The organism is Acinetobacter sp. 22512, assembly GCF_052044755.1.
Lineage (GTDB): Bacteria > Pseudomonadota > Gammaproteobacteria > Pseudomonadales > Moraxellaceae > Acinetobacter > Acinetobacter pittii.
This window is the reverse complement of sequence record NZ_JBQENP010000015.1, coordinates 1-57671: the sequence shown is the minus strand read 5'-3', so window position 1 is coordinate 57671 and position 57671 is coordinate 1. Positions and strand designations below refer to the sequence as shown.

56 protein-coding genes (1 of these 56 running past the window's edge) are annotated in these 57671 nt (G+C 40.2%); 30 read left to right on the top strand and 26 right to left on the bottom strand.

From position 1 onward, the window contains the following. Window positions 1-12: the 5' end (the start) of a HutD/Ves family protein gene (locus ACTJJG_RS14975; protein WP_005804355.1), read on the bottom strand. 564 nt of this gene lie to the left of the window's left edge; the window shows 12 of its 576 coding nt (coding positions 1-12); the start codon lies at window positions 10-12; its stop codon lies beyond the left edge, outside the window. Then, window positions 9-761 (bottom strand): histidine utilization repressor, encoded by a 753-nt coding sequence (gene hutC, locus ACTJJG_RS14970; protein ID WP_002119291.1) that lies wholly within the window; start codon window positions 759-761, stop codon window positions 9-11. The genes ACTJJG_RS14975 and hutC overlap by 4 nt, the downstream gene beginning before the upstream one ends. A 352-nt stretch (window positions 762-1113) precedes the next feature. On the opposite strand from hutC, the gene ACTJJG_RS14965 reads away from it, so the two are divergent. After that, window positions 1114-2226, top strand: a complete 1113-nt coding sequence (locus ACTJJG_RS14965) for an acyltransferase family protein (protein ID WP_025464154.1) — start codon at window positions 1114-1116, stop codon at window positions 2224-2226. A gap of 33 nt (window positions 2227-2259) precedes the next feature. On the opposite strand, the gene zigA is transcribed toward ACTJJG_RS14965, so the two are convergent. The 3 genes from zigA to ACTJJG_RS14950 all read right to left on the bottom strand — a co-directional run bounded on the left by zigA (window position 2260) and on the right by ACTJJG_RS14950 (window position 5907). Next, window positions 2260-3525, bottom strand: a complete 1266-nt coding sequence (zigA, locus tag ACTJJG_RS14960) for a zinc metallochaperone GTPase ZigA (RefSeq protein WP_025464153.1) — start codon at window positions 3523-3525, stop codon at window positions 2260-2262. Between the two features lie 142 nt (window positions 3526-3667). Beyond that, window positions 3668-4354, bottom strand: coding sequence for a D-Ala-D-Ala carboxypeptidase ZrlA (zrlA, locus tag ACTJJG_RS14955; protein WP_005804352.1), 687 nt, complete (start codon window positions 4352-4354; stop codon window positions 3668-3670). A gap of 164 nt (window positions 4355-4518) precedes the next feature. Beyond that, window positions 4519-5907: an amino acid permease gene (locus ACTJJG_RS14950; RefSeq protein WP_372552657.1), complete on the bottom strand. Its 1389-nt coding sequence runs from the start codon at window positions 5905-5907 to the stop codon at window positions 4519-4521. Between the two features lie 356 nt (window positions 5908-6263). Here ACTJJG_RS14950 and fahA point away from each other — a divergent pair, with 356 nt between their 5' ends. From fahA to ACTJJG_RS14930, 4 genes are all read left to right on the top strand, one after another. Further along, window positions 6264-7571 carry a fumarylacetoacetase gene (gene fahA / locus ACTJJG_RS14945; RefSeq protein ID WP_025464152.1) on the top strand — a complete coding sequence of 436 codons (1308 nt, stop codon included), beginning with the start codon at window positions 6264-6266 and terminating at the stop codon, window positions 7569-7571. Next, the gene (maiA, locus tag ACTJJG_RS14940) at window positions 7558-8190 is read left to right on the top strand and encodes a maleylacetoacetate isomerase (protein WP_005804350.1); all 633 of its coding nucleotides are present in this window, start codon (window positions 7558-7560) and stop codon (window positions 8188-8190) included. The genes fahA and maiA overlap by 14 nt, the downstream gene beginning before the upstream one ends. A 17-nt stretch (window positions 8191-8207) precedes the next feature. After that, window positions 8208-8756, top strand: a complete 549-nt coding sequence (locus tag ACTJJG_RS14935) for a VOC family protein (RefSeq protein WP_002119119.1) — start codon at window positions 8208-8210, stop codon at window positions 8754-8756. 294 nt (window positions 8757-9050) lie between these two features. Then, window positions 9051-9830 (top strand): IclR family transcriptional regulator, encoded by a 780-nt coding sequence (locus ACTJJG_RS14930; RefSeq protein WP_005804348.1) that lies wholly within the window; start codon window positions 9051-9053, stop codon window positions 9828-9830. A 73-nt stretch (window positions 9831-9903) separates the two neighbouring features. On the opposite strand, the gene hppD is transcribed toward ACTJJG_RS14930, so the two are convergent. Then, on the bottom strand, window positions 9904-10959 hold the full coding sequence (gene hppD / locus ACTJJG_RS14925) for a 4-hydroxyphenylpyruvate dioxygenase (protein WP_002119157.1): 1056 nt from the start codon (window positions 10957-10959) through the stop codon (window positions 9904-9906). 527 nt (window positions 10960-11486) lie between these two features. On the opposite strand from hppD, the gene ACTJJG_RS14920 reads away from it, so the two are divergent. Next, window positions 11487-11957, top strand: coding sequence for a DUF523 domain-containing protein (locus tag ACTJJG_RS14920; protein ID WP_005804347.1), 471 nt, complete (start codon window positions 11487-11489; stop codon window positions 11955-11957). A 15-nt stretch (window positions 11958-11972) separates the two neighbouring features. Here ACTJJG_RS14920 and ACTJJG_RS14915 read toward each other — a convergent pair whose 3' ends face one another. The 3 genes from ACTJJG_RS14915 to pncA form a co-directional block, all read right to left on the bottom strand. Then, complete coding sequence (locus ACTJJG_RS14915) at window positions 11973-13316, bottom strand: MATE family efflux transporter (RefSeq protein WP_032063513.1); 1344 nt, start codon at window positions 13314-13316, stop codon at window positions 11973-11975. 176 nt (window positions 13317-13492) lie between these two features. After that, entirely contained in the window at window positions 13493-14431 is a 939-nt protein-coding gene (locus ACTJJG_RS14910; protein WP_032063514.1) for a bile acid:sodium symporter family protein, read from the bottom strand. A gap of 53 nt (window positions 14432-14484) precedes the next feature. After that, a complete protein-coding gene (pncA, locus tag ACTJJG_RS14905; RefSeq protein ID WP_032057140.1) occupies window positions 14485-15129 on the bottom strand; it encodes a bifunctional nicotinamidase/pyrazinamidase in 645 nt (214 codons plus the stop codon). Window positions 15130-15457: 328 nt separating this feature from the next. Between pncA and dapA the strand changes: the two genes are divergently transcribed. The 5 genes from dapA to ACTJJG_RS14880 all read left to right on the top strand — a co-directional run bounded on the left by dapA (window position 15458) and on the right by ACTJJG_RS14880 (window position 19106). Continuing rightward, a complete protein-coding gene (gene dapA / locus ACTJJG_RS14900) occupies window positions 15458-16351 on the top strand; it encodes a 4-hydroxy-tetrahydrodipicolinate synthase (protein ID WP_005804343.1) in 894 nt (297 codons plus the stop codon). 15 nt (window positions 16352-16366) lie between these two features. After that, window positions 16367-16969 (top strand): hypothetical protein, encoded by a 603-nt coding sequence (locus ACTJJG_RS14895; protein ID WP_002119179.1) that lies wholly within the window; start codon window positions 16367-16369, stop codon window positions 16967-16969. 36 nt (window positions 16970-17005) lie between these two features. Then, window positions 17006-17725 carry a phosphoribosylaminoimidazolesuccinocarboxamide synthase gene (gene purC / locus ACTJJG_RS14890; RefSeq protein ID WP_002119240.1) on the top strand — a complete coding sequence of 240 codons (720 nt, stop codon included), beginning with the start codon at window positions 17006-17008 and terminating at the stop codon, window positions 17723-17725. Window positions 17726-17916: 191 nt separating this feature from the next. Beyond that, entirely contained in the window at window positions 17917-18120 is a 204-nt protein-coding gene (locus tag ACTJJG_RS14885; protein ID WP_005804340.1) for a hypothetical protein, read from the top strand. Window positions 18121-18269: 149 nt separating this feature from the next. Then, window positions 18270-19106, top strand: coding sequence for a formate/nitrite transporter family protein (locus ACTJJG_RS14880; protein WP_017399443.1), 837 nt, complete (start codon window positions 18270-18272; stop codon window positions 19104-19106). A gap of 13 nt (window positions 19107-19119) precedes the next feature. On the opposite strand, the gene ACTJJG_RS14875 is transcribed toward ACTJJG_RS14880, so the two are convergent. The 3 genes from ACTJJG_RS14875 to ACTJJG_RS14865 form a co-directional block, all read right to left on the bottom strand. Beyond that, window positions 19120-20385: a replication-associated recombination protein A gene (locus tag ACTJJG_RS14875; RefSeq protein WP_017402866.1), complete on the bottom strand. Its 1266-nt coding sequence runs from the start codon at window positions 20383-20385 to the stop codon at window positions 19120-19122. Between the two features lie 105 nt (window positions 20386-20490). Then, a complete protein-coding gene (locus ACTJJG_RS14870) occupies window positions 20491-21663 on the bottom strand; it encodes a PQQ-dependent sugar dehydrogenase (RefSeq protein ID WP_069120296.1) in 1173 nt (390 codons plus the stop codon). 109 nt (window positions 21664-21772) lie between these two features. Further along, window positions 21773-22231 (bottom strand): YcgN family cysteine cluster protein, encoded by a 459-nt coding sequence (locus ACTJJG_RS14865; RefSeq protein ID WP_069120298.1) that lies wholly within the window; start codon window positions 22229-22231, stop codon window positions 21773-21775. A gap of 193 nt (window positions 22232-22424) precedes the next feature. Here ACTJJG_RS14865 and ACTJJG_RS14860 point away from each other — a divergent pair, with 193 nt between their 5' ends. The 8 genes from ACTJJG_RS14860 (at window position 22425) to ahr (ending at window position 27714) form a co-directional block, all read left to right on the top strand. Continuing rightward, complete coding sequence (locus ACTJJG_RS14860; protein ID WP_002053759.1) at window positions 22425-22583, top strand: DUF1328 domain-containing protein; 159 nt, start codon at window positions 22425-22427, stop codon at window positions 22581-22583. Between the two features lie 171 nt (window positions 22584-22754). Continuing rightward, window positions 22755-23492 (top strand): dienelactone hydrolase family protein, encoded by a 738-nt coding sequence (locus tag ACTJJG_RS14855; RefSeq protein ID WP_002119163.1) that lies wholly within the window; start codon window positions 22755-22757, stop codon window positions 23490-23492. A 184-nt stretch (window positions 23493-23676) separates the two neighbouring features. Then, entirely contained in the window at window positions 23677-24039 is a 363-nt protein-coding gene (locus ACTJJG_RS14850; protein ID WP_002119132.1) for an HIT family protein, read from the top strand. A gap of 143 nt (window positions 24040-24182) precedes the next feature. Further along, on the top strand, window positions 24183-25217 hold the full coding sequence (mutY, locus tag ACTJJG_RS14845; RefSeq protein WP_069120302.1) for an A/G-specific adenine glycosylase: 1035 nt from the start codon (window positions 24183-24185) through the stop codon (window positions 25215-25217). Window positions 25218-25264: 47 nt separating this feature from the next. After that, complete coding sequence (locus tag ACTJJG_RS14840) at window positions 25265-25801, top strand: M23 family metallopeptidase (protein WP_002119177.1); 537 nt, start codon at window positions 25265-25267, stop codon at window positions 25799-25801. Between the two features lie 9 nt (window positions 25802-25810). Further along, complete coding sequence (locus ACTJJG_RS14835) at window positions 25811-26056, top strand: hypothetical protein (protein WP_005066589.1); 246 nt, start codon at window positions 25811-25813, stop codon at window positions 26054-26056. A gap of 30 nt (window positions 26057-26086) precedes the next feature. Then, the gene (locus ACTJJG_RS14830; RefSeq protein WP_032057150.1) at window positions 26087-26647 is read left to right on the top strand and encodes a DNA-3-methyladenine glycosylase I; all 561 of its coding nucleotides are present in this window, start codon (window positions 26087-26089) and stop codon (window positions 26645-26647) included. 38 nt (window positions 26648-26685) lie between these two features. Next, a complete protein-coding gene (gene ahr / locus ACTJJG_RS14825; RefSeq protein WP_372552658.1) occupies window positions 26686-27714 on the top strand; it encodes an NADPH-dependent aldehyde reductase Ahr in 1029 nt (342 codons plus the stop codon). A 23-nt stretch (window positions 27715-27737) separates the two neighbouring features. Here ahr and ACTJJG_RS14820 read toward each other — a convergent pair whose 3' ends face one another. Further along, complete coding sequence (locus ACTJJG_RS14820; protein WP_042783313.1) at window positions 27738-29141, bottom strand: aminotransferase-like domain-containing protein; 1404 nt, start codon at window positions 29139-29141, stop codon at window positions 27738-27740. 90 nt (window positions 29142-29231) lie between these two features. Here ACTJJG_RS14820 and ACTJJG_RS14815 point away from each other — a divergent pair, with 90 nt between their 5' ends. Further along, a complete protein-coding gene (locus tag ACTJJG_RS14815) occupies window positions 29232-29606 on the top strand; it encodes a hypothetical protein (RefSeq protein WP_032012847.1) in 375 nt (124 codons plus the stop codon). Here ACTJJG_RS14815 and ACTJJG_RS14810 read toward each other — a convergent pair. Next, window positions 29590-30492 (bottom strand): LysR family transcriptional regulator, encoded by a 903-nt coding sequence (locus tag ACTJJG_RS14810; protein ID WP_032012848.1) that lies wholly within the window; start codon window positions 30490-30492, stop codon window positions 29590-29592. The two genes, ACTJJG_RS14815 and ACTJJG_RS14810, sit on opposite strands and share 17 nt — an antisense overlap. A gap of 120 nt (window positions 30493-30612) precedes the next feature. Here ACTJJG_RS14810 and dkgB point away from each other — a divergent pair, with 120 nt between their 5' ends. Together dkgB and ACTJJG_RS14800 are read left to right on the top strand one after the other, a co-directional pair. Continuing rightward, window positions 30613-31416, top strand: coding sequence for a 2,5-didehydrogluconate reductase DkgB (gene dkgB, locus ACTJJG_RS14805; protein WP_032012849.1), 804 nt, complete (start codon window positions 30613-30615; stop codon window positions 31414-31416). Between the two features lie 4 nt (window positions 31417-31420). Then, on the top strand, window positions 31421-32611 hold the full coding sequence (locus ACTJJG_RS14800) for an MFS transporter (RefSeq protein ID WP_005066574.1): 1191 nt from the start codon (window positions 31421-31423) through the stop codon (window positions 32609-32611). A gap of 41 nt (window positions 32612-32652) precedes the next feature. Here ACTJJG_RS14800 and ACTJJG_RS14795 read toward each other — a convergent pair whose 3' ends face one another. After that, a complete protein-coding gene (locus ACTJJG_RS14795) occupies window positions 32653-33306 on the bottom strand; it encodes an START domain-containing protein (RefSeq protein WP_002119284.1) in 654 nt (217 codons plus the stop codon). Window positions 33307-33356: 50 nt separating this feature from the next. Beyond that, window positions 33357-34178: a 4-hydroxy-tetrahydrodipicolinate reductase gene (gene dapB / locus ACTJJG_RS14790; protein WP_002119175.1), complete on the bottom strand. Its 822-nt coding sequence runs from the start codon at window positions 34176-34178 to the stop codon at window positions 33357-33359. A 183-nt stretch (window positions 34179-34361) separates the two neighbouring features. Here dapB and ACTJJG_RS14785 point away from each other — a divergent pair, with 183 nt between their 5' ends. Beyond that, window positions 34362-34715: a hypothetical protein gene (locus tag ACTJJG_RS14785; protein ID WP_002119225.1), complete on the top strand. Its 354-nt coding sequence runs from the start codon at window positions 34362-34364 to the stop codon at window positions 34713-34715. A 114-nt stretch (window positions 34716-34829) separates the two neighbouring features. Here the strand turns inward: ACTJJG_RS14785 and dnaJ are convergent, their stop codons facing one another. From dnaJ to ACTJJG_RS14765, 4 genes are all read right to left on the bottom strand, one after another. Further along, on the bottom strand, window positions 34830-35942 hold the full coding sequence (dnaJ, locus tag ACTJJG_RS14780; protein ID WP_002119101.1) for a molecular chaperone DnaJ: 1113 nt from the start codon (window positions 35940-35942) through the stop codon (window positions 34830-34832). A 103-nt stretch (window positions 35943-36045) separates the two neighbouring features. Further along, on the bottom strand, window positions 36046-36423 hold the full coding sequence (locus tag ACTJJG_RS14775) for a membrane protein (RefSeq protein WP_002119294.1): 378 nt from the start codon (window positions 36421-36423) through the stop codon (window positions 36046-36048). A gap of 139 nt (window positions 36424-36562) precedes the next feature. Further along, complete coding sequence (locus tag ACTJJG_RS14770; RefSeq protein ID WP_032057158.1) at window positions 36563-39688, bottom strand: efflux RND transporter permease subunit; 3126 nt, start codon at window positions 39686-39688, stop codon at window positions 36563-36565. Beyond that, window positions 39685-40791: an efflux RND transporter periplasmic adaptor subunit gene (locus tag ACTJJG_RS14765; protein ID WP_005804324.1), complete on the bottom strand. Its 1107-nt coding sequence runs from the start codon at window positions 40789-40791 to the stop codon at window positions 39685-39687. Before ACTJJG_RS14765 ends, ACTJJG_RS14770 begins: the two co-directional genes overlap by 4 nt. 148 nt (window positions 40792-40939) lie before the next feature. Between ACTJJG_RS14765 and ACTJJG_RS14760 the strand changes: the two genes are divergently transcribed. The 4 genes from ACTJJG_RS14760 to ACTJJG_RS14745 all read left to right on the top strand — a co-directional run bounded on the left by ACTJJG_RS14760 (window position 40940) and on the right by ACTJJG_RS14745 (window position 46982). Beyond that, a complete protein-coding gene (locus ACTJJG_RS14760; protein ID WP_002119184.1) occupies window positions 40940-41563 on the top strand; it encodes a TetR/AcrR family transcriptional regulator in 624 nt (207 codons plus the stop codon). A 170-nt stretch (window positions 41564-41733) separates the two neighbouring features. Next, window positions 41734-44418: a phosphoenolpyruvate carboxylase gene (gene ppc, locus ACTJJG_RS14755; RefSeq protein ID WP_032057160.1), complete on the top strand. Its 2685-nt coding sequence runs from the start codon at window positions 41734-41736 to the stop codon at window positions 44416-44418. 297 nt (window positions 44419-44715) lie between these two features. After that, on the top strand, window positions 44716-46011 hold the full coding sequence (locus ACTJJG_RS14750; RefSeq protein WP_032012852.1) for a solute carrier family 23 protein: 1296 nt from the start codon (window positions 44716-44718) through the stop codon (window positions 46009-46011). A gap of 80 nt (window positions 46012-46091) precedes the next feature. Continuing rightward, window positions 46092-46982, top strand: a complete 891-nt coding sequence (locus ACTJJG_RS14745) for a LysR family transcriptional regulator (protein WP_016802698.1) — start codon at window positions 46092-46094, stop codon at window positions 46980-46982. An 8-nt stretch (window positions 46983-46990) separates the two neighbouring features. On the opposite strand, the gene ACTJJG_RS14740 is transcribed toward ACTJJG_RS14745, so the two are convergent. From ACTJJG_RS14740 to ilvD, 3 genes are all read right to left on the bottom strand, one after another. Beyond that, window positions 46991-47722: a sulfite exporter TauE/SafE family protein gene (locus tag ACTJJG_RS14740; RefSeq protein ID WP_005804320.1), complete on the bottom strand. Its 732-nt coding sequence runs from the start codon at window positions 47720-47722 to the stop codon at window positions 46991-46993. A gap of 77 nt (window positions 47723-47799) precedes the next feature. Further along, window positions 47800-49089 (bottom strand): hypothetical protein, encoded by a 1290-nt coding sequence (locus ACTJJG_RS14735; RefSeq protein WP_032012854.1) that lies wholly within the window; start codon window positions 49087-49089, stop codon window positions 47800-47802. A 313-nt stretch (window positions 49090-49402) separates the two neighbouring features. Beyond that, the gene (ilvD, locus tag ACTJJG_RS14730) at window positions 49403-51232 is read right to left on the bottom strand and encodes a dihydroxy-acid dehydratase (protein ID WP_005804318.1); all 1830 of its coding nucleotides are present in this window, start codon (window positions 51230-51232) and stop codon (window positions 49403-49405) included. Between the two features lie 347 nt (window positions 51233-51579). On the opposite strand from ilvD, the gene fmt reads away from it, so the two are divergent. Both fmt and rsmB read left to right on the top strand, forming a co-directional pair. Then, complete coding sequence (gene fmt / locus ACTJJG_RS14725) at window positions 51580-52542, top strand: methionyl-tRNA formyltransferase (RefSeq protein WP_032012855.1); 963 nt, start codon at window positions 51580-51582, stop codon at window positions 52540-52542. Further along, a complete protein-coding gene (rsmB, locus tag ACTJJG_RS14720) occupies window positions 52539-53843 on the top strand; it encodes a 16S rRNA (cytosine(967)-C(5))-methyltransferase RsmB (RefSeq protein ID WP_032012856.1) in 1305 nt (434 codons plus the stop codon). The genes fmt and rsmB overlap by 4 nt, the downstream gene beginning before the upstream one ends. A gap of 39 nt (window positions 53844-53882) precedes the next feature. Here rsmB and ACTJJG_RS14715 read toward each other — a convergent pair whose 3' ends face one another. Both ACTJJG_RS14715 and ACTJJG_RS14710 read right to left on the bottom strand, forming a co-directional pair. Beyond that, the gene (locus ACTJJG_RS14715; RefSeq protein ID WP_002119126.1) at window positions 53883-54026 is read right to left on the bottom strand and encodes a methionine/alanine import family NSS transporter small subunit; all 144 of its coding nucleotides are present in this window, start codon (window positions 54024-54026) and stop codon (window positions 53883-53885) included. Window positions 54027-54038: 12 nt separating this feature from the next. Next, the gene (locus ACTJJG_RS14710; RefSeq protein WP_002119149.1) at window positions 54039-55517 is read right to left on the bottom strand and encodes a sodium-dependent transporter; all 1479 of its coding nucleotides are present in this window, start codon (window positions 55515-55517) and stop codon (window positions 54039-54041) included. A gap of 638 nt (window positions 55518-56155) precedes the next feature. Here ACTJJG_RS14710 and ACTJJG_RS14705 point away from each other — a divergent pair. Next, on the top strand, window positions 56156-56860 hold the full coding sequence (locus ACTJJG_RS14705) for a TIGR04219 family outer membrane beta-barrel protein (RefSeq protein ID WP_080776796.1): 705 nt from the start codon (window positions 56156-56158) through the stop codon (window positions 56858-56860). A 48-nt stretch (window positions 56861-56908) separates the two neighbouring features. On the opposite strand, the gene ACTJJG_RS14700 is transcribed toward ACTJJG_RS14705, so the two are convergent. After that, window positions 56909-57505 (bottom strand): glutathione S-transferase family protein, encoded by a 597-nt coding sequence (locus tag ACTJJG_RS14700; RefSeq protein ID WP_032012858.1) that lies wholly within the window; start codon window positions 57503-57505, stop codon window positions 56909-56911. Window positions 57506-57671 lie beyond the last annotated feature (166 nt).

The following is a 57671-nucleotide window of genomic DNA, read 5'->3' as shown; positions in this document are numbered from 1 at the left end:
CAATTCAATCATGGGTTAAATTTCCCTTCGAGATAATAGCGACTACCCGGATAGATCAAACGCGCACTTGAAATGAGTTGTTTATTTGACCATGTGCGACGGCGGATGAGTAAACACGGTTCAGCTTTAGTAATCTTCAACCACTTGCACTCTTGAGCAGATGCTAAAACGGCCTCGACAATGTGCTCGCCTTCTGTCACGGGAGCTTTTGCCATGAGGTAAGCATTTGGGGTAATGGTTTTAAAATCTTGTTGTAGATAATCTGGTATCAGTGCTGCATCAACCAAACGATCTTCGACCTGAACAGGTACATCATTTTCATAATGCACAATAATCGAATGAAATAATCTTTGCCCTTCACGAGTCTGCATTAACACGCTTTGCTCTGCATTTGCATAAATTTGTTCTAAGACTAAAACTTCAGCGTGGTGCTTATGGTTTCGTGCAATAATCTCATCGGCAATATTATTAATTTGAAAAAGTGCAGTTCGGCCTTGCCCTTCAGCAACGAATGAGCCAACGCCCTGAATACGAACGAGTAAACCCTCAGTCGTTAATTCACGAAGCGCACGGTTTACCGTCATACGGCTACAGCCGAGTTGATTAACGAGTTCACTTTCCGAAGGAATTTTTTTATTTACAGCCCACGAGCCTTCATAAATCTTTTGTGAAATCAGTTGTTTTACGCGTTGATATAAAGGAACTGGACTATCAGCTTCAATCGAAAGCTCAGTATGTTCTTGTTTTGATGTTCTGGGCATAACAAATACTCAAAAAGGCGGCAGGCAAAAAGGTATTTTAGTTGACATGCTATGTATATACAACCACATACAACATGTTAATTTATGAATCAAATAGATTTTAAAAAGTTTAAAAAATAAACATAGCTCGATAAGAGCTAATTTAAAGTTTTATGTAGAGAAATTCAAATATATTAGGATTTTATCAATATTTATTTAATAGTTATTTCTGCTAAGCCAGTGCCCCATCCAAGAAAACAAAAATATCATTTTTTCGGGTTTACGAAATGATGCTTAAAACTTTTATTTAAAATAACTGATCGATAGTATTCTTCTGCCACACAGTATATTAATAAAACTGGAAGCACATCGAATGCGTAATTATAAAATAGATATTCTTCGAGGAATCTCTATCCTTTTGGTTCTTTTACATCATTTTAATATTCCCTATAAACTTAAAGATACATGGTTAGGTTTTGATTTTTTAGGTGAAGCATTTAGCACAGTCATCGCAAGAAATGGAAATTATGGCGTCACCATGTTTTTTGTGATTTCGGGTTTTTTAATTACCCATCACACTTTAAAACGAGACAAACAATTTTCTGCAATTAACCTCAAGCATTTTTATATCCGACGGGCAGCGCGTATTTTACCGTGTCTGGTATTACTCATTTTAGGTGTAAGCATACTCGGTTCATTTGACTTAAAACCCTTTATGAACCAAGCACCGAATGGCATTGAAGTCTCTTATCCTTTAACCATATTTGCAGCTTTAACCTTCTGGATGAATATCCTGATTATTAAATTCGGTTGGGTAAACTACGCTTTGGGAGTGCTGTGGTCGCTCTCTGTGGAAGAAGTTTTTTATTTTGTTTTTCCATTATTGTGTCTACTCACGCGCAGTAATAAGGTCTTTATTGCTGTGCTAATTGGAGTCATTTTATATGGGCCTTATTTTAGATCTCTGCATTTTGGAGAAGAAAGCGGCGCTTATTTATATCATTATTTTTCAAGTTTTGATGGTATAGCGGTGGGCTGTTTAACTGCCATTTTTTCTCATAAATATCAGCCAAATTGGTCCTATAAAAAACCTCTTTCATGGTTGATTATTTTGAGTATGACCGCTCTATATTTATATGCACCAATTAAAGAAGTCAGTACATGGGGTATCAGCTTATTTGCTTTTGCTACAGGCTTACTTATTTTGTGTTTTCAGCATCCTTCCGAAACGCAAGCGCATAACTTATTTACCAAAGTGATGGTCTGGTTAGGGCAAAGAAGTTACGAAACTTATTTGTTTCATCTGGTTGTATTGGGCCTTATGAAAGTTGCGTTTATTCCTGCTCAAACCGACTCTAGCATCAAAATTATGCTTTTAATTGGCTATTTGGTTCTGACTTTTATCATCAGCGCAGCGATTGAAAAATATTATTCCACACCGCTTAACAGCTACATTCGAAAGGTTTTTATTAAAGACAAATCATAAAAATAAGCCCCTTTAAAATAGGGGCTTATTTAATTAAGCGATCAACATGGTTTCATCTTCTTGCTTAAAAGGGTTAGACCAGCTCTGCCAAACTTGTGGCCCTAAAGCCATTTCTTCATCGCTTAACAAGCAACGATCTAAGCGCTGTATTAACGCTTGCTCATCCATTTGCATACCAATTAAAACCAGTTCCTGACGCGCATCACCTGTGCGGGCATCCCAGTTTTTCTTAATTTGTTCAATGCTGGCTAGGTCACTCGGCCAGTCTTCTTCTGCAACGGCGGCCCACCAATAACCTGCCAAGCCATGTCGAGCCATTGCTCCCGCTTGTGACCATGAATAAGCCAATGTCGGTTCAGCAGCCAACCAGAAAAAGCCTTTAGAACGCACGACTCCCGGCCATTCAGCCTGAACCAAATCATAAAAACGCTCTGGATGGAAAGGTCGGCGAGCGCGGTAAACAAAGCTGCTGATTCCATACTCTTCAGTCTCTGGCGTATGCTCGCCGCGTAACTCTTTTAACCAGCCCGGTGCTTGTGCGGCTTCATCAAAATCGAATAATTGCGTATTTAAAATTTTATCTAAGGCAATCTTTCCAAATTGAGCAATTTCAATTCGGGCACGCGGGTTTAATGTTTTTAAAATGGCGATAAGCTGGTCTTGCTGAGCTTGGTCAATCAAATCAATTTTATTCAGCACAATCACATCACAAAACTCGATTTGATCAATGAGAAGATCGACTACAGTTCTTTCATCTTGCTCACCTAATGATTCGCCACGTTGTTGCAGTGAGTCAACTGAACTGTAATCTTTAAAGAAGTTAAAAGCATCGACTACCGTGACCATGGTGTCGAGTCGAGCGAACTCATTGAGTGAGTTTCCATCTTCATCTTCAAAGGTAAAGGTTTCTGCCACAGGCAGCGGTTCAGAAATGCCAGTTGACTCAATCACCAATTGGTCAAAGCGCCCTTCGTCGGCTAAACGTCTCACCTCAACCAATAAATCTTCTCGTAGCGTACAACAGATACAGCCATTACTCATTTCAACCAGCTTTTCATCCGTTCTTGAAAGCTCTGCCCCACCTTCACGTACTAATGCAGCATCAATATTCACCTCAGACATATCATTGACAATCACGGCAATACGGCGGCCTTCACGATTATTTAAAATATGGTTGAGTAATGTGGTTTTTCCTGCACCTAAAAAGCCTGATAAAACAGTGACGGGAAGCTTGGCAAATGAGTTGGCGATTGCAGTGCGCATGGCTTGATCTCTTCGAATAATATTTAAACTGATCATGGCTGGCCATCTAGGTATGGCCAGATCACAGGCGTAATCTATTTCTAAACCACAATAATGTTATGTTATAACATAACTATTGATCAAGTTTTTATTCCGCTTTTATTTAAATCAATTTACTTAGTCGTTGAAAAAATTGCTTTTATAGTCCCTGACAAATTGAGGTTCTATAGTGATGGTCAGGCCCCCATGCACGGAATCCTTGGCTATCAATATGAATTTGTCCTGAAGCATAAACACCTAGTCCCATCTTAAGCGCTTGACCTTTTGTCGCCCAGAACTGACAAAGTTTGGTTTTAGTTTGCTGAATATTGAACTGGTCTAAGTCGCTGGGCTGTTCTGGCCCAATTCTAAAATCAAGCGCTGCATTAAAGACATGTCGAGAAGCATCAGCACCACCTGCACAGCGGTTTAGAGACAACGCCCGGTAGACCGAAGTCACTTCAAAATCATTAATTACGCCATCCTCAACTAACGCTTTTAAAATGCTAAGCGTCGGAACAATATTGGACCAAATCTCCCGTGGTGGCACCGCGTAAGGCTCAACTCCACATTTTTGCCAATCGCGAGCTGAGCTTAATAATTCATGGTCTGGAACTAAATTGGCAAGCCCTTTTTGCTTAAGAAATTGCTTGTAAGCTTGTACAGCCTGTCGATGGTCTGCTGAAGCTAACCACGCAACATACGCCTCGGGTTGAGACTTTATTTTGACCACTGGTTTTGTAGGTTGAGGTAAAGGTGTTTGGGTATGCAGAGGGGTTGTTGGCTTGGGTGTTTGAATGCTACATGCTGTGAGAGATAAGAAAATTAAACCGAAATAACGCTTCATAAATATGCTCTATCTTCACCAAAAATAGGAAAATTGCTCATCATTAAATTAATGAAATGTTATATTATAACAATAATAAAATCCTTTAATTTCTGTTGCTAAATTTTAAAAATAAAAAAAGGACGCCTGTCAGACGTCCTTTTTAGATACAACTCAATAATTTATTAAATATCTGCTTCTAAGGCAGGTACAGACTGCTCAGCTTTTAATTTTCGGCGTTTAAATTGGTAAGCCACCATCAAACACAAGATCCAGCCAGGAATCATCATGACCGCAACACGCATATCTGGTGTTAAAGACATCACGACCAAAATACCCAGCATAAACAGTATGCATAGATAGTTGCTAAACGGATACATAAAGCTTGGGAACTTCGTTGTTTGCCCTTGGCGCTGCATATATTTGCGGAATTTTAAATGCGTCCATGAAATTACAACCCAGTTAATTACAATCGCTGCAACCACCAGCATCATGAGTAAACCAAATGCTTTTTCAGGGAAAATATAATTTAACAGTACACATAAAATAGTGACTGCCGCAGAAAGGATCACTGCATTGGTTGGAATACCGCGTTTATTAATACGTGCAAATACTTTTGGTGCATTTCCTTGTTGCGCAAGGCCTAACAACATACGGCTACTGCAATAACTTGTCCCGTTATAAACTGAAACAGCAGCAGTCAAAATCACAAAGTTTAATAACGTTGCAATTCCTTGGCTATCTAAAGAAGCAAATACCATCACAAACGGGCTTCCGCCTTGTGCCATTTGGTTCCATGGGAACAGCGAGAATAAAACAAAAAGCGTCGCAATATAGAAAATCAAAATACGGTAAATAATTTGATTCACAGCTTTAGGTAAAGTTTTATCAGGGTCACGTGCTTCAGCTGCAGTAATACCGAAAAGCTCAATACCACCGAAAGCAAAAATAATGACTGCCATTGCCATGACTAAGCCTTCAACACCAAACGGGAAGAAACCGCCAAGTGCCCAGAGGTTTGAAATGCTTGCCTGTGGACCTGCTGTGCCTGTTGCAAGTAGATATGAACCAAAGCCAATCATTGCAAAAATCGCTAAGATTTTGACAATAGAAAACCAAAATTCCATTTCGCCAAAAAACTTAACGTGTAGCAAATTAATGCCATTAATTAAGACAAAGAAGGCTAAAGCAGATGCCCACGTCGGGATTTGCGGCCACCAATATTGAATGTAAAGACCAATTGCGCTTAGTTCTGCCATACAGACGAGTACATTGAGTACCCAATAGTTCCATCCTGACATGAACCCTGCAAATGGTCCCCAATATTTGTAGGCAAAATGACTAAAAGATCCACTAACTGGCTCTTCTACCACCATTTCACCAAGCTGACGCATCATTAAAAAAGCAATAAATCCTGCAATGGCATAACCGAGGATGACCGATGGACCTGCTAATTTAATCGATTGTGATATACCAAGAAAAAGCCCTGTGCCAATCGCCCCACCCAATGCAATAAGCTGGATGTGCCGATTACTCAAACCATGTTTCAGGTTTCCTTGCTCTTGTGCTGACATATGATTATTCTCATCCGTGTCACGTAATTTTTTTCCAATAAATTACGTATATCATAAATTGATCAAACTTTCATAGAGATTCATGAAAAAATAATTGCGTGACTTTTCTCATGACCGCGAATGAAAACAGAAAATACAAGAAATGACAATTATTATGAAATGTGTAATTAAATTATGTATTGCGTAATTTTATGAATTCAGTATTATAGAGACATGAAGCAATTGGTTGTGCTCGGTCTATATCAAACTCATAAGACAAAAGATGATCTAAGCAAAGGTTAAAACTTATTGAGTAGCTCAGTCCTAGACCGAACTTTTATTTGTATAAGACCCGAGATAAAGACAAGGAAGCGAAAATGGAACAAAAACTAAACTCTTTTATTGAAGTTTCACCTCAATCAGATTTCACTATTCATAATTTGCCTTACGGTGTTTTTAGCAGAGCTAACGAAAGTGAGCGTCAAGTTGGTGTAGCTATTGGTGATTGGGTGATTGATCTCGCTGCTCTTGAAAAGCATGGTCTTTTAAAACTTTCAGAACAAGACACATACTTTAACCAGCCTACTCTGAATAAATTTATCGAGTCTGGAAAAGCCAACTGGTCAAAAGTTCGTAAGACACTACAGTCTCTTCTCTCGGTTGAAAATTTAACGCTTCAAGAAAATGAAGCATTGCGTCAGGAAGTTTTGGTTAAGCAAGACAGCGTTACTTTGCATTTACCACTTCAAGTATCTGGTTATACCGATTTCTATTCTTCTAAAGAACATGCCACCAATGTAGGCTGTATGTTCCGCGACCCTAAAAATGCTTTACTGCCAAACTGGACTGAATTGCCTGTTGGTTATAACGGCCGTGCTAGCTCTGTTGTCGTCAGTGGCACTCAAGTCGTGCGTCCATCTGGTCAAATTAAACTTCCAAATGAAGAGCGCCCAGTTTTCTCAGCTACGCGTAAACTCGATTTCGAACTTGAAACAGCATTTGTTATTGGTAAACCAACAGAGCTTGGCCAGCCGATCTCTATTGAAAATGCTTGGGATCATATTTTTGGAATGGTATTACTCAATGACTGGTCAGCACGCGATATCCAGCAATGGGAATATGTGCCTTTAGGCCCTTTCAATTCAAAATCATTTGCTAGTGCCATCTCACCTTGGGTAGTCACACTTGAAGCACTTGAGCCATTTAAAGTGGAAGGCCCAAAACAAGAGCCTAAACCTTTAACGTATTTACAAGAAAATATCGCGAATAGTTATGACATTAATTTGAGTGTTGAAATTCAAAGCCCGAAATCGGCACAAGCTGACGTGATTTGCCAAACTAATTTCAAATATATGTACTGGTCTATGGCTCAGCAGCTCACTCACCACACCATTGGCGGCTGTAACGTTCAGGTTGGTGATTTAATGGGTTCAGGTACTATTTCAGGTTCTACACCAGATTCGTATGGCAGCTTGCTTGAGCTTACATGGAACACCACCAAGCCTTTAACACTTGCCAATGGTGAAACTCGTGGTTTCTTGCAAGACGGCGATACACTCATTATGAAAGGTCACTGTGAGAAAAATAGTATTCGCATTGGCTTCGGTGAAGTTCGAAATACAGTCCTTCCTGCATTAAATTTCGATTTTGCAGAAACTTCGGAGCCTGACTATGAAGCTGTATAGTTACTTTCGTAGCTCTGCAGCCTACAGAGTACGGATTGGTCTAAACATTAAAGGATTAGCTTATGAGACTGTTCCAGTTCATCTGGTAAAAAACGAACAGCAAAGCGAAGACTATTTAAAGTTAAACCGTAGTGCTCTAGTTCCGACTTTAATTGACGGCGATTTAACCTTGTCTCAATCGTTAAGTATTTTGGAATATCTGGATGAGCAATATCTAGAAACCAAATTACTTCCAAGTGATGTGCAAGAGAGAGCCAAAATCCGTGCTTTTTCCCAAGCAATCGCTTGCGATATTCACCCGTTAAACAACTTACGCGTACTGAAATATTTAAAAAATGACTTAAATGTTTCAGATGAGCAGAAAAATTATTGGTATCAGCACTGGATTATTGAAGGCTTTCAAAATCTCGAACAGCTACTTCAAGATTCAAATGGACAATTCTGCTTTGGACAACAAGCAACAATTGCTGATTGCTGTCTGATTCCACAGGTTTACAACGCGAAACGCTTCAAGATTGATTTATCTGCGTTTCCAAAAATTGAATCGATTTATCACCATTGTTTGTCTATCCCAGCCTTTTATAACGCGGCGCCAGAACAACAACCAGATTGGGAATAGTAAAAAGGAGTTTTAATATGACATTTGCCATTAAAAAAATACATCACGTTGCATATCGTTGTAAGGATGCGAAAGAAACTGTTGAGTGGTATAAAAAAATGCTCAACATGGACTTTATTTTAGCTTTTGCTGAAGACCATGTGCCGTCAACTAAAGCCTTTGACCCATATATGCATTTATTCTTAGATGCTGGTCAAGGCAACGTTTTGGCATTTTTTGAATTGCCAACTCAACCAGAAATGGGCCGAGACGAAAATACGCCTCAATGGGTACAACATATTGCTTTTGAAGTTGAAGACTTAAATGCGCTGATGGCTGCCAAGCAACATTTAGAAGAAAATGGCGTGAAAGTTTTAGGCGTAACTAACCATGGTATTTTCCACTCAATTTACTTCTTTGACCCAAATGGCCATCGTTTAGAACTGACTTATAACGATGCTCATGCTGAAGAAAAAATTGCAAAAATTACTGAAGAAATGAAAACTGAAATGCTAGAGGAATGGAGCAAAACCAAACGCGCTCCGCACCATACTCATTTCTTGCATGAAGAAGAGTTAGGAACCTAATTTTTAAAGAGCGCACTAAAAAATCGGCATTGATTAGAATTGTTTTAAGAGCAGTTCTATATCAATGCCGATTTATATTATTTAAAACCGCTAAATTTCTAGAAAATTGCGCTATAAATAAGAGCATAGTGATTTTAGAAAATTGTTGGTTATTAAACATGTCAATTTCGCTAATAGAAAAAGGTGATTTCTATTTTTCACTAGGCTCAGGCATGATGTAAAACGCGCCAATTTCAATTTATGTTTTGATCGTCACTGTTTAACAGCTGAAGTAAATTTATTAAGGGTATTTAAATGATTGAAGAAAAAGTATCTGGGGGGGTTCAATCACTTGAAGTCGGTTTATCTGTACTAAACGCCCTTTTGGAACACAATCAACCTATTATTCTCAAAGATCTGTCTAGCAAGCTCGAAATGCATCCTGCCAAGGTTCACCGCTATCTGGTTAGCCTTATTCGTATGGAATATGCAAAACAGCTTGATGATGGGCAATATGCTTTAGGTGATCAGGCATGGCGCTTAGGTCTCAACTGTGTCCAGCATAGCGACACACTACAGCTGGTACAGCATTTAATTTATGACCTACAAAACAAAATTGGTTGCGGTATACAAATTAGTAAATGGTCACCAAAAGGCCCTGTCGTGGTTCAATCGATTGAATCAAACCACCCTATTTCGATTGTGACTAAAGTCGGCTCGATTATGCCTTTAGTCAATTCTGCTGCGGGACGTCTATTTGCTTCTTATCTTCCAGAACATTTTGTTCGTCCCTTAATGGAAATAGAATGGCAAAAACATCAAGAGCTTGATCTGCACATCGCACCACAAAACTGGCAAGCATTTACAGAGCTTAAAGACACCATTCGCCAGCAACAAATGTCGGCAGCGAAAGGTGATTTACTGACAGGAATTAATGCGGTGGGTTTACCTGTATTTAACTCAAATCAAAGTATTGAGTTTTGTATTGTCGCACTAGACAGTGAAATGTTTTTACCAGTCGATCCTCATAGTAAAACGATTGAAATCTTGAAAAATGAAGTGAACCTCATCAATCAATATATTAAAAGCCGCTAATCAGTAGCCATAAAAAAAAACCAAGAGATCAAACTCTTGGTTTTTTTAAGATCAGGAATAAAGCTCAGCTTATTTATTTAGTTTCTAAAACACCACGGCGAATCTGGTCACGTTCAATCGACTCAAATAACGCCTTGAAGTTACCTTCACCAAAGCCATCATCATCTTTACGTTGAATAAATTCAAAGAAAACTGGACCAATCATGTTTTCAGAGAAAATTTGCAATAAAAGCTTTTTCTGACCGTCTTTAGTATTACCATCAAGCAAAATACCGCGCTGTTTTAATTCATCAGTCGGTTCACCATGCTCAGGTAAACGATCTTCTAGCATTTCATAATACGTATTTGGCGGCGGTGTCATGAATTTCAGACCAAGGCCTTTTAACTTATCCCAAGTCGAGATTAAGTCATCACAAATAAACGCGATATGCTGAATACCTTCGCCATTAAAGTCAGATAGGAACTCTGCAATTTGGCCGTTTCCTTTGTCTGAATCTTCGTTTAACGGAATACGGATCTTACCGTCTGGTGCTGTTAATGCTTTAGACGTTAAACCTGTATATTCACCTTTAATATCAAAGTAGCGAATTTCTTGGAAGTTAAAGATTTTTTCATAGAAGTTTGCCCAATACTCCATACGGCCTTTGTAGACGTTATGAGTTAAGTGGTCAATCTCATTTAAGCCTGCCCCTACTGGACGTTTCTCGGCATCATCAAAGAAAACAAAGTCATTTTCATAAATATCACGGTCAACTAAAAAGATTGGCATACCACCAATACCTTTGATTGCCGGGATGTTGAGCTCCATTGGCCCAACTTTTGAATACATTGGTTCAGCACCAAGTTCTACTGCTTTTTGGAAAGCTTTTGCTGCATCACGTGTTTTAAAACCCATCGCACAAGCAGATGGACCATGTTCATTAAAGAAGAATGAAGCATAAGATTCTGGCTGATAATTCAGGATAATATTGATATTTCCTTGACGCCATAAGTACGCTTCTTTCGATTTATGCTTGGCTACTTTTGAAAAGCCGATTGTCTCAAAAACTGGATCTAATTCATTTTCTTTTGAAACAAACTCAATAAATGCAAAACCGCATAATTCTAATGGGTTCTCTAAAATATCCATCTAGTTTCCCTCTGGTGATTACCTGTTCCGTTTATCTCTATTGCTGATGAACTCAGCTCCTTTCTCTATAGAATACGTTGCTATTGGGTGAAGACTTGAACCGTCAAATTGGCTTAACCCAACGCATCCTATGAGAAAAAAACGAGTCATTAAAACGAAGATATGATGAGCGTAAAGCCTTTAATGATTAATTTCCGTTCCATGTGGTGTTTGTTTTCCATACACACTGTCCTTTGTTATCTAAAAGTACGATTGAGATTTTTCAATAAACCCTTAAAAATCGTCTTTTCCTAAAAATCATTTATAGATTTATGGAGACCAACATCCTTGTTCGATCTCCAATGGCCATTTACCTTGAATTAGATGCTACTAAAAACAATTAAATTATGCAATACATAACTTAATTATGAATTGCATAATTTTAGTAATCTTTTAATTTGCCTGTTTTTAAAATCAATTATCATATTCGATATTCTGTTTATGATCCTTATCTTCAAAAATCTCTCTTGCTTTGAGTTTGAAAAACTATGCTTTTAGTCAGCGCATGTTTAATTGGTGAACCTGTTCGATATGATGGTAAATCCTGTCCAAATACCCGACTTAAGCAACTATTAATCAATAAAAAAGCCCAAGCATTATGCCCAGAGCTATTAGGTGGTTTTACCACTCCCCGTTTACCCGCAGAAATTGTGGACGGAACAGGTCAAGATGTGCTTGATGGCAAAGCAAAAATTACTGATTCATCTGGTTTAGATGTGACAGAGTTATATTTAAAAGGTGCTTACCGCACCCTAGAAGTTGCGCAGCAAATAAAAGCGACTTGTGTGGTTTTAAAAGAGAATAGCCCATCTTGTGGTAGCCAAAAAATTTATAACGGTACTTTTCAAGGTGAGAAAATTACGGGAGTTGGAATCACCACGGCGCTTTTGCAGCGCCATGGCTTTGAAGTAATTTCTGAAAATGAGATTGAAGATTGGTTAGTAGAACATCCTCTTTAATCATTGTCTGCTCAATCAAAATCCTCTTAATTGTTTTCTAAAATGGAAACAGATGGCACTCATTAGACAAGCCACTAAATAACTTATGGCAGCCATCCACCAGAAGCCATAAATTCCCATCGCAGAAATCGAGATATCCTGCCAATGCAGTCCTTTATAGGCCATCCACCAACCACCGCCTAATCCGAAACATAACACCACGACCAAGAAAATCAGCATTGGTAAAATCGACACATCCCAACAGCGCAACAAAGAGGTCAATAACGTCATTAAGCCATCTAGAAAGTGAGACAGACACACAATCAACAACAACGATGCAGCCAAAATCTGCACGGCCAAATCGTCTGAATAGAACGTGACAATTAAATCCCGTTCCAACCATAAACACAGGGACAAACTGCCACTCACTGCCATAATCACCCATATACTTTGTCTGGCAATTTTGTTTGCTTCTTCCATGTTCCCGCTGCCCATAGATCGTGACACCAAAATGCTATAGGCCGAGGCAATGGACGAAGGAAAAATAAACATGAAGCCGCCAGTGCTTGCGACAATTTGATGTGCTGCTGACACCACACTCCCAAAAGGTAAAATCAGAATAGCAACCGAACAAAATGCAACAACGTCCATCAACGCCATAATTGCTGTCGGGATACCTATTTTTAAAATCATCCGCAGACTTTCTCGACTATCTTCAATCGACTGTTCGGGTTGCTCAATAAAGAGGTATCCTTTTTCCAAGAAAAATACGTAATAAACAGCCAACATAAACCACCGTACAATGAGAGTGGCTAACAAAGCCCCTATGGCACCGAGTGGTGGAATTGAAAATGAAGCGACGCCATAAATCAAAAGATAGGACAAAATAATTTTAAGAATGAAGAAAATGCTATCTGATAGTAAAACCTTATGCGCATTTTCAGTGACCTGAGATAAAGCTGTAAATAAGCGCATCAGTAAATGGGCAGGTAAAATAAATACCAAAGCCCAAATACAGTTTTTAGTAATTGAAACAACATGTTCCGATGCACCAAACAATTTGGGCAAATCACGGAACAAGTAGAGCAAGCCAATACTCACCAATGCCGAACATAACATCAGCCAGATGCCTTGAATAAAAATTTGACGAATGCGTGGTATGTCATGGCAACCATAAGCTTCTGAAAGCTTGAGCATCACACCTTGCAGAATCCCCATACCAATGACATAAACCACTGTATATAAAGATAAGGTCACCGATAATGCTGCTACATGATCGTTACTAAAATGCCCTACATAAGCAATATCAATCAATCCACTTAAAACTAGAATTAAATTGCTTGAGAGCATGGGAATAAATAATTTAAAAATCTGGTTCATCAAGGAAATGCCTTATTTTTCTTTACGATTTATACTCATATTCACGTTATTTTTAGTGCATCAATTCAAAGCAAAAGACATACCAGTTCTAGCTTTAGCTCCCCTAAAATATGCTTTAAATAAAAAGGCCAAACTATTCGTTTGGCCTTCTTTCCTAATGAATGTTGTTTATACAGTTATTCTTGTTTGTGTTTACTTGCCCAATAAGTCGCAAGCGCAGGCCCAGAAATATTATGCCAAAGACTGAAAATTGCGCTTGGTACAGCTGTAATCGGAGAAGCAGCAAAATGGACTGCTGCAAGTGCAACACCTAAGCCTGAGTTTTGCATCCCCACCTCAATAGCAATGGCCTTACTGTCCGCATAAGGTAGTTTAAAGAAACGTGCCGCGGTAAAACCTAATAAATAGCCAAGCCCGTTATGTAAGATCACTACGGCTAAAATGAGCAAGCCCGACTGTAAAATTGCTGCTTTGCTTCCACCAATAATCGCGGCCACAATCGCTACAATTGCAATGACCGAAACTAAAGGCATGACTTGAATATAAGATTCGACCTGACGTTTAAGCCATGTTCTTAAAATCAAACCAATCACAATAGGCAGTAGCACCACCTGCGAAATCGAAATAAACATTGAAGCTGCATCAATCTTTAGCCATTGGCTGGCAAGCAGATAGAAAATCGCAGGGGTTAATACAGGTGCTAAAAGTGTTGATACCGATGTGCAGGCTACCGATAACGCCACATTGCCTTTGGCCATATAGGTAATTACGTTTGACGCCGTTCCCCCTGGGCAACAACCCACCAAAATGACCCCAACCGCAATTTCAGGCGGTAAATTAAATAATTTACATAAAACATATGCCAAGCCAGGCATTACGACAAACTGCGCTACCACCCCAATCAATACCGCTTTAGGGCTTTGTAATACCCCTTTAAAGTCATCGACAGTCATGGTCATTCCCATACCAAGCATAATAATGCCCAAAATCCATGGAATGTACGCTTTGAGCCAGACAAAAAATTCAGGCTGCCATAGCGCTAGCGCTGCAAAAACAATCACCCATAGGGCAAAAGTTTTTTGAATAAATTGGGTAAAGCGTAGGAATGCAGCCATACTTTCTATCCCTAAAAATTAAAATATGAAAGTTAAAAACCAGAGCAATATAATTAGCGCTCACTCAACAGATCAGTCGACTGAATACGGACAACACCTTGCTGCTGCATGGTTTGCCACGCGTGTTCTAATGAACCATTCAGATCAATCCCTTTACAAGCATCTTCAACCACTAAAGTTTTAAAACCTTGCTTAACTGCATCTAAAGCAGTCCATGCTACACAAAAGTCCGTAGCAATTCCGACCACATAAACCGTATCAATACCGCGCTCTTTTAGATAACCTGTTAAACCCGTCGTTGTAGAGTGATCAGCTTCTATAAAAGCCGAGTAGCTATCAATATGAGCATGAAAGCCTTTTCGGATAATCAGTTGAGCTGTCGGAATATTTAAATCAGGATGAAACTCGGCATCTTGAGTACCTTGTACACAATGCTTAGGCCAAAGCACCTGCTGTCCATAGTCGAGTTCAATGGTTTCAAATGGTTGCTTGCCAAAATGATTGGCTGCAAAAGAGATATGATTATCCGGGTGCCAGTCCTGAGTCAGGACGACATTTTCAAAACAACCAGCAAGTTGGTTAATCGTTGGAATAATTCTATCGGCATCAGCAACTGCTAAATTTCCACCCGGTGTAAAACCATTTTGTACATCAACTACGATTAAAACCGCATTTTGTGGTTGTTTATTCATTTCCATGTCATCTTCAATCCCAACTGGGAAATTGCATTCTATCTTGCCATAAAAAAAGTACATATTAAGTAAGGCTCAGCTGAATCCAACTGTATTGTTGTGTTTATTGGGTGTTCTTAATGCGCAATAACGAAAACATCCTATCTTTTCCTCAAGTTTACATCGCGATTATCCGTTAGGCGTATTGTTCTTATGCGTCTGATCAGTCATAATTTGCATAATTGTCATTCAACAATCTGTTATTGTTAGAACTGGACAATCAAAATACTGCAACCATCCCACATTTTGTTTTTCTTACCTCAGATTCGGATGGATAAATAGGATATTTTTAAAAATGACTCAGCAAGCACAGACCATTCAAGGCTCAATCGTCGCAATCGTCACACCAATGTTGAAAGACGGCGGTGTAGATTGGAAGGGTCTTGAGAAGCTGGTTGAGTGGCACATAGAACAAGGTACAAACAGTATTGTAGCCGTCGGTACAACCGGCGAAGCCTCAACATTGAGCATGGAAGAGCACACACAGGTTATTAAAGAAATTATTCGTGTAGCCAATAAACGTATTCCAATTATTGCCGGTACTGGTGCAAACTCAACCCGTGAAGCAATCGAATTAACTAAAGCCGCTAAAGACCTCGGTGCTGATGCAGCTTTACTTGTAACACCATATTATAACAAGCCAACTCAAGAAGGCCTTTACCAACACTATAAAGCGATTGCTGAAGCTGTTGAATTACCGCTTATTCTCTATAACGTACCTGGTCGTACTGGCGTAGACCTTTCAAACGACACAGCTGTACGTTTAGCAGAGATCTCGAATATTGTTGGCATTAAAGATGCAACAGGTGACGTACCTCGTGGTAAAGCTTTAATTGAGGCGTTAAACGGCAAGATGGCTGTGTACTCAGGTGATGATGAGACAGCATGGGAACTTATGCTTCTTGGCGCTGACGGCAACATCTCGGTTACTGCAAATATTGCACCTAAAGCAATGAGTGAAGTATGTGCTGTTGCGATTGCCAAAGATGAACAACAAGCGAAGACGCTTAACAATAAGATTGCAAATTTACACAATATTCTATTTTGCGAATCAAACCCAATTCCTGTGAAATGGGCACTACATGAGATGGGACTGATTGATACTGGTATTCGCTTACCACTCACTCCTCTCGCTGAGCAATATCGCGAACCTCTCCGCAATGCCCTAAAAGATGCGGGAATTATTTAATAAGAGCAATTTATGATGCAATTACGTCTTGGTTTAGTCCTTGCAGTTTCAGCCTTAAGTTTAGCTGGTTGTGGTCGCTTCGCAATTAATAATCACTCTTTAGATTATAAAAATGCCAAGCAACTTGCCCCGCTTGAATATCCTGCCGATGCAACTGTACGACCAGCGACACCTTTGTATCCTGCACCAACTGTAGAACAGCGCGCTATCGATAACGCACCGAAGTTTGAAAATAAGCGTGGCAACCGCTATGCACTGCCACGCCCTGAACAAACGCAAGGTAATGCGACACTAGATGCCTCTGCTCAAACGACGACTGCGCTTGGACGTCCTCAGCTTGTGACTGACGGTAATAAAAATCCGTTGTTAAAAGTTGATGGAAATACAGCCGAGATCTGGCAGTACACCAAAGCAACTTTAAGTACTTTAAATTTCAACATCATCGCTCAAGGTAGTAATCAAGCGACGATTAAAGTAAATGACAATACTTATGTGCTTAAACTTACTGGTGTAGGTTCTAGTCATACTCTTGCTCTATTTAATGTAGATAACACTTTTGCAAGCCCAGATGTGGCTGCTGAAGTGCTAAACCAGATTTACCAAAATTGGCCAGCCTAGTCGTTTACTAGGCATTTTTTTTAAAAAGGTTCCCTCATGTTAAAACAAACCTTGCTCTATACTGGTAAAGCAAAATCTGTATATGAAACAGACAATGCCGACCATCTGATTTTAGTCTTTCGTGATGATGCCTCTGCGTTCAACGGCGAAAAAATCGAACAACTAGATCGTAAAGGCAAGGTGAACAACCGTTTTAACGCCTTCATCATGGAAAAACTTGCTGCTGCGGGTATTGAAACGCATTTTGAAAAATTGCTTTCTCCAACTGAAGTGCTTGTTAAAAAACTTCAAATGATTCCAGTTGAATGTGTAATTCGTAACTACGCAGCTGGTTCTCTATGCCGTCGCTTAGGTGTAGAAGAAGGTAAAGAGTTAACTCCTCCTACATTTGAATTGTTCTATAAAGATGACGGTCTAGGCGACCCAATGGTTAACGAATCTCAAGCGATTGCTTTAGGTTGGGCGACTGCTGAACAGTTAGAACAAATGAAAGTTTTAACTTATAAAGTAAACGATGTATTAAAAGCTTTATTTGCTGAAGGCAACATGATTTTGGTGGACTTCAAGCTTGAATTCGGTGTTTTCCATGACCGCATCGTGCTTGGTGATGAGTTCTCTCCAGACGGCTGCCGTTTATGGGATAAAGACTCTAAGAAGAAACTCGACAAAGACCGTTTCCGTCAAGGTTTAGGCGGTGTTGTTGAAGCTTATGAAGAAGTTGCTGCTCGTTTAGGCGTAGATTTATCTGACATCTAATCAGTAAAACTTCATAAACAACCGGGCTAAAGCCCGGTTTTTTTATATTCAGCGCCATGCGCCCCAAACAATGTAGACAGATTTGTCTATTTCTATAAATTAACACTTGCATAAGCTTAATTTAAAACACTAAAATCTAAGAAAACACAAAGTACTTCACAATAATTAAATTTAAAAACTAGGATGAACCTATGGAATTATCTAAGCTTGAAAAGAGATTAATGAATCATCCAATCCATTTTGGTGAAAATCCTTTGGTCTTATTAAACAACTTTAGTACTTCTGCCTTAAAACAAGGCTGGAGTCAGGCAGAGGTTGAATCTGTTATTGCTAAAGCCTCTCAAGGCGACTATATGGCACTCATCCGTACTTTAAGAGCTTATACTTTTCTTTGATTTTGTGATTGATGATCTGATCATTGTGCATTCGATTTATAAAAAGACACATAAAGCTGTTATGAATAGACTAGATTTATCCTGAACACTGCCTTAACAATAAATAAAACAATAAATATAAGATATTTATTCAGTGAGGAGTAACCCTGATGGACCATGAAATAGAGGAAAAGAAAGTCGAGAAAACTTTAAGCTGGCGTGAAAAAATGGCAGTCGAAGAACATGAGAAACTGTCACCCCGTCTGGTTTATGAAATTATCCGCCGTGATGGTGCCGAAGAGCTTGATCGTCCAACAACTGCACTGATCTTTTCAGGGATTGCCGCGGGTTTAGTCATCAGTTTTTCATTTGTATTTAAAGCGATTATTGCTGCTTATCTCCCAACTGATGCAGTCTGGACCGATTTAATCACTAATGTAGGTTATACCATTGGGTTTCTAATCGCTATATTGAGTCACATGCAACTCTTTACCGAGAATACTATCACCACAGTTGTGCCTTTATTTAATCCCTTTACTTTCGATAAATTACGAGCAGTGGGCCGCTTATGGGGCATTGTGATTCTATGCAACATCATTGGAACAGCTTTGGCGAGTTTATTTTTCCTAACTACTCACCTATTTACTCCGGATATTGATAAAGCACTGGATGAACTCGCACATCATGTGGGCTCCTTTTCTGCCACTCAGAATCTGCTCAAAGGCATTATGTCAGGGCTGTTAATTGCTGCATTGGTCTGGATGTTGCCTTCAGTCAGTAATAAGTTTCTGCTCATCTTTTTTATGACGTATTTGATAGGACTGGGTGACTTTACCCATGTAGTGGTTGGTTCTACAGAAATGTCCTATCTAGTCTGGCAAGGAGAAGCTTCTATTAGCAAGTATCTGTTTACTTTCCTCGTCCCCACCACCATTGGTAATATTATTGGCGGTACAGGCGTGTTCACGCTACTGATTTATGGTCAGGTCACTGAAGAGCTGGAATAGCATAAAGCAGGAACTATTGTTCCTGCTGCCATCTGCGTTGCTGTAAACGCTCACCTTCAACCTCACGCTTATTTCTTGCAGACTCATAGAGTTTGGTTCCCTTCAACTCAGGCGGCAAATAGTCTTGCAGCACAAAGTGCTCAGGGTAATCATGAGGATAGAGATAATTAATACCATAGCCTTGCTGTTTCATAAGCTTGGTTGGCGCATTTCTCAAATGTAAAGGCACAGGTAAATTTGCTGTTTTTTCAGCAAGTTCAAGAGCCTTATTAATCGCTAAATAAGTACTATTACTTTTTGCACTCGTTGCTAGGTAAACTGCTGTTTGGCCTAGAATAATTCGAGCCTCAGGCATACCTACAGCTTGTACAGAGCGGAAACACTCACCTGCAAGCAATAGCGCATTTGGATTAGAGTTTCCGATGTCTTCTGAGGCTGCAATCAACATACGTCTTGCAATAAAAACCGGATCTTCTCCGCCTTTAAGCATACGAGCCATCCAATATAGCGTTGCATCTGGATCACTGCCGCGAATTGATTTAATAAAGGCAGAAACGAGGTCGTAATGCTGCTCGCCAGATTTGTCATAACGCGCAATATTTTGCTGAGCGACTTTCACCACTACCGCATTGGTAATCGTGTTTTCAATTTCTGGTTCAAAGGTGCTTGCAATCAAGTCCAGTAAATTAAGCGCTTTGCGAGCATCACCTGCTGCGAACTGAATCAGCGCATCATATTCTTCTATATGAATGTAACGTTCTTTTAAGAATCTATCGCTTTGAAGCGCATTGTTGAGTAGTGTCTGAATTGCCTCACTGTCTAAACTATTTAAAGTATAGACCTGACAACGTGATAAAAGCGCGCTATTCACCTCAAAAGATGGATTTTCAGTTGTCGCGCCTATTAACGTAATTTTGCCTTTTTCAACTGCACCCAATAAAGCATCTTGCTGAGATTTATTAAAACGATGAATTTCATCAATAAAAACTACAGGTGTCAGTAAATCACCACTTTCTGCAATCACTTCACGTAATTCTTTTACGCCCGTATTCAGCGCAGACAAGCTCACAAATGGACGGTCTATCGCCTGCGCCAAAAGTAAAGCAATTGTTGTTTTACCAACGCCTGGTGGACCCCAAAAAATAATAGAAGGCAAATGACCCTGATCAATCATTTGACGTAAGGGCGCATGTTCACCTAATAAATGGTCTTGCCCAATAATTTCAGACAAGTCTCTTGGGCGCAGGCGTTCGGGAAGTGGAATATGGGTGTCTGACATCTCAAATGGCTTTATCGTCTTTTCACTATAGTCTATTGTGTCTCACAGAAATCTACAATTTGAATCTATGAGAAACGTTCTTTATTTACAGGCTCTTGCTTAGCATTAAGAGGGTTTCTTACTCAGCTTGAGTAAACGCGCATTTGAGCCATCTTCAATCACCCAAATTGAACCATCTTGTGCTTCATGCAACCCACGAATACGTTGCTTCATCTCTAGTCTTTGCACTTCTTTCACAGGCTTTTGCTCTAAATCCACCACAATAATTGCTTCAGAAGATAACCCACCAATTAACGCTTTATTTTGCCATGCAGGAAATTGTTGGCCGCGATAAATAATCATACTCGATGGAGAGATAACAGGAGTCCAGTCAATTTCTGGTGCTTTAAACTCTGGCCGAGTGTGATGATCTGGAATAGGTTGGCCCGAATAATGGTCTCCATTTGAAACGATTGGATAACCGTAATTTTCACCTTTGGTAATAATATTAAGCTCATCACCACCTTTAGGTCCCATCTCAACCACCCACAGCTGTCCTTGGCGGTCAAAAGCCATACCTAGCGGGTTACGGTGTCCCAGTGACCATATTTCAGCAGTGACCCCGCCTTGCTTATAAAAAGGGTTACCTACAGCCGCGGTGCCATCCTCATTTAAACGCAAGATTTTACCCAAGTTACTTTTCATGTTTTGGGCAGGATCAAACTTTTGTCGCTCACCTGAACTGACCCACAGCTTACCATCTGTACCAAAAAGCATGCGATGTCCATAATGGCCTTGTCCCGAGACTTTAGGTACTTGCTGCCAAATCTGCTTTATATCGGTGAGTTTTGGCTGATTAGGATGAGATAAATCTAGTTTCGCACGTGAAATCACTGCGCCAGATCCACCTTGCCCTTTTGTAGCGTAGCTGAGATAAACCCAATGATTCTTGGCAAAGTCAGGGTGTAAAATGACATCTCCTAAACCACCCTGTCCTCCATAGTTCACCGCTGGAACACCTTGCACATCCAACATTTGCTTATTTTTAGGGTTAAAAATTTTTAATTTACCTTGCCGTTCAGTCACTAATAAACGCTGATCAGACAGACTGGTCACAGCCCAAGGCTCATTAAAATCTGAGACTGCTTCAACCTGATAAGTTTGTTTAATGGCAACAGACTGATCTGCTTTTGCAGTCGTATTTTGTTCAGGATTTTTTGAATTGGTATTATTAGACCCACAGGCCATTAACAAAAAAAAGCTACTACATAATAAGGGGGCTGCTAATCGTCTCATCATTTTTATCTCCTTTGTTTTTATTGTTATATTACGGAGATGAGCAAAAAAATTACGATAAAAGTGTTACTTTATTATACGCTGTAATCAAACATTCTCTTTTAAGACCAAATTAGCGCACCCATCGCACAATATAATCTTCAAGATCATCTTCATGGACATCAACTTCAGAAAGACAACGTCCTGCAACTGACTTTTTCGCCTTAACCATGCTTTGTCTCGAACCCGTATTTAAATAATGCCAAGAAGGTAAATTCTTGCCTTCATTCAAGCGCTTATAGGCACAGCTTGATGGCAACCAGTGGATTGTTTTTAAAGACTCTACCGTTAATTGCAGGCAGTCAGGTACTTGCTGCTGACGATTCGGATAGTCCATGCAACGCCCTGTACCACAATCAAGTAACTTACAGGCCACCTTGGTATAAGCCACCTCATGCGTATCTTCATCTTCTAGTTTTACCAGACAGCACAAACCACAGCCATCACATAAAGCTTCCCACTCAGCCTGAGTCAGTTGCTCTAACGGATAGTTTTTCCAAAAGAGTGGTCGAAGTGAGGTCTCGGTAGACATAATCTTTTAACAGCTGATGAGATAAAACGATGTATCAGTATAGCATTGAAGTGGTCTGTACTAAAAAAGAAGCTGTATTTATGACATCACAAAATGATTGTTTAATATACATTTCAACCACATAAACGACACATTCCGAGTAAAAAACACGCTATATAGTTAAATGACAATGAAAAATAAGGAGGACAGCATTATGTTCCGTTGGGCGATAATTTTTGCAGTAATTGCACTCATTGCCAGTCTATTAGGGTTTGGTGGTGTTGCAGGGCTATCTAAAGACTTTGCCGTGATTTTATTAGTTGTAGCTGTAATTCTAGCTGTAATTGGGTTCATTTCTCGAGGCCGAACTTAATTTAATCATGATCACATAAAAAGAAGGAACTGGTTTCCTTCTTTTTTATTGCTTATAGCTTTGTATCTTTTTATTTTGATGTAGATTTTTACATAGTTATTTATTTTAGTTCTTAATTTTTATGCTTTAATCAAGCGTATTTAAATCGATTTAAATTTCAGGATTAATGTCATGAGTACTGCAATTAAAACCCGTGAAATTCAATATACTGCACCAGACGGTAGCCATTTAATTGGTTATTTTGCGGCTCCAGATAGCGAAACACCTGTTGCGGGTGTGATTGTTGCTCCTGAGTGGTGGGGACGTAACGAATATACAGAGCAACGCGCACGTGAACTTGCTGAACACGGCTATGCTGCGCTTGCAATTGATATGTATGGTGATAAAAAAGTTACAACCACCGCAGCTCAAGCCTATGAATGGATGATGCAGACATTTGAAGAATTAGACACGGTGACTGATCGTGCCAATGCTGGGCTTCAAACTTTAGCTGCTCAACCAGAAGTAAACAGTGAGAAAATTGCTGCTGTCGGTTACTGCTATGGTGGTAAAGTCGTATTAGATCTTGCGCGTTCAGGTGCTCCACTAAAAGCAACTGCAACTTTCCATGGCACATTAACGCCTAAAGCTCCTGCTCAAAAAGGCGACATTCAAGGTGAAGTTTTAGTTCTACATGGTGAATTAGACAGTATGGTCACCTTAGAAGATGTTGCTAATTTTGAAAAAGAGATGCAAGCTGCTGAGGTTAAACATGAAGTAGTGGTTTTAGAAGGTGCTAAACATGGCTTTAGTAACCCGCTTGCCGATGAAAGAGCTAAAGCGAACGGTGTGGACCTTGGCTACAATAGCGAAGCGGAAAAACAAGGCCTTGCTAAAATGTACGCTTTATTAGATCGTACTCTAAAATAAAAGAAGCAAATTTGGAGCAAATGATTTTTTTGCATTTGCTCCCTTAAATGTTTATGACTTTGCAATATTTTTACTGTATTTTTTAAACCATACTTCAATAACTATACTCCCGTTGAGCTAGAGCAAAGCCTAGTCTTATTTCCCGCACTCGGGGTTTAATGGAATAACATGAGAGGATACAACAATGACTGACAAGAAATGTCCGTATTGCGAATTTGATGAATATGACATCATTGATAAGAATGAATTTGCCGTAATTTTGCCTGATTCTAATCCGTTATCTAAAGGCCACTGTGTAGTAACACCACTGCGCCATGTTAGTTCTTTTTTTGATATTACATCTAAAGAACACCAAGGCTTACTGACACTTCTTGAAATTGCCCGTCATGAGACACAGCTTCGTCATCAACCAGATGGCTTTCATATTGGCTTTAATGATGGTGAAGTTTTTGGAAAAACTTCAGATCATTTCCACATTCATGTCATTCCTTACTATAAAAACCAACCGTTGAAACTTGATCAACTTTGGGGTGTACAAAAGGATTAATCCTTTTATCTGATTAAAACAGAGATTGCTATTTTTCAAAGTCGTCTCTGTTTTAATACCCTCATTTTCATTGTCTGCTTTAAACAAAATTTCATCTAAATTTCAGCTATAATTTAGCCCTTACTTCTCTTCTATAGCTGTTCATGCCTGAATTTTCTTTTTCTGATGCCCTCTTAAACTGGTTCGATCAACATGGTCGTCACGATTTGCCTTGGCAAGTTGCCGATGATCCGTACAAAGTTTGGGTTTCTGAAATTATGCTACAGCAGACTCAGGTGAAAACGGTCTTGCAATATTTTGACCGCTTTATGGAGCGCTTCCCGACTGTAGAAGCTTTAGGTCATGCAACTTGGGATGAAGTAGCCCCTTTTTGGGCTGGCCTCGGTTACTACGCTCGTGCACGCAATTTGCATAAAGCGGCTGGTCTTGTCACGCAGCAAGGTAAATTTCCTGAAACGCTAGAAGAATGGATTGCGTTACCTGGCATTGGTCGCTCTACCGCAGGCGCGCTCATGTCTTTAGGTTTACGTCAGTACGGCGTCATTATGGATGGCAACGTGAAACGCGTTTTAGCTCGCTTCTTTGCCATTGAAGATGACTTAAGCAAACCACAACACGAACGTGAAATGTGGAAACTCGCTGAAGAGCTTTGCCCTACACATCGCAATCATGACTACACTCAAGCGATTATGGATCTCGGCGCAACCATCTGTACGCCTAAAAAACCGCTATGTTTATATTGTCCAATGCAAGCTCATTGTCAGGCTTATCAGCAAGGGTTAGAACAAGAATTACCTTTTAAAAAACCGAAAAAAACACCGCCTGTTAGAACCGCAGATGTTCTTATTATTCAGTGCGAAGGTGAATGGTTCTGGCAACAACGTCAAGCTCATGGTCTATGGGGCGGTTTATTCTGTTTACCTATTTTAGAAAATGAACATGAACGACTGAGCATAAGCCAGCAATTTAAACTACAGCCTCAAGCACAAACTTTTCAGATCAGTCATAGCTTCACTCATTTCACATGGTTACTTAATGCTCATGTGTTCCACGTGGAACCTGATCAAAAAGAACATCTGGCTATTGAACTTGAAGGCCAATGGTTGAGTCCGGAACAAGCCATTGCCAAAGGTGTTCCAACCGCCATGAAAAAATTGATCTCGACAAGCCGTTCATGACATAGTGAGTAAAATAATTTTGATATGGCTGTGACAGGGAGTATTTTGTGCGACGTTTTGTTTCTCATTTCTCACTTGGTTTTCTGATTATTCTTTTGGCTGCCTGTGCCAGTGCACCTAAAAAACCTGCCCCACTTCCACCTGCTCAAGTCATCAAACTCAAAAGTATGCAGCTTCCAAGTCGACTACCTGTACCTGTAAAAGGTATTGACCGTGATGAATTAAAAGACACATGGGGAGCTGCTCGGAGTCAGGGCCGTAGTCACGAAGGAATTGATATTTTGGCTCCACGTGGAACCAAAGTGTACAGTGCAACCGAAGGTCTCGTTGCAGATCTTCGCAATAACAACTTAGGTGGCAAAGTCATCTGGATTTTAGGTCCAGCCGGGACATGGCATTATTATGCTCATCTTGATGGTCACAAACGTGGCTTAAATGTGGGTGACTATGTCAAAAAGGGCGACCTCATTGGCTATGTCGGCAATACGGGCAATGCACGTTATACTTCACCTCATCTTCATTATGGTCTTTACTTAGATGGTAAAGGTCGTGGTGCTGTTAATCCTTATTCATATTTACGCTAGGAACATTTTATGTCGGAAGCGCTGATCAATCGCTTAGTAGAGTTTGCCGAGTCTGGCAACCAGCAAAAGATCGTTTTAAATGGCAATAGCTATCAAGGCTGGATCATGGAAATCAGCGATGATGCCCTACTGATCAGTACCGGTTTTTCAGACAAAGTTGGCAAAGACTTTTGGCTAAAGTTTGAAGACTTAACACAAGCAGAACTGTATTATTGGGATACTCGCCCGAATGAATGGGTGCTATTTAAACTTTAAAATTCTAAGATAAATATAAGGAGCATTATCATGAAAACTCAACGTTGCGGATGGTGTTCCGACGATCCACTCTATATTGCTTACCATGATGAAGAATGGGGTAAACCCGAACACGACGAAGCACGATTATTTGAAATGCTCTGTCTTGAAGGTCAGCAAGCGGGCCTCTCATGGATTACCGTACTGAAAAAAAGAGAAAGCTACCGTCAACATTTTTTTAATCATCCGATTGCAGATATTGCTTCATTTACAGATGATTTTCTAGAACTAAAATTATCCGATGCTGGCTTAATTCGTCACTTTGGTAAACTTAAAGCCATTCGTGATAATGCTATTGCTTGGCAAGCGCTCAAAGTACAAGTCGGTGATGTTCCTACATGGCTTTGGCAGTTTGTAGATGCAGCTCCACAAAACAATGATGTTGTAGATTATCGTAAGGCCCCTGCTCAAACCGAACTGAGTGTAAAACTTTCCAAAACTCTTAAAAAGAATGGTTTCAAATTTGTTGGCCCAACCACCTGCTATGCTTTTATGCAGGCAGTAGGCATGGTCGATGATCATGAAAACGATTGTCAATTTAAAGCTTCATAACCCACCAGAACGGTTCAAAGCCGCTTAAGGAGTTTCCGATGAGCAATAATACGATTCAAGCTTATGCTGCAATGCAGGCAGGTGAAAAACTAGTTCCCTATCAATTTGACGCAGGTGAATTACAACCGCATCAGGTTGAGGTAAAAGTTGAATATTGTGGTTTATGTCATTCTGATATTTCTGTTTTAAACAATGAATGGCGTTCAACCGTGTACCCTGTGGTTGCAGGTCATGAAATTATTGGACGAATTGTTGCTTTGGGCTCAGAAGCCAAAGGTCTACAAATTGGGCAGCGTGTCGGTATTGGTTGGACAGCTGAAAGTTGCCAAGCCTGTGATGAATGTATTGGTGGCCAGCAAGTACTTTGTACAGGCAGAAGTGTTGCAACAATCGTGGGGCATGCTGGTGGCTTTGCCGATAAGGTCCGTGCAGGTTGGCAATGGGCCATTCCCCTCCCTGAAGATTTAGATGTTGAAAGTGCTGGTCCTTTACTTTGTGGCGGAATTACCGTTTTTGACCCACTACTCAAGCACAAAATTCAGGCAACGCATCATGTCGGTGTAATTGGCATTGGTGGTTTAGGTCATATCGCCATTAAGCTACTTAAAGCGTGGGGCTGTGAAATTACTGCTTTTAGTTCTAATCCTGACAAAACAGAAGAACTCAAAGCAATGGGAGCCGACCATGTGGTAAATAGTCGCGATACAGAGGCAGTAAAAGCTCAAAAAGGTAAATTCGATTTATTGCTAAGTACCGTGAATGTGACTCTAAATTGGTCTGCTTTTATTGCAACACTGGCACCAAACGGAACCTTACATTTCTTAGGTCTTACGCTTGAGCCTGTTCCTGTTTCTGTTGGCTCTCTTATTGGTGGTGCTAAGTCAGTGACTGGTTCACCTACGGGGTCACCTGCTGCCCTACGTCAGCTTTTAAAGTTTGCTGCACGCAAAAAAATAGCACCTCAAATTGAGCTATTTCCAATGTCACAGCTCAATGAAGCAATTGAACGTCTACACTCAGGTCAAGCACGTTACCGCATTGTGCTTAAGGCAGACTTTGCAGAATAAGACTAACTCGCTATTTTAATCTGTTATCGTGACCAGTCCGCTAAGTCTTTAATTGCTTGGCGGACATCTGCTGTTAACTCATGACCTGCATTTAAACGAATAAAATGCCGATAGCGCTCATCCTCCCCAAAAACATGCCCGGGAACTACGGTAATTCCATGAGATTTTGCAGTGTAATAGAGCGCCAAACTATCTACAGTTTTAGGTAACTGCATCCATAAGGCATAACCCCCTTCTGGTTGGCTCAGTGCAATTGGAACACCTTCAAAAGCATTTAAAATACAACTACGATACTCCTCGACTTGCCGCATCAAATTCGGTCTTAACTGCTCTAAATGCTCCCTGTAACCACGACTATAAATAAAATCAGCTAGGCCTAATTGTAGCGGTGTATTGACCCCTATATTACTGGCTACCAGCTCAAGCCTTAAATGCTGTAGCTTCGCACTTAAACAGAACCACCCTACCCGATACGCGCTCGACAATGACTTAGAAACCGATCCACACCAAATCACATAGCCTTCACGGTCCCAATAGCGAATAGGCAATGGCCGCTCACCACTGTAGCCACACTCTCCATAAATATCATCTTCGATAATAAAGCACTGATACTTTGCTGCTAATTCAGCAATCTTTTGCTTTTCTGCATTACTTAAACAATATCCCAATGGGTTCTGATAGTTAGCTGTCATTAAGCAAACTTTAGCCAAACCTTGCTTCATAAATGATTCTAAGCGCTCAAGATCGATACCACGATGATGCGCTGGAATTTCAATAATCTGTCGTTTTAAACTGGCTATAAGCTGTAGTTGTCCATTAAAAGTAGGTGTCGGAATTAAAATACTATCGCCTACTTCTGTTAGATGTTGAATCACCAAAGACAAAGCAGGCATGCAGCCATTGGTAATAAAAATATCTTCTGCTGCGATAAAAATCCCATCTTCACGCCAATGATCAGATAAAGCTTTTCTTAATTGCTCATGCCCTTGTTTATTACAATAAAGAAAGTCTTGAGGCTGACAATTTTTTAAAGCCCGTTGAATAGAACGACGTAAACCTTCCACAGGAATAAAATGAGGCGTTAACTGAATAGAGCCTAATGGTACAAGATGGCTTTGTAAGGCAGCTTCCTGAATTTGATTATGCAATTCCAGATTTGAGACTTGTCGAGGCAAAGACAAGAAATCTGGACTTTCAGGAATGGGTCCTGATTGTGCACGAGCTACCACAAAATAACCTGACTTTGGCTTTACATAAATAAGCCCCCTCGCCTCAAGTAACTCATAACAACTTTTTGCTGTACTTAAACTAATGCTGTGCTGACGAGCAAAATCTCGTAAAGAAATAAGTTTCTGATGAGGTTTAAGCTCATCTTGATAAATACGATGTGCTAATTGATTGGCAAGAACCTGATATTGGAAAGTCATTCTGTGCTGCTTTTTTAAAAATTTCTGTATCTGTACTGGTTTATAGAACACCTTTAGGCTATAGAAATCAACTCAGAAAGTAGCAAAGTCATGAAATTAAAAGCTATATTGTTATTTACTATTGTTTTAGCTGGTTGCCAACAACAACCAAAAGATGAGCAGTACAGACATACTGTTTGCCAAAGCCTCATAGAAGGTTATTTAAAAATGACAAATCAACAAGACTATAAAATGGAGCAACGCACTGATGACGGGACCAGTACGATTTCTCATTATCAATATAAACGGAATAGCTCAAATGAAGTTGTCATGGTGAACTCGGTTTATTCAACTTTGTATTTTAGCTGCCGAGAACATCAAAAAAGCTATTTTCTGTCTCAACATTCATCACAAGGACAAACGACCCCACTTTTAGAAGTTCATTTTCCAACTGACAGTTACACTACTTTTAGAGAGCGTTTTTAAAACCGTCTTTTAACTGTTCTGCCAAAAACTCAATAAATAAACGAATTCGTTTTGGTAGATGCTCTTGTTGATAATACACAGCATGGATGCTTTGGTATTGATGTTCAATTTGGTCTTCAAATAAAGCAATCAATCGCCCTTCTTCAATATCTTTCCAAATTTCAAATTCAGATAGTCGTGCAATACCATGTCCTCTAATCGTGAGTTGGCGTACCGTCTCGCCACTTGATGCTTTAATTTTTGATTGCGCAAAAAAATATTCATCACCAACTTTAATCGGCCAACTATTGATATATGCAGGTCTGGTAAAACCAATCAGATCATGCTGTTCAAGCTGTTCAGGTTGTGTCGGTGTACCCTTAATTGCTAAATACTCAGGGCTTGCAACGATAAATAAGCGACTTCTACATACTAATTTGGCATGCAGACTCGAATCATTAAGTTCCCCAAACCGAAATGCCACATCGGTTTTTTGCTGTAATAGATCAATCACCTGATCATTACTATTGAGTTCAATTTCAATATTTGGATAGTACTCACGAAATTTATGCATTAACGGCGCAATCACGTGTAAAACAAACGGCGTTGCTGAATCAATGCGAATAAGTCCCGCAGTCCCCTGATCAGATTTTTGAAGTTCTTCTTCAGCCGCATTTAGCTCATTTAAGATTTTACGAGCCTTTACCAAAAACTGCTGCCCTTCTTGAGTGAGTTTCAATTTACGTGTCGTTCGTTCTAACAAAGTCACATCTAACTTAGCTTCTAGGCGTGTTAAAGATCGACTGACTCCTGAAGGCGTTTGTTTTAAATGTTCTGCCGCCGCAACAAAAGAGCCCGTATCAACGATTGCGATAAACGCGACCAGCTCTTCAATTGTCGATTTCATGTCTTATTCCATTATTGACTAATGATCAAAGATATTTTGCTTATTCATCTATTTTTTCGCAACAATAAAAAAAGCAAAATGCACATCAAGTTAAATGATTATTTAAATTTAGGTAAACACATGAATATCCCACGTTTTGGTCTAGGAACTTTCCGTCTTAAAGAACAAGCAGTTATTGATTCTGTTAAAACTGCTTTAGACGTAGGTTACCGTGTCATTGATACTGCTCAAATTTATGACAATGAAGCAGCAATTGGTCAAGCGATTGCCGAAAGCGGTGTATCACGTCAGGACTTATTTTTAACCACAAAAATCTGGGTAGATAATTTTGCTCAAGATAAGTTTATTCCAAGCTTAAAAGAAAGCTTAGAAAAGCTTCGTACTGACCATGTTGACCTCACTTTAATTCATTGGCCAGCACCAGATCTAGGCGTTTCGATTCCTGAAGTTATGAAGCTTTTACTTGAAGCGAAAGAACAAGGTCTTACTAAACAAATTGGTATTTCAAACTTCAATATTGAGCTTACCCAACAAGCAATTGACACAATCGGTGCTGAAAATATTGCAACGAATCAGATTGAGTTAAGCCCTTATCTTCAAAACCATAAGCTTGTAAATTTCTTACAAGAGAAGAATATTGATGTCACTTCATATATGACACTTGCGTACGGTAAAGTGCTTCAAGACCCAGTTTTAACTGAAATTGCAGCAGCTCATAAAGCAACGACAGCGCAAATTGCACTTGCATGGGCATTGCAACGTGGTTTTGCAGTTATTCCATCTTCGACTAAACGTGAAAACCTGATTAGCAACTTAAAAGCACAGGATATCGAGTTAACTTCAGCTGAAATGCAAATGATTGCTGAGCTCGACCGCAACAGTCGTGAAGTTAGCCCAGAGCCATGGGCACCTGTTTGGGACTAAACTCATGAACACTCAATCAAATACGGCGTTCTCGTTATTGGCATTGGCAATTGGTGCCTTTGCCATTGGCACCACGGAATTCTCACCAATGGGACTGTTGCCGAATATCGCTAATGATTTAGGAATTTCAATTCCAACGGCCGGAATGTTAATTACGGGCTATGCACTTGGCGTCATGCTAGGTGCGCCTTTCATGACCTTGTGGTTTGGTGGTTTTGCACGACGTAATGCGCTTATTTTGCTGATGGCGATCTTTACGGTCGGTAACCTAATCGCAGCGTTTTCACCAAGCTATATGAGCTTATTAGGTGCTCGTCTCATTACAAGCCTGAACCACGGTGCCTTCTTCGGGATTGGCTCTGTTGTAGCGGCAAGCATTGTACCCGCACATAAACAGGCCAGTGCTGTAGCAACCATGTTTATGGGTTTAACCATTGCCAATATTGGTGGTGTACCGTTAGCAACATGGGTTGGGCAAAACATTGGCTGGCGTATGTCTTTTCTTGCGATTTCTTTGCTTGGCGTAATTACCATGCTCGCTTTATGGAAAGCGCTCCCACAAGGTATGGTTGCCCAAAAACCAAATGTGAAAGCTGAATTAAAGGTATTAACGCGTACTCCTGTGGTCCTTGCGCTACTCACCACCGTACTCGGTGCAGGTGCAATGTTTACACTCTACACCTATATTGCGCCAAGTTTGACTGAGTTTACCCATGCTTCACCGACTTTCATTACGTTCATGTTGGTGCTGATTGGTGTAGGTTTCTCAATTGGTAACCATTTGGGTGGACGTTTTGCAGATTTGTCTATCAACAAAACTCTGATTGGTTTCTTGGTTCTGTTGATTGTGATGATGGTGACTTTCCCAATTCTTGCGCAAAGCCAGATTGGAGCAGCCATTGCATTAGTGATCTGGGGTGCAGCAACCTTTGCTTTAGTACCACCTTTGCAAATGCGTGTAATGTCAGTCGCTCATGAAGCACCAGGACTTGCCTCTTCAGTGAATATTGGTGCGTTTAACTTAGGTAATGCAGTAGGTGCAGCAGCAGGCGCGTTAGTACTCGATCTAGGTTGGGGTTATAGCGCAGTATCTTTTGCTGGCGCATTGTTGGCTGGGTTAGGTTTGTTATTGGTTTTATTTCAAATCAAACGCGAAAGCAGCCCTGCACAAGCTTTACAGCAGTGTTCAGATTAATAAAAAAGCGCCTGATCTCAGGCGCTTTTTTTTTAAGCTATTTATTTTAAAATATCTGGTAATTTAGGGTGTTCATAAATCGGACTGGTTACTTCCCGCTTCATTTTGAGCAGCATCTGGTAAGGTTGCTGTTGAACAAACATATTTACAAAGCTCAACGGAATTGCACCAGCAGGATCAGCATAACCACTGGTCGTTACTTTCACCTTATTATTTGCAAGTTTCTGGAATGTCCAATCCCCTTCATAGCGTGTTAAGCGCACTACATCAGGTTGTATCGGATAATTTCCACTAATTGCAGTATTTTTAATTGTTACAACGCCATTTGCAGCCTTGCTCATTTTTCCTTTTACAACCACATCGCGATCTTTCAAAGGAAACGGAAAATCCAACACCATGTAAAGTGTGAACTCACCTTTTTTCTCATCTTGAGACAACATTTCAACTTTGCCCATATAAGGCACCCACTGGTCAGCACGATTTACATCTAAAATCACAGCGACAGCGCGTTCAAGTGGCACATCAAATGTCGTTTCAGCCTTATATTGAAAGACTGGATTATCAGTTTTTTGATAGGTCCAGACTTTAATATTATTGCGGTCTAAGCTGAGTTTAGCTTTTTCTGTAGAAGCAGCCCCCGTCCAGAGGCTGCTTAAGCAAAGAAGAGTGGTCAAGGCAATTTGTTTTTTATTCATGTTCTGCTCTATCTTGTTTTTCTCGCTACACATGGAATACGTACAGGGTTTTATACCTGTACGTCGTTCAATCCTAAAACATCTTTCATGTCATATTTACGCGCTTCACGGCCCACAACCCATGCAGCAGCTCGTACTGCACCAGCAGCAAAGTTCATACGGTTAGTCGCTTTATGAGTCACTTCAACACGCTCACCTTCACCAATAAACATGACAGTGTGTTCGCCAACGATGTCACCACCACGAATGGTTTCAAAGCCAATCGTTTGACGGTCACGTGGGCCTGTATGCCCTTCACGGCCATACACAGCAACTTCTTTTAAGTTACGACCTAAAGTATCTGCAATTGCTTCGCCCATCATTAATGCTGTACCTGACGGCGCATCTACTTTATGACGGTGGTGAGCTTCAATCACTTCAATATCTACTGTATCGCCAAATACTTTTGCTGCAAGCTCAAGTAACTTGATTGATACATTTACGCCCACTGAATAGTTCGCAGCGTAAACCACTGGGGTATGCGTAGCAACTTCGTCTAACTCAGCTTTTTGCTCATCTGACATACCTGTTGTACCAATAACCATGGCAACCCCAGCTTCACGACAAAGCTTTAAATGCTGAGCAGTTGCAACTGGTGCAGTAAAATCAATGATTACATCGCAGTCTTTAAGAACTTCTGCCAAGTTTCCTGAAACCTTCACACCCACTGAACCAATACCAGCAAGCTCACCTGCATCCGTGCCCACCAAACTACTTTCCGGACGCTCTACCGCAGCAGCTAATTGATAGCCTGCCTGTTGAACTGCTTGAATAAGCGTACGGCCCATACGACCGCCTGCACCTAAAATACCAATGCGTGGAGCTGCTGACATAATCTTCCCAATCTTCGGTTTTACGTAATTTACCTACTATATCAAAACTCTTTGCTCATCTTAAAAAGTAAAAATTATTTTTTGAGTTGGGACGAAATTTAATCTGTTTTCACAAAAGTTAAAGAATTGATCGGCAGACTACGGAGCCACGAATGAGAAAAAGATGACTATAAGGAGTTCAGCATGCATTCGAGAATTATTGGCTTTACAGTAATGATGGGGATTATGAGTTCAGTGGCATTTGCAGAGCCTGCAATCCAGCCAGGAGACACATTAGAAAGCTTATCTAAAGCGCGTATTACAACAAACGTAAATACTCAAACAGCAACGCCTACAGCTCAAACAAGCGATGCCAATGCTGAGGTTAAAGTTGAAGATATTGACCCAATTATTGGCGAAACAGCAGCAGAGGCACCAAAAGTAGCTGTACAGGCAGAAGCAGTAGCCGCACCAGTGATCGAAAATGCTCCTACTCTTGCTTCTAGCGAACCGACTGTAAGTGTTAATGATATTGATGTTGCTCTCCCTACAAAGTAAGCAGACGTAATTTTCTTTTAAGCAGAATAAAAATAATAAGATACATCAGCGCAATAAAAAGGCGGATATTTTATAAATATCCGCCTTCTTTTTAATTTCTTGTCTAATCAAGCATTAATCGAACAAACGATCAAAGAATGATTTTTTCTTTGGTGAGGAAGCACTGTCTTCGCCATCAAAAGAAGCTTGCAACTCTTTAAGTAATTCACGTTGGCGAGAATTTAAGTTGACTGGTGTTTCTACCACAATACGGCAGAGTAAATCACCCACCATGCTGCTACGTACTGGACGAACGCCTTTGCCACGTAAACGGAATAATTTACCTGTTTGAGTTCCCTCAGGAATTTTCAGGCTAACGCGACCTTCCAAAGTTGGAATTTCAATTTCTTTACCAAGTGCAGCATCAGCAATGCTTACTGGTACGTCCATATAAAGATCGGCACCATCACGTTGGAAAATTTCGTGTTCACGAACAACGACTTCAACGTATAAGTCACCTGATTGGCCATCACGAATTGCTTCGCCTTTACCACTCAAACGAACACGGTCACCATTATCTACACCCGCTGGAATTGTAACTTCCAACGTTTGCTGGCGATCGGCAACACCTGAACCATGACATGCCTGACAAGGGTTTTTAATAATTTTACCTTGACCACGACACGTACCACATGTTTGTTGTACAGAGAAGAAACCTTGCTGCATACGAACTTGTCCTGAACCATGACAAGTTTTACAGGTTTCAACATCTTTTGGATTTTTAGAACCTTTACCATCACACACATCACATGGTGCTGGAGCAGTAAAGGTAATGGTTTTTTTCACCCCTTTTACAGCTTCTTCAAGGGTAAGTTCCATTACATAGCGTAAATCTGATCCGCGACGTTGACGCTGTTGACGTCCACCACCACCGAATGCGCCACCGAAGATATCACCGAACTGGCTAAAAATATCTTCTGCACTAAATCCGCCGAAGCCACCACCGCCTCCGCCAAAGCCACCTTCGAACGCATTATGTCCCATGCGATCGTACATGCTACGCTTTTCGCTATCCGATAAAACTTCATAAGCTTCAGCAGCTTCTTTAAATTTCTCTTCAGCTTCGGCATTGTCAGGGTTTCTATCAGGATGATATTTCATCGCCAATTTACGGTAGGCTTTTTTGATCTCATCATCACTTGCGGTTTTTGAAACGCCTAAAACCTCATAATAATCACGTTTAGCCATTTTTGGCGGTGCTCCTCACGGAATTTTATCAATACTCTATTGCCGACTAAATGGGGGACTTTAGCCGAATTTACAAGGGGGAAATGTTCAAAAAATAGATATATTAAAAAACTGCCTTATTTTTTAAATATTTAGACAAGCCTTTTAACCATGCATTTAATAGAAATAACCACGCAATAGCGCTAAAAACTACACCAGCAACTGTAGAGGCTGTGACCCAAAGATTGCTGTCCCATGCAAAGAAGAAGAGCGGAATAAACCAGACAACAGCAAAAATTGCCATAAATAGAAATAGAATCGCATTGCGCATAATCCATAGCGCATGCGCATGAATCCAAACTTCTGCATTATCTACAACTGCCACTTTACGAGCGACCAAATAAGCAAAGGCCGCAAAAATAACCGTAAACAATGCAAGAAACATGAACGCATAAGAAATTACTATATAGCGGCGATGCTGTTCGATATGGTCTTGCCCCATCTGTATTTCACCTCAATTCACTGCATTTTGCCTATTTTTTATGCAGTGAAATAATCCTGTATTTTTTGTGTAAAGACAGGTGCTACTATATTGGAGTTTTCAATATTTCGCACCTTTATTCACAAAAAATTTATGTATTTTATGCGGTTTTTTTCACCTTAAACCACGCTGCGTAGAGTGCAGGTAGGAAAAATAATGTCAGTAAGGTGGCAACAATCAATCCGCCCATGATCGCAACTGCCATCGGACCAAAGAAAATACTTCGCGAAAGTGGAATCATGGCCAGAACAGCGGCTAAAGCAGTCAAAATAATTGGACGGAATCGACGCACTGTCGCTTCAATAATTGCTTCCCAAGTTGGATGTCCCGCTTGTCGGTCCTGCTCAATTTGATCAATCAAAATAAGCGAGTTACGCATGATCATGCCAGAGAGCGCAATTGTGCCTAACATGGCCACAAAGCCAAATGGTTTGTTAAATAACAGTAAGAATAAAACAACACCAATTAAACCCAGTGGAGCTGTTAACAACACGATGGTCGAGCGAGACAAGCTTTTGAGCTGAATCATCAGTAATGTCATGACCACTGCCAAGAAGAGTGGCATACCCGCATTCACAGAATCTTGCCCACGTGCAGACTCTTCTACGGTTCCACCCACTTCAATGAGATAGCCACTTGGCAATTCAGCACGTAACTTATCCATTGATTCAGCTAACTCACCCACAACAGTAGCAGGCTGCAAATTGGTACGAATATCTGCACGAACAGTAATCGTCGGTAAGCGGTTACGATGCCAGATCAAACCATCTTCAAACTTATACTCAATCTTCGCAATTTGAGCTAAAGGTACAGTAGTTCCATTGTTCGTTGGCACAGCTAAGCTTGCCAGTGAAGCCACTTCAACGCGCTCTGCTTGGTCCCCGCGTAAGCGAATTTCAATGAGTTCACGTTTTTCACGATATTGCTCAATCGCACTACCAGTAATTGATGCATTAATGAAATTCGCTAAATCCAGACTAGAGACACCCATTTGTCGAGCACGGTCTTGATCAATTTGAATGGAAATGATCTTACTTGGCTCGCCCCAATCTAAATGCACATTGGTGGTATTCGGGTTTTCACTCATTACTTTAGCGACTTGCTGTGCTTCTTTACGTACCAGATTTAAATCTTCACCTGACACACGATATTGCAATGGATAACCCACAGGTGGGCCATTTTCGAGTAATGACACACGAGTACGGACTTGTGGGAGTAACTGCTTAATTTGTGTTTCTAACGAACGACGAATGTCATCACGATCATCAAGTGATGATGCGAGTACAACAAACTGAGCAAAGCTGGCTTGTGGTAATTGTTGGTCTAAAGGTAAATAAAAACGTGGTGAACCTGTACCCACATAGGCCACATAGTTATCAATACCTTTTTGTTTCGACAAGAATTTTTCAACCTTTTTCACAGCTTGTTCTGTTGCTGTTAAAGAGGCGCCTTCTTCAAGCTTTAAATCGACTAAAATCTCGGCACGGTTTGAAGGCGGGAAAAACTGCTGAGGTACCATCTTAAACATCAGCACAGAGAGTACAAAAATCCCCACTGTCGTTGCAATCACGGTTTTACGATAGGTCACACAAAACTCGACCATCTTTCTAAAACGTAAATAGAAACTAGATTGATAAGGATCGTAATGATGGTCCTGTGAAATTGCCACAGTTTGCGGTTGCGGTTTTTTCGTTAATCTTGCCCACAAACGGACATACCAAGGGGCCTGATGTCCTAACTTGGTAAAATCTGGTAATAGCTTTTCACCTAAATAAGGTACGAATAAAACTGCCGCGATCCAAGACACCAATAAAGCAATGGTCACGACCTGAAAAATAGAGCGTGTGTATTCGCCTGTACTAGACTGAGCCGTAGCAATCGGTAAAAAACCTGCCGCGGTAATCAATGTTCCCGTGAGCATCGGAAATGCGGTAGTTTTCCACGCAAATCCGGCGGCTTTAATTCGGCTATAGCCCTGCTCCATCTTAATGGCCATCATCTCGACGGCGATAATGGCGTCATCGACTAACAGACCTAACGCCAAGATCAAAGCACCAAGTGAAATCTTATGCAGTCCGACATCGAATAAACTCATACCGGCAAAGGTCATTGCTAAAACTAATGGAATAGAAAAAGCGACCACCAATCCCGTACGGAAGCCTAAAGAGAAAAAACTCACTAACAAGACAATAATGACTGCTTCAGCGAGTACCTTCACAAACTCATGAATACTGCGTTGTACTGCTACAGGTTGGTCAGAAACTTTTTGCAATTTCATGCCGAGTGGCAAGGTCTTTTGCAGTTGGGCAAATTCTGTTTCTAGATTTTTACCAAGGGCAATAATGTCACCGCCTTTACGCATCGAAACGGCAATGCCAATACCATTTTCACCCATGAAACGCATACGTGGTTGAGCAGGCTGACTAAAACCACGATAAACATCAGCAACGTCACCAAGCTGGATGGTTTTATCACCGACCAATAAAGGTGTTTTTTTAATTTCATCAATGTTTTGTAGATGACCACTTACTCTAATTTGAATACGGTCTGTACCCGTTTCAAAAAAGCCAGCACTTGCCATACTATTTTGCTTTTGTAAGGCTTCTTGAATCGCTGTAACTGGAATTCCGAGCTGCACCGCTTTAGTGTTAGAAATCTCAACCCATATTTTTTGGTCTTGTAGACCAATCAATTCGACCTTACTGACATCCTTGACTCGTTGAAGCTGTAATTGCAAACGATCTGCATATTCTTTCAAAATTGCATAGTCAAAGTCTTTGCCTGTCAGTACATAAATATTACCGAAAGTGTCCCCAAATTCATCGTTAAAAAATGGGCCTTGTACACCGTTTGGCAGTTCATGGCGAATATCATTCACCTTCTTACGGACGTTATACCACACGTCAGGAATCTGTGCCGATGTCAGCGAGTCCTTGGCAACAAACGTAACCATCGACTCACCTGGGCGGGAGTAAGCCATAATCTTGTCATATTGACCTGTGGTCATCAGTTCCTTTTCGATACGGTCAGTCACCAGCGTTGAAACTTCTTTCGCTGTTGCTCCCGGCCAATAGGTTTGTACGACCATGACTTTAAAAGTAAATGGTGGGTCTTCACTTTGTGAGAGTTTTGAATAAGAGATCGCGCCGATAATGCCGAGTAACAGCATAAAATAAAGGACGATACCTTTATTATTTAATGCCCATTCCGAGAGATTGAATTTCATGGTTGGGTTGCTCCCTGAATTTTCACCGCACGGTTTTCACGGTCAATCGGGTGAATCTTCTGCTTATCGCGTAGCAAATGCACACCACCAATCACCACCCAATCATTTGGTGTTAAACCAGATAGCACGGGTACACTGTCTCTGCCATATGCACCAACAGTTACAGGTACTTTGCGTAAAGTTTGATTCGCATTAACAACCCAGACATAAGGCTGATTATCTGTTGCTGAAACACTCGAAAGTGGCACACTCATCACGTTGGTTTGAGTTGAGGTAAAAAATACGCGTGCACTTTGTCCAAGTTGGATAACAGACTGCCCTTCTTTGAGTGCAACTTTCACTGTAAAGGTACGAGACTGATCCGCTGCCGGAGAAACTTCACGTACATATCCGGCAAACCTTTCATTCGGTTTAGACCACAAGGTGATCCAAGCGCCTTGACCAACTTTAATCTCGGTAACTGCTTGTTCAGGAACACCAATAACAACTTCACGCTCTCCATCAATTGCAAGTTGATAAGCAGCTTGTCCTGCTGCAACCACTTGTCCAATTTCTATATTTCGCGCAGTAATCACCCCGTTTTTGTTAGAAACGAGTTGGTTATAACCTGTCTGGTTAGCAGAAACCTCATAGTTAGAACGAGCTTGTTGTAGTGCTGCCTGTGCCGCGTCATATTGATTTTTTACCGTATCGAATTGCGAACGGCTCACTGCATTAATAGGGAGTAATTGTTGAAAACGTTTAAGTTCATCTGCTGCTGTTTTTGCTGAAGCCTGTGCATTATCCAGTTGGGCTTTAGCAGCATTTAATTGTAACTGAGCATCTGCCACATCGAGTTTTGCTAATACTTGTCCAACTTTAACTCGGTCGCCTACATCCACATAGCGCGCCGTAACTTGTCCACCAACCCGAAATGCCAAAGCCGTTTGTTGTCTAGCCTGCACATCCCCTGCATAGCTTTTTTGTTCATTGAGTGTGGTTAATGGCTGCGCCACCATCACATAGGGTATTTCTTCTGTTTTGGGTGCTTCTTTACTGCATCCCATTAATGTGACCGTACAAACAATCACCATACTCATGATGAGAGGTTTTAACAGATTCATATCTTATCGCTCTTATTCAAACTGATTTTTTAAGGCACAATATGCTTGCATCATAATTTGTTTGTTTTTTAATTAATATACCTACGAGTACATTAATTAAAAAAAACTTATAAATATTTATTTTTCTAAACTTTTATTAGAGGGTTTTGTGCAAACAGTTAATCAAAGTGGTCGCCCCAAAGATCTGGAAAAGCGTGCTCGTATCCTACAAGCCGCGAAAGCTATTTTTTTAAAATCCGGTTATCACGGTACTAGCATGAACCAGATTGCACAGGAAGCAGGCGTTACTAAACTCACGGTTTATAACCACTTTCAAGATAAAGTGAACCTGTTTATCTGTGCGATTACGGAAACTTGTGAAGAGACACTGTGCACTAAACAATTTGACTTAGATACATCGGCAGACTTCTATCAAACACTCTTTATTGTATGTTCACGTGCCTTACAAATTATTTATTCACCTGAAGCATTAAAGCTTGATCATGTATTGTTGGAGCTTGCAGCCGAACAGAACCCACTCGCCCTACAGTTTTTTGAAGCTTCACATACACGAATGGAGAATCAATTAGCTGAGTTTTTTCAAAAAGCGGCTCAATTAGGTTTCATTCAAGCCGATGATCCGATCTATCAAACAGAACTACTTTTGACCTTATTGCTTGGTGTACGCCATCACAAGGTTTTACTGGGCATCACTGCTGCCCCAAATGCACAGGAGCTAGAGCAAATTATTCGTGACGCAATTAATTTATTCTTGCTCAAATACCGGAATTAAACCAAAGTCCGATTGTCAAAAGTTGCGCTGAGTGCATGCCAGCTTTTAAGACACTATAAGCGAATTAAATGTTATTTTTTAAGCAAAAATTCACATTTTCTTACGCTCAAAGCTTGGAATGTTTGTTAATCGCGCTATATTCGATAAGAATAAGAACAGGAGAAAATAGCATGGTTCAGCAAATCGATGCGCCACTGCGTGAGGATGTCCGCTTACTTGGTAATTTATTAGGTGAAACCCTAAAACAACATGCAGGACAAGAACTGTTTAATCAGATCGAGCAAATCCGTGCTCTTGCCAAAGGTGCACGTGATGGTCAAGCTGAAGCCGAAAAGCAACTAGAACAATTATTTTTAGAACTGCCCGATGAAGAGTTACTTCCTCTCACCCGCGCTTTTTCTCATTTCCTCAATTTTGCCAATATTGCCGAGCAATATCATGTGGTCCGTAGCCGCAGACAGGCAGAGTTCGATTCGGATGCAAACTCTCCGAATCCGCTGGTTCACTTATTTCAAAAATTTAAAGATAAAAGTATTTCAACAGAAAAACTATTCCAGCAAATTTGCGATCTTAAAATTGAGTTAGTACTTACGGCGCACCCCACTGAAGTGAGTCGTCGTACCCTGATTCAGAAATATGATGATATTAACGCATGTCTCTCGCAGCTTGATCAGCAAAAACTTACCCCACGCGAACGCCAAAATGCACTTGCGAATTTAAAGCAACAAATTAGTTCGGCTTGGCAAACAGATGAAATCAGACAGCATCGCCCAACTCCAGTCGATGAAGCAAAATGGGGATTTGCCACAATTGAGCAAACACTTTGGAATGCTGTACCTAAATTCATTCGCGAGTTAAATGAATTAGTTCAAGAAAACTGCCAACTCAATTTACCACTTAATATTGCACCAGTACGTTTCGCATCTTGGATGGGCGGAGACCGTGATGGCAACCCAAATGTTACCCATCAAATTACCCAAGAAGTGCTGTGGTTATCACGCTGGCAAGCTGCCGATCTCTATTTAAGAGATATCGAAAACTTACGTTGGGAACTTTCAATCCAGACGTGTTCTGAAGAAATGATTCAAGCAATTGGTAGCCAACATGCAGAACCTTATCGTGAATATTTACGTGCTACACGAGAGCGTTTAAAAGCAACTCGCCACTGGTTAGCTCAGCGTTTACAAGGCTTAGAAGCTGATGACAGCAATGTCATTAAAAGTAAAGATGAGCTTTTACAACCATTATTGCTGTGCTATCGCTCTTTAATCGACAGTAACCTACCTGAAATTGCGAATGGTCAACTGCTCGACTTTATCTACCGTGTGAACTGTTTTGGTATTGAATTACTTAAACTCGACATTCGCCAAGAATCAGGCCGTCATCGCCAAGCGATTTCAGCCATTACCGAATATTTAGGTTTAGGTAATTTTGAATCGTGGACTGAACAAGCGCGCCAAAATTTCCTCATTCAAGAATTACAAAGTAAACGCCCGCTTTTACCGAAATATATTAATGAGCCTGAAGGGAGTTTGATTGGTCATCCAGATGTTCAAGAAGTATTTGCAACCATGCGTACTTTGGCAGACCAACCACCTGAGTCTTTAGGAGCATATATTATTTCGATGGCTGAATATCCAAGTGATGTTTTAGCTGTGTTGTTATTGCAAAAAGAAGCAGGTATTCAGCATCCTTTACGTGTAGTTCCTCTATTTGAGACTTTAAAAGACTTAGATGGCGCTGCAACTACCATGAATACGCTGTTCAATATGCATTGGTATAAACAGCACATTCAGGGTAAACACGAAGTCATGATCGGCTACTCCGACTCTGCAAAAGATGCCGGTTTCATGTCTGCCAACTGGGCGCAATATCGTGCTCAAGAAGAGCTGACTGCAATTGCTCAAACACACGGCGTACAGTTGACACTATTCCATGGTCGCGGCGGATCAATTAGCCGTGGTGGCGCACCAACCCAACAAGCTCTATTCTCACAGCCGCCGGGTTCGATCTCTGGTGCAATTCGTGTCACAGAACAAGGTGAAATGATCCGTTTCAAATTCGGTTTAGAAGGTATTGCCATGCAAAACCTTGAAATCTATACCGCAGCAACACTTGAAGCGACCTTATTACCACCACCAGAGCCTAAGGCTGAGTGGCGTGAACTCATGAATCGCATGACTGATCATTCTGTTAAGGTCTATCGCCAGACAGTTCGTGAAAACCCACATTTTGTCAAGTATTTACGGACCGTTACGCCTGAACTCGAATTACAGATGTTGCCTTTAGGCTCGCGTCCTGCAAAACGAAAAGTAAGTGGCGGCATCGAGTCTTTACGTGCGATTCCATGGGTATTTGCTTGGACACAAATCCGTTTGATGTTGCCTGCATGGCTAGGTACAGGTGCTGCCATTAATGAAGTGATTGCAGATCAGCAAAAAGCAACACTTGATGAAATGCTCCAGCAATGGCCTTATTTCCAGACACTCATTGATATGCTGGAAATGGTATTGTCTAAATCCGATGCCAACATTGCACTCTATTACGAGTCTCATCTGACTGAAGATGAAGATTTGAAAGTTCTTGGTAACCAATTACGCCAACGACTAAAAGATGCTGTGCAAACTTTATTAACCTTAAAAGATGAATCAAAGCTTCTGAGTAATAATGATGTTCTTGATCAATCCATGCAGGTTCGTAAACCATACTTACTTCCTTTGCATCTTTTACAGGCTGAACTCATGAAGCGCCGTCGTGATTATCTTGCTGAGCGTCAGGCAGAGCACACTCCTGTTGACCATGCACTTATGGTGAGTATTGCGGGTATCGCTGCTGGCTTACGTAATACAGGCTAAGCTAATTTTACCAATTGTTTTATAAAGCAGTGCATCTCGATGTGCTGCTTTTTACTTGCAAAGTTCTTTATTTTTCTTAAATTTTCTCCGATTTTCTATTTTTTTGAATATTTTTTAAAAATCATAAAATTAATCTTTATAAGAAAAAAATAACTAAATACGCACATTTAGTTTTTTTAAAATTATACCAATCGTTAAAAAATAATTACTTTTCACTCATATACTTCTCTCTAGAGATTAAATGCACTCTCAAGAAAGAGTATCATGGCAGCAATTAAAGAATAATGAGCTTATTTTATGTCCAATTGGTTTCCAAAATGGCAGCCTTACCAAGGTGATATTGACCATCGGCCAGTCTCTACCAATGAATATCTCCCACCCGTTCAAAGTGCTGTTTTGGGTATTCAACATGCATTTGCTATGTTTGGAGCGACTGTTTTAGCACCCTTACTCATGGGTTTTAATCCTAACCTTGCTATTTTAATGTCTGGAATCTGTACCATTCTGTTTTTCTTAATTACAGGTGGTCGTGTTCCAAGTTACTTAGGATCAAGTTTTGCCTTTATTGGGGTGGTTGCAGCTGCAACTGGGCATATTACAGGTTCAGGTGCCAATCCAAATCTATCTATGGCTTTAGGTGGAATCGTAGCATGTGGTGTTTTTTATGCCATCATCGGTTTTATCGTGATGCTTACTGGTACACGCTGGATTGAAAAACTCATGCCGCCTGTGGTGACTGGTGCCATTGTGATGATTATTGGTCTGAACCTTGCACCTGTTACGATTAAAGGTGTTGCAGGCCAACCATTTGAAATGTGGATGGCCTTAATTACTGTACTTTGTATGGGCAGTATTGCAGTCTTTACTCGTGGCCTATTGCAACGCTTGCTTCTGTTGATTGGTTTGATCTTGGCATATGCAATTTATGCCATCACCACCAATGGGCTAGGTTTAGGTAAACCAATCGATTTTAGCCAGATCTCACAAGCCGCATGGTTTGGGATTCCAAGCTTTTCGCATCCTACTTTTGACACGAATGCTATGCTAATTATTGCGCCAGTTGCGCTTATCTTAGTAGCAGAAAATCTAGGACATATTAAAGCTGTTGGCGCGATGACTGGTGAAAACCTGACTCCACAATTAGGTAAAGCATTTGTTGCAGATGGTTTGGCAACAACATTATCTGGTAGTGTCGGCGCTCCAGGGATGACTACTTACGGTGAAAACATTGGTGTGATGGCAGTCACTCGTGTGTACTCAACTATTGTTTTCGTCATCGCAGGTGTCTTTGCAATTTTCTTAGGTCTATCTCCAAAATTTGGCGCGGTTATTAGTACTATTCCAAGTGCTGTTTTAACAGGCGCGTCTATTGTTGTGTTTGGTTTAATTACCATTGCTGGGGCCAAAATCTGGATCGAAAACAAAGTTGATTTTTCTAACAATAAAAATCTAATTGTTGCTTCGGTCACGATTATTTTAGGTGCTGGTAACTTTGAATTATTGTTTGGTAATTTCAATTTAGGTGGTATTGGTACCGCAACTTTTGCAGCCATTATTTTAAATTGGCTGTTTAGTTTAAAAGATAAAACCTAAATTCAAAAAGGCAGCGCAAGCTGCCTTTTTTTATTACGATTTAGTATGATGACTTTTTAGCCTTCAATACGTTCCTTGTCATGCGTTTTGATTTTTTTGATTTACAGCTGGTTCTTCATATTGTCTCTACAGGTAGTCTAACCAAAGGTGCAGACCGCTCTGCAATTTCACTTCAAGCCGCCAGTGAACGTATAAAAAAACTCGAACAATATTTTGAAACGCCCTTATTTATTCGCCAGACGACGGGAGTGGAGCTCACCACAGCGGGACACGCGTTTGTAGAGCATGCCCGTCAACTGATGACACAAAAAGAGCAGCTCGAACAAGAAATGCAGAGGTTTAGGCCGCCTACAACAGAGTCATTAACGCTTTGGTGTAACTCTTCTGCTCAAAGCGAATATTTGCCTCCGTTATTACCACAATATTTGGTGCTTCATCCCGAAATGAGTATTGATTTACATGAGGCAGAAAGTTCAGAAATTGTAGAGGTATTAACGCAAGGAGTTGCAAATCTTGGGCTAGTCTCAAGTTTTTTTGATACCAGACATTTGCAAACTAAGGAATTTGCTAGCGATCCATTAGTTCTGATTTGTCCTCCTACTCACAATTTAGCTCAACACCAAGAGCTGAATTTGGTAGAGGCTTTAAATTATGGTTTTATTGGCCTTAAACCCCACCATTCGTTGCAACAGTCCATCGAAACTCAAGCTAAGCTATTGGGCTTTAACATACAGTACCGTTTGCGCTTACCTAATTTTGGGGCGATTGCTGAGGTAGTCGCCAAAGGCGTTGGAATTGCGATTATGCCGGCTCGTGCTGCCCAGCGTTTGCAATCGGACTATGACTTTCATTCCATTCAACTGCTAGGCGCGTGGGCAAATCGTAAACTGCTTTTGGCCACACAAAATTTCAATCAACTGCCTAACAGTTATAAACAATTTTCAGATTTTTTATTGCAACATCGCCCTTAAAAATTAGCTTAATGCAAAATCATATAAAGACCTAATGACACCAAACCTATAAAAAAGATACGGCGAAATAACTGCTCATTTAACCGATAACGGATTTTTTTACCTAACCACATTCCAACGAGAGCCGCCAATAATGCAGCAAAAGATAAACGATAATCCAATGTCATTCCCGACATCGGGTTGTGGTGTAAAAAGACTGCAAGACAAATGGTAGAGACAGTAAACGTTAGTCCTAAAGCCTGAACCAACTCATCACGCTTTAAATGTAAAGACTGCAAATAAGGAACGATTGGAATAATAATGACACCAGTTGCTACAGTCACTGCCCCGCCGATATATCCAATAATCGGTGATAGCCAACGTTCATACTTTCCTAAGTGTGGAAGTTTCTTCACGCACAAACCGTAGAGTCCATATAAGGCCAACATACAGCCTAATAAAATTTCACTACTATGCCCATGACTTTGACTTAAAGTAGGTAAAAAGCTCCATATAGAACCTACTATAATGCCGACAAGCAACGTCCAGAAACGGCGAATAAACGCCCAGACATGTCCTTCAGCAAAAAGCTGCCAGACGTTGGTGACCATTGAAGGGACAATGAGCAGAGATGCTGCCTGAAAAGGGCTCATTGCGATGGTGAGTAAGCCCATCGATACCGCGGGCAATCCTAAACCGATCATGCCTTTAATCATGCCAGCGAAGGCAAAGACCACTATAATAATTGCTAAAAAAGTCACTGTTTATCTCCGATTCCTTAAAGAATATGCTACGGAAAAAACAGGTACTGCCCTATTCTTGTTTTTAGGAGTAGGCCTCAATTAAAAGTTGAGGCTGTTTTATATTTTTCTTCTAATACATTGCTAAAAATACTTTCGATCATCCACACACGATACAAGCTATTAAATACGTAGGTCTGACCATCAATACGCAGCTCTAAAACCGGTAAATCAGGCTGATGCTTGTCTTTGCAAAGTGCATCATTCTGCGCCAAAACAGATTGCACATCTTGGACGGTTAGCTGCTCAATCCCAAGTTGCTGCTGTAACTGTTGAAAATGTTTTAAGAAAGATAAATCTTTTCCTTTCGTCCAAACTGCCTGCAATATTGTAAAAATTGTATCGATTTGCTGATTCTCTTGCACACTATAGAAAAGCTTTGCCATCTCTAATGTGCTTTCCTCAGTAGGACGACAAAATGGTGTAAAGGCCACACCTGTTCGTTTAGAAACACGTGTCGCCAAACTCCAGTCAAACCAGTCTCGACCTTGATAACTTAAAGGGTAAACTTTTAGTTGAATATCATAATAATCAGCCAGCTCTTCTTTAATGTAGGTAAGTAACAACCAGCTCATTGGGTCTTCTAAAGCAATATAAATATCAAGCTCAGGATGAAGGGTCTGAATCTCGGTAAGTGCCTCAGCATCATTAATCAAATGTTCACGCCATTCGATATGATTAATTAAAAAAATTGGATTACCCGTCAGTAATTTTTGCTGCTTCAGACGACGAGTTAAACGTAATAAATCATCTACTGCGTGATATTTACGTCCACCAAATTCAAAGTATGCCGCAGGTACAGGCTCATCCGTAAAAATGCGTTCTGAAAAATGTTGAGGAAGCTGATGTTTAACTGCCATGGCATGTAAAGTTCGTAACTTTCCATATTGTTGTTGCCAAAGCATGTGAAAAATATCTTCTAATAGATGGAAGAAGTTCTGACCTTGTAATGGGGTTCTTTTTAATATGACTGCCGCTTGTTTTAAAGATTCTGGGCTTGGGATTTCTGGAAATTCATCAAAACCGAAACGATGTTGTTTGGCTAATATCTTGGCATCATTCAGACAATAATTCTGCCACTCTTCATGCGACATGCTGTTTGGAGGTTCAGAAGCCGTATGCGAAATAATAATTTTTAAAGGCTTAAGTTCATCACTTAAAATTTCATCTAGCTGAGACAATTGCTGAACAGCCAAATAGCTATACACATCATCAAGTCGTAAATAAATACTTAAACCATTTTCCGTGGGTAACACCGCTTGACGAGAAGGCTTTTGGTAAAACCAGCTCGATCGAATAGGGTCAAACCAACGGCGTAGCAGTGACATGAGTTGTGCCTCTAAAAAATAAATCCTAAGCGAGATCAAAGATTGTTTTGATCATAGTGCAAGGTAAAACAGTAGTCGAGATTGAAATATAACTACCTTAGTTTACGCAGAAAATAAGTCATGTTTTTAGCAAGTTTCTACGTAGGTGAAGATTTTATCACCATTTTATGGCAAACCCATAGAATGATCTAAAAACACCTTTTTCTACAAGCTGATTTTATTTACCAGACATGAAAAATGCACCCTTAACATGATAGCAATTCATCTTGTCAAAGGGTGCATGATTCATAATCAATTATTAAAATTGAATATTTTATAGAACGCGTACAGCTCCTTTCGCTGCACTTGTTGTATGCATTGCATAAACTTTTAACGCTTTTGATACCTTACGTTTACGTTCTTCTTTCGGATGCCAGCCTTTCGCTTCTTGCACTGTACGACGATGTGCCATAGTCGCATCATCAACGTTTAAGTGAATCGTACGGTTTGGAATATCGATTTCAATAGTATCGCCATCTTCAACCAAACCAATTGCACCACCTTCAGCCGCTTCTGGTGAAACGTGACCAATCGAAAGACCTGATGAACCACCAGAGAAACGGCCATCTGTTACCAATGCACAGTCTTTTCCTAAACCTTTCGATTTAAGATAGCTAGTTGGGTAAAGCATTTCTTGCATACCCGGACCACCACGTGGACCTTCGTAACGAATCACAACCACATCGCCAGCTTTAATATCATGACCCAAAATTGCGTCTACAGCCGCATCTTGGCTCTCAAATACACGCGCTGTACCAGTAAATTTCAAGATTGATTCATCAACACCTGCAGTTTTCACGATACAACCATCAAGCGCGATGTTGCCGTATAGAACCGCTAAACCACCATCTTTAGAGAATGCATTTTCTGCATTACGGATAACGCCTTTTTCACGGTCGCCATCTAATGTTGAATAATAGCGATTTTGCGAGAATGCAACTTGAGTTGGAACACCACCTGGTGATGAACGATAGAATTCATAAACGTCTGCATCTTCAGTACGAATAATGTCCCACTTATCTAATGCATCTTTTAAAGTTTTCTCGTGTACAGTCGGTACAGATACATCAAGCAAATTCGCGCGATCAAGTTCACCTAAGATCGCCATGATACCGCCAGCACGATGAACATCTTCCATATGAACGTCTTGTTTTGCAGGCGCTACTTTCGACAATACAGGAACTCGACGTGATAATTCGTCAATATCATCCATTGTAAAATCAACTTCTGCTTCACTTGCCGCAGCCAATAAATGCAGAACGGTATTGGTTGAACCACCCATTGCAATATCAAGGGTCATCGCATTTTTAAATGCAGCCTTGGTTGCAATCGAACGAGGTAAAATGCTTGCATCTTCTTGTTCGTAATAGCGCTTAGCCAATTCAACAATAAGTTGGCCTGCTTTTAAGAATAGTTTTTTACGGTTTGCATGCGTCGCAACAATCGAACCATTACCCGGTAAAGATAAACCTAAAGCTTCTGTTAAACAGTTCATTGAGTTTGCAGTGAACATCCCTGAACATGAACCACAGGTTGGACATGCCGAACGTTCAAATTCCTCAACTTCTTCGTCTGTATAACTTTCATCAGCCGCAACAACCATTGCATCAACAAGGTCAATCGCTTTTTCATTACCGCGGAACTTAACCTTACCAGCTTCCATTGGTCCGCCAGACACGAAAACAACAGGAATATTCAGACGCATCGCAGCCATGAGCATTCCCGGAGTAATCTTGTCACAGTTTGAAATACACACCATGGCATCTGCACAGTGTGCATTCACCATATATTCAACTGAGTCAGCAATCAAATCACGTGATGGTAGTGAATAAAGCATGCCATCATGCCCCATTGCGATCCCGTCATCTACTGCGATCGTATTAAACTCTTTAGCAACACCACCTGCTGCCTGAATTTCTGCTGCGACAAGCTGCCCTAGATCTTTAAGATGTACATGGCCCGGCACAAATTGAGTAAATGAGTTGACCACCGCAATAATCGGTTTGCCGAAATCCTCATCTTTCATTCCTGTTGCACGCCATAAGCCACGTGCGCCAGCCATATTTCTTCCGTGTGTCGATGTTTTTGAACGATAGTCAGGCATTAGTGTTTCCAACAAGTTGTGCTTGAGCGGAATTTTTCCCGCTCTGGCGAATGATACTGATATAGCGTTAGATCAGTCGGAATATTGACTCATCATCATAATTTGATCATTCTCCATTCTATAGAAGCAAATAATATTCGGAAAGCCAAGAACAGTAATAGACAGTCAATATTTAGCAAAACTTACATGAATAATTTTTTATTTTTTCATAACCTTTTTTTATCAATAAAAGTTTTTCAATAATTTTTTGTTCACTATTTAAAAACTAAAATGCTCAATCGCCATGCTTTTAGGGCTTCAATCATTTTTCACGTATACTACGCCTAAACTCTTTTTGGATTGCATTTGTGAAAATTATTTTTGCTGGCACCCCCGAATTTGCTGCAACAGCATTGGCGGCTTTATTAAAAACTTCCCATGAAATTATCGCGGTTTATACTCAGCCAGATCGTAAATCGGGTCGTGGACAAAAACTAACGCCATCTCCTGTAAAACAACTTGCTCTTGAGCATAATATCCCTGTTTATCAACCCCTTCACTTCAAAGCTTCAACCGAAGAAGGTTTAGCAGCTCAACAAGAACTGGCAGCTTTAGGTGCTGATGTGATGGTGGTTGCAGCCTATGGTTTGATCCTTCCACAAGCTGTGCTCGATACACCTAAATATGGCTGTTTAAATATTCACGGCTCACTATTACCTCGTTGGCGTGGTGCAGCACCAATTCAGCGTGCGATTGCAACAGGTGACGACGAAACTGGTATCACTATCATGCAAATGGCTGCTGGTTTAGATACAGGCGATATGATGTATAAAACATACTGTCCAATTACTGCCGAAGATACCTCAGCAACTTTGCATGACAAACTCGCAGCTCAAGGTGCAACAGCAATTTGTGCGGTACTTGAGTCAGAAGAAACACTACAAAAATATTTGGCAGAACGCGAAGTTCAAGACGAAAGCTTAACGGTCTATGCTCATAAGCTCGTAAAATCAGAAGCTCGTATTGATTGGGCAATTGATGCTATTCAAGTTGACCGAAATATACGTGCATTCAACCCTTGGCCAGTCGCTTTTGTTCAGCTTGATGAAAATAATGCTCTACGTGTCTGGAACTCTTTAGTATCTAGCCAAAGCAAAGCGAATGCTCAAGCTGGTGAAATTATTGCAATCGATAAACAAGGTGTGCACGTTGCTTGCGGTGAAAATACATTTATTTGTCTGACTAGCGTGCAGTGGCCGGGTGGCAAAGCATTAAACGCTCAACAAATTGCACAAACTCAAAAACTTCATGTAGGACAAATTTTGCCATGAGTCAGGTTACCTCAAATTCCTCACGTTTTAACCTGCGTGCTCAAGTCGTCCAGACGTTACTAAAAGTTCAGCAAGGCCAATCACTCGCTAGTATTTTAAATACACAGCTGAATCAGGTCGCAGAGCGTGATCGTGCTTTGTTTCATGAGCTTGTATTAGGTACATTGCGTCAATGGTTTGCACTTAAATCAATTAGCCTACCGCTACTCAGCAAGCCTTTAAATAATGAGGCAGTAGAAACCTGTCTTTATGTTGGTCTTTATCAAGTTTTATGCACGCGTATTGCAGCGCATGCCGCTATTTCAGAAACAGTAGATGCAACCAAACAACTTGGTTTCCCTGCACTCAGCGGTATTATTAATGCAATTTTACGCCGAGCTACTCGTGAAACTGATGACTTTCAGCAAGGCTTACAGCAGGCGCATGGCTTACCAAGCTGGCTTTTCAAACGGTTAAAAAAGGATTGGGGTGAACAAACTGAATCTCTCTGCCAATCTTTGAAGCAAGTCGCGCCTTTAACCTTAAGGGTGAACCAGCGTCATATTGGCCGCGATGCTTATTTAGCAAAACTACAAAGTTTAGAAATTCAGGCACGTGCATGTACTTTGTCTGAAGCAGGTATTGTTCTTGAACAATCTGTACAAATCACTCAGTTACATGGTTTTGAACAGGGCTGGTTTTCTGTACAAGATGAACACGCTCAGCTTTGCGCAACATTATTGCCAGATTTGAACGATAAAATAGTAGTTGATGCGTGTGCTGCCCCAGGTGGTAAAACTGCTCATTTACTTGAAAAGTTTAAACCAGCTCAGCTCATTGCGATTGATCAGGACCCAAGCCGTTTAGTGCGTGTAACTGAGAACTTAAATCGCTTAGCACTTGATCAAAGTCATACAGAGATTTTGGCAGCCGATGCAACTCAATGGACTCCTGCACAGCCAGTAGATTGTATCGTGCTCGATGCACCTTGCTCTGCTACAGGAGTTATTCGTCGTCATCCTGACATACGCCTATTGCGCCAATCTACCGATATAGCTCAAACCATTGAACTACAAAAGCAGATCTTGGACCACATGTGGCAACAGCTCAAAGTTGGCGGCACATTGCTTTACATCACCTGTTCAATTTTAAAAGCTGAAAATGAACAGCAAATGATGACTTTTTTTGCTGAAAATCCAAATGCAAAAGAGATCAAGATTGATGCTGACTGGGGAATCGAGCAAACCTATGGTCGCCAATTACTGCCACAAGCGCAGTCTGGTGATGGATTTTATTATTGTAAAATCCAAAAAATTGTATAAAAAAGCAGGCTTAAAGCCTGCTTTTTTACTTGATCAGCATTAAAGTGTGTGCTGATCTTTTACTTCTTCTAAAACATCATCTAACTCTTCAGGATGTTTCGATAAATGGATAATGGACAAAGCCAAGCCACCCCATAAAAACACCATCGAAATTACCATCATTACGATTGCTGAAGTATTCATTATTCTGTCCCCCTAGCGATCTTTCATTTTGCTTAAAACAATTGCAACGACTGCACAGAAAATCACACTGCCCCAGCCGAATACACCTTGTAAGCTCATACTATAAGTATCATAGCCATTTTTGATCAAATTAAATACAGTCATACTGAGAGTAGTTAACAAGATTAATGATGTAATGACTGTTAAAGTGAAATCCCACCCCTTACCTAATTGAATAGTTGAGATGCGATTTACGTGATCACGAAGTTCTTTCAGTGCAGAACGTTTAAACCAAGTCACGGCAATAATAGAAAGTAAAGCACCGCCAATAATACCGATGTTATTGATAAAGTGGTCAACAATATCAACCAGCTTAATTGCGTTTACACTTGAGAATAAAATAATTGATACAAGCGCACTACCACCACCGATAATGGTTACAGCTTTTTTACGGCCCCATTTCAATTTATCTTGCATTGCTGCAATAGGTACTTCCAAAATACTCACCATCGAAGAAATACCTGCGACAAAAAGTGAAGAGAAGAATAAGAAACCAAATAAATCGGCACCAGTACCTAAACTTGAGATAATTTTAGGGAATGCAATAAATGCTAACCCAATCCCACCACTCACCACATCTTTAACTTCAGTACCTGCCGCATGAGCCATAAAACCAAGCGCTGCGAAGATACCAATACCAGCCAAAATCTCTGTTGATGCATTAGCAAAACCAACGATTAAACCAGAACCTGTTAAATTCGTTTTTGGTTTCAAATAAGATGCATAAGTCACCATGATCCCGAAACCGACAGAGAGGGAGAAGAAAGTATGGCCATAAGCAGCTAACCAAACTTTATAATCCATCATTGCTGACCAGTTCGGCGTAAAGAAAGCATTTAAGCCTTGAACCGCGCCTGGTAAACGTAATGATTGAATCACTAAAATAGTGAAGAGAATGAATAATAAAGGCATGAAAATCTTATTCGATAATTCCACACCTTTTTTCACACCACCATAAAGAATGATTAGAGTAAGTGCCCAAATCCCAACAATTGGCCAGAATAAATGACCTACAAATTGTAAATCAAAACCGGTTGCTTTTGTGGTCTGCAAATAGGTATTAAAGAAGAAACCTTCTGGATCACTTCCCCACATTTGGCCAATAGAGAAGTAAACATAACTACCAGCCCAAGTGAGCACACTTGCATAGTACAAACCAATGATGATACAGACACAAACCTGCCACCAACCTAATGTTTCCCCGCCTTTAAATAGGGCACGGTAAGCTTTAGGAGGTGAACCAGTACTACGATGTCCTACCGCATAATCTAAAAATAGTAACGGTAAACCAGCAGTAATGAGTGCCAATAGATAGGGAATAAGAAACGCACCACCACCATTTTCATAAGCAACGTATGGAAAGCGCCAGATATTACCTAAGCCTACAGCCGAACCAACGGCTGCAATAATAAAACCAGATCGTGACGTCCAGTTTTCACGAGAATCTGTCATAGAACACCTAATGTTAAAAGATTACTTATTTTTACTGCTATTGTTGATTGTTATTCCGCATGCAAAAAAAGAACCAAAAAATACTTTTGTGTTTGTAGAAAATAAAAAGCACCTTTTGAGTATTTTTATTCCCTTAACAAACAAGCAAAAATAGAAAATTCTTCCTTAAAGATTTTTGTCCATTTTTTGCCCCTATATAGCTGAACAATACCTGTTTTTATTTCTTTTTACTGTAATTTCCGTCAGAAATTTTACGAATTTTCTGAGTTTTTTTCACAATTGGTTATTTTTCAGCTAATATTTACGTTCTACTACTTGTAGCTCAACATTATTGTTCAATGACATTTTCTGCCAACTCTTAAAAAAGCTCCTTTAATTACTCAACTTATCCACTAATTTATTTTTAACTCTCCAGTTATCAATTAAAATTTAATAAGTCAGTACGATTGACAAAATTTATACTAAATTTTCTACAAGATTAAATTCATTTAAATTAAATAGAAAATATTAACTCCTTGAAATAAATAAACTTTTTTAAGGATTAAAAATTTATTCATATCACACATCTCAGATCCTTATTTTTTATCAATGCATCTGTAGCAAGATGTCTATATCATGCGCTCAAAGATTTCTTTTATGTGGATGTAAAAATGAAAATATTAAAAATATCTTTATTAACGCTCGGGATGGGCTTAAGTGGCTTTGCTCAAGCAGACTTGGTAGGAGTAAAAGGAGACGTCAGTTACTGGTTTTATGACGGTAAAGCTAATATGTCTTCTCAATCACCTGAAGATCAAGATTTAGATCAAAAAGGTAGTGCTCAAATCTCATTAGCAGTAGAACACCCAATCCCATTTATTCCAAATGCAAAAATTCGTTATGTAAATTTAGATACCGAAACTAAATCAGAAACTTTAGGTCAAGCCAACTATAAAGTTGATCTAGATCATAGCGATTTTATCCTCTACTACGAATTACTAGATAATATCGTAAGTGTAGATGCTGGTCTTGGTGCAACTGTATTAAATGGTGATATTACTGCGTATACAGGTAATCGCGTGGATATTGATAAAACATATCCTATTGCTTATTTGTCAGGTGAAGTAAAACTTCCGTTTACAGGCTTAAGTGCTAAAGGTGAAGCAACTTATACAAACTTTGACGATGCACGAATTACAGATGCACTGGCAGAAGTAAAATATAAATTTGCAGATAACTTACTCATTGATCTGGGTCTAACAGCAGGCTATCGCGTACTTAATATTGACTTAGATGACTACGATAACAATGACCTTAAATTTGAGTTTAAAGGCCCATATGTAGGTCTAGAAGCACATTTCTAAATCAGAATTTCAGAAATAAAAAAGAACTCGATATGAGTTCTTTTTTATTTAAATCATATCTACATAACCTAAATATTCTCGAATTCTTTGACACCACGCTTGAATATTTGGATATAGCTCCAAATCAAAACCACCTTCCTCCGCGACATGCGTGTATGCATACAAGGCAATGTCAGCAATAGTTAATTGATCTCCAACAAGATAGTCGTGATCTACTAAAGCTTTATCCATAATAGATAGTGCTTTATGGCCTTTTGGCTGTAAATTATGGTATTCCTCTATTCTTTCTGGTGGTAACCCTAAATATTTATTAATAAAACGTGCAACTGCAATAAATGGTTCATGACTATACTGCTCAAAGAACATCCATTGGTACATTTTTGCTTTAATAAAAGGATCTGTAGGAATAAATTTTGTTCCTTCAGCCAAGTAACCTAAGATAGCATTCGACTCACTCAAAACACGACCATCTTCTAGGACTAATACAGGTATTTTTCCATTAGGATTTAAGGACAAAAAATCAGCTGATTGAGTTTCTTTGTTTAAAATATCAACGTGGATCCATCTATGATTAATATTTAATAAGGAAAGTAATAGTTTTATCTTATAGCAGTTACCCGAACCGACATCACCATAAATTATCATAGATGCTCTTCCCTTATTATGCATACTTAAAAGATTAATTTTCTTATTATTTATAGCACAACTCTTCCTTAGTATTTTTATATTTATTCTCCGCACAAATTTTTTATCGCAATAAAGAAACACCCCCATTCATTGGAACGGGGGTGTTTAGAATAATGAGCTGGCG

Excerpts from the sequence above, each read along its gene's own strand:
- ACTJJG_RS14710 (WP_002119149.1), bottom strand. The coding sequence starts at position 55,517 with ATGACAGATTCTCGTGAAAACTGGACGTCACGATCTGGTTTTATTATT.
- ACTJJG_RS14745 (WP_016802698.1), top strand. The coding sequence starts at position 46,092 with ATGCGTTTTGATTTTTTTGATTTACAGCTGGTTCTTCATATTGTCTCT.
- ACTJJG_RS14915 (WP_032063513.1), bottom strand. The coding sequence starts at position 13,316 with ATGAACCAGATTTTTAAATTATTTATTCCCATGCTCTCAAGCAATTTA.
- ACTJJG_RS14830 (WP_032057150.1), top strand. The coding sequence starts at position 26,087 with ATGAAAACTCAACGTTGCGGATGGTGTTCCGACGATCCACTCTATATT.
- ACTJJG_RS14810 (WP_032012848.1), bottom strand. The coding sequence starts at position 30,492 with ATGAAATCGACAATTGAAGAGCTGGTCGCGTTTATCGCAATCGTTGAT.
- ACTJJG_RS14800 (WP_005066574.1), top strand. The coding sequence starts at position 31,421 with ATGAACACTCAATCAAATACGGCGTTCTCGTTATTGGCATTGGCAATT.
- ACTJJG_RS14765 (WP_005804324.1), bottom strand. The coding sequence starts at position 40,791 with ATGAATCTGTTAAAACCTCTCATCATGAGTATGGTGATTGTTTGTACG.
- ACTJJG_RS14815 (WP_032012847.1), top strand. The coding sequence starts at position 29,232 with ATGAAATTAAAAGCTATATTGTTATTTACTATTGTTTTAGCTGGTTGC.
- ACTJJG_RS14855 (WP_002119163.1), top strand. The coding sequence starts at position 22,755 with ATGAGTACTGCAATTAAAACCCGTGAAATTCAATATACTGCACCAGAC.
- ACTJJG_RS14935 (WP_002119119.1), top strand. The coding sequence starts at position 8,208 with ATGACATTTGCCATTAAAAAAATACATCACGTTGCATATCGTTGTAAG.
- ilvD (WP_005804318.1), bottom strand. The coding sequence starts at position 51,232 with ATGCCTGACTATCGTTCAAAAACATCGACACACGGAAGAAATATGGCT.
- ACTJJG_RS14880 (WP_017399443.1), top strand. The coding sequence starts at position 18,270 with ATGGACCATGAAATAGAGGAAAAGAAAGTCGAGAAAACTTTAAGCTGG.
- ACTJJG_RS14735 (WP_032012854.1), bottom strand. The coding sequence starts at position 49,089 with ATGTCACTGCTACGCCGTTGGTTTGACCCTATTCGATCGAGCTGGTTT.
- hppD (WP_002119157.1), bottom strand. The coding sequence starts at position 10,959 with ATGGATATTTTAGAGAACCCATTAGAATTATGCGGTTTTGCATTTATT.
- mutY (WP_069120302.1), top strand. The coding sequence starts at position 24,183 with ATGCCTGAATTTTCTTTTTCTGATGCCCTCTTAAACTGGTTCGATCAA.
- ACTJJG_RS14785 (WP_002119225.1), top strand. The coding sequence starts at position 34,362 with ATGCATTCGAGAATTATTGGCTTTACAGTAATGATGGGGATTATGAGT.
- ACTJJG_RS14930 (WP_005804348.1), top strand. The coding sequence starts at position 9,051 with ATGATTGAAGAAAAAGTATCTGGGGGGGTTCAATCACTTGAAGTCGGT.
- zrlA (WP_005804352.1), bottom strand. The coding sequence starts at position 4,354 with ATGAAGCGTTATTTCGGTTTAATTTTCTTATCTCTCACAGCATGTAGC.
- ahr (WP_372552658.1), top strand. The coding sequence starts at position 26,686 with ATGAGCAATAATACGATTCAAGCTTATGCTGCAATGCAGGCAGGTGAA.
- ACTJJG_RS14795 (WP_002119284.1), bottom strand. The coding sequence starts at position 33,306 with ATGAATAAAAAACAAATTGCCTTGACCACTCTTCTTTGCTTAAGCAGC.
- maiA (WP_005804350.1), top strand. The coding sequence starts at position 7,558 with ATGAAGCTGTATAGTTACTTTCGTAGCTCTGCAGCCTACAGAGTACGG.
- ACTJJG_RS14870 (WP_069120296.1), bottom strand. The coding sequence starts at position 21,663 with ATGATGAGACGATTAGCAGCCCCCTTATTATGTAGTAGCTTTTTTTTG.
- hutC (WP_002119291.1), bottom strand. The coding sequence starts at position 761 with ATGCCCAGAACATCAAAACAAGAACATACTGAGCTTTCGATTGAAGCT.
- ACTJJG_RS14835 (WP_005066589.1), top strand. The coding sequence starts at position 25,811 with ATGTCGGAAGCGCTGATCAATCGCTTAGTAGAGTTTGCCGAGTCTGGC.
- ACTJJG_RS14920 (WP_005804347.1), top strand. The coding sequence starts at position 11,487 with ATGCTTTTAGTCAGCGCATGTTTAATTGGTGAACCTGTTCGATATGAT.
- ACTJJG_RS14895 (WP_002119179.1), top strand. The coding sequence starts at position 16,367 with ATGCAATTACGTCTTGGTTTAGTCCTTGCAGTTTCAGCCTTAAGTTTA.
- zigA (WP_025464153.1), bottom strand. The coding sequence starts at position 3,525 with ATGATCAGTTTAAATATTATTCGAAGAGATCAAGCCATGCGCACTGCA.
- dkgB (WP_032012849.1), top strand. The coding sequence starts at position 30,613 with ATGAATATCCCACGTTTTGGTCTAGGAACTTTCCGTCTTAAAGAACAA.
- ACTJJG_RS14750 (WP_032012852.1), top strand. The coding sequence starts at position 44,716 with ATGTCCAATTGGTTTCCAAAATGGCAGCCTTACCAAGGTGATATTGAC.
- ACTJJG_RS14820 (WP_042783313.1), bottom strand. The coding sequence starts at position 29,141 with ATGACTTTCCAATATCAGGTTCTTGCCAATCAATTAGCACATCGTATT.
- dapB (WP_002119175.1), bottom strand. The coding sequence starts at position 34,178 with ATGTCAGCAGCTCCACGCATTGGTATTTTAGGTGCAGGCGGTCGTATG.
- dnaJ (WP_002119101.1), bottom strand. The coding sequence starts at position 35,942 with ATGGCTAAACGTGATTATTATGAGGTTTTAGGCGTTTCAAAAACCGCA.
- pncA (WP_032057140.1), bottom strand. The coding sequence starts at position 15,129 with ATGGAAATGAATAAACAACCACAAAATGCGGTTTTAATCGTAGTTGAT.
- ACTJJG_RS14950 (WP_372552657.1), bottom strand. The coding sequence starts at position 5,907 with ATGTCAGCACAAGAGCAAGGAAACCTGAAACATGGTTTGAGTAATCGG.
- ACTJJG_RS14775 (WP_002119294.1), bottom strand. The coding sequence starts at position 36,423 with ATGGGGCAAGACCATATCGAACAGCATCGCCGCTATATAGTAATTTCT.
- ACTJJG_RS14700 (WP_032012858.1), bottom strand. The coding sequence starts at position 57,505 with ATGATAATTTATGGTGATGTCGGTTCGGGTAACTGCTATAAGATAAAA.
- ACTJJG_RS14875 (WP_017402866.1), bottom strand. The coding sequence starts at position 20,385 with ATGTCAGACACCCATATTCCACTTCCCGAACGCCTGCGCCCAAGAGAC.
- ACTJJG_RS14860 (WP_002053759.1), top strand. The coding sequence starts at position 22,425 with ATGTTCCGTTGGGCGATAATTTTTGCAGTAATTGCACTCATTGCCAGT.
- ACTJJG_RS14865 (WP_069120298.1), bottom strand. The coding sequence starts at position 22,231 with ATGTCTACCGAGACCTCACTTCGACCACTCTTTTGGAAAAACTATCCG.
- dapA (WP_005804343.1), top strand. The coding sequence starts at position 15,458 with ATGACTCAGCAAGCACAGACCATTCAAGGCTCAATCGTCGCAATCGTC.
- ACTJJG_RS14770 (WP_032057158.1), bottom strand. The coding sequence starts at position 39,688 with ATGAAATTCAATCTCTCGGAATGGGCATTAAATAATAAAGGTATCGTC.
- purC (WP_002119240.1), top strand. The coding sequence starts at position 17,006 with ATGTTAAAACAAACCTTGCTCTATACTGGTAAAGCAAAATCTGTATAT.
- ACTJJG_RS14885 (WP_005804340.1), top strand. The coding sequence starts at position 17,917 with ATGGAATTATCTAAGCTTGAAAAGAGATTAATGAATCATCCAATCCAT.
- ACTJJG_RS14965 (WP_025464154.1), top strand. The coding sequence starts at position 1,114 with ATGCGTAATTATAAAATAGATATTCTTCGAGGAATCTCTATCCTTTTG.
- ACTJJG_RS14850 (WP_002119132.1), top strand. The coding sequence starts at position 23,677 with ATGACTGACAAGAAATGTCCGTATTGCGAATTTGATGAATATGACATC.
- rsmB (WP_032012856.1), top strand. The coding sequence starts at position 52,539 with ATGAGTCAGGTTACCTCAAATTCCTCACGTTTTAACCTGCGTGCTCAA.
- ppc (WP_032057160.1), top strand. The coding sequence starts at position 41,734 with ATGGTTCAGCAAATCGATGCGCCACTGCGTGAGGATGTCCGCTTACTT.
- ACTJJG_RS14715 (WP_002119126.1), bottom strand. The coding sequence starts at position 54,026 with ATGAATACTTCAGCAATCGTAATGATGGTAATTTCGATGGTGTTTTTA.
- fahA (WP_025464152.1), top strand. The coding sequence starts at position 6,264 with ATGGAACAAAAACTAAACTCTTTTATTGAAGTTTCACCTCAATCAGAT.
- ACTJJG_RS14910 (WP_032063514.1), bottom strand. The coding sequence starts at position 14,431 with ATGGCTGCATTCCTACGCTTTACCCAATTTATTCAAAAAACTTTTGCC.